General features: G+C 58.9%; 24 protein-coding genes and 1 pseudogene (1 of these 25 running past the window's edge). 11 read left to right on the forward strand and 14 right to left on the reverse strand.

Annotation, left to right across the window (positions count from 1 at the left end):
- Positions 1-257: the start of a hypothetical protein gene (locus BRAS3843_RS25015; protein ID WP_139024966.1), read on the reverse strand. The gene continues 1,054 nt to the left of window position 1, outside the view; the window shows 257 of its 1,311 coding nt (coding positions 1-257); it begins with the start codon at positions 255-257; its stop codon lies beyond the left edge, outside the window.
- Positions 258-598: 341 nt separating this feature from the next.
- Between BRAS3843_RS25015 and BRAS3843_RS25020 the strand changes: the two genes are divergently transcribed.
- The 4 genes from BRAS3843_RS25020 to BRAS3843_RS25035 are packed head-to-tail and all read left to right on the forward strand — an operon-like array spanning position 599 to position 16,031.
- The gene (locus tag BRAS3843_RS25020; RefSeq protein WP_244425465.1) at positions 599-2,584 is read left to right on the forward strand and encodes an amino acid adenylation domain-containing protein; all 1,986 of its coding nucleotides are present in this window, start codon (positions 599-601) and stop codon (positions 2,582-2,584) included.
- Positions 2,581-10,677 (forward strand): hybrid non-ribosomal peptide synthetase/type I polyketide synthase, encoded by an 8,097-nt coding sequence (locus BRAS3843_RS25025; RefSeq protein ID WP_008971883.1) that lies wholly within the window; start codon positions 2,581-2,583, stop codon positions 10,675-10,677. Before BRAS3843_RS25020 ends, BRAS3843_RS25025 begins: the two co-directional genes overlap by 4 nt.
- Positions 10,647-14,564, forward strand: coding sequence for a condensation domain-containing protein (locus tag BRAS3843_RS39020; RefSeq protein ID WP_083841430.1), 3,918 nt, complete (start codon positions 10,647-10,649; stop codon positions 14,562-14,564). Before BRAS3843_RS25025 ends, BRAS3843_RS39020 begins: the two co-directional genes overlap by 31 nt.
- Positions 14,565-14,597: 33 nt before the next feature.
- Positions 14,598-16,031 carry a dienelactone hydrolase family protein gene (locus BRAS3843_RS25035; protein WP_008971885.1) on the forward strand — a complete coding sequence of 478 codons (1,434 nt, stop codon included), beginning with the start codon at positions 14,598-14,600 and terminating at the stop codon, positions 16,029-16,031.
- 4 nt (positions 16,032-16,035) lie between these two features.
- On the opposite strand, the gene BRAS3843_RS25040 is transcribed toward BRAS3843_RS25035, so the two are convergent.
- Entirely contained in the window at positions 16,036-17,286 is a 1,251-nt protein-coding gene (locus BRAS3843_RS25040; RefSeq protein WP_008971886.1) for a glycosyltransferase family 2 protein, read from the reverse strand.
- 478 nt (positions 17,287-17,764) lie between these two features.
- Between BRAS3843_RS25040 and BRAS3843_RS25045 the strand changes: the two genes are divergently transcribed.
- Entirely contained in the window at positions 17,765-18,820 is a 1,056-nt protein-coding gene (locus BRAS3843_RS25045; RefSeq protein WP_008971888.1) for a Gfo/Idh/MocA family oxidoreductase, read from the forward strand.
- Complete coding sequence (locus tag BRAS3843_RS25050; protein ID WP_008971889.1) at positions 18,817-19,797, forward strand: NAD(P)-dependent oxidoreductase; 981 nt, start codon at positions 18,817-18,819, stop codon at positions 19,795-19,797. The genes BRAS3843_RS25045 and BRAS3843_RS25050 overlap by 4 nt, the downstream gene beginning before the upstream one ends.
- A gap of 22 nt (positions 19,798-19,819) precedes the next feature.
- On the opposite strand, the gene BRAS3843_RS41830 is transcribed toward BRAS3843_RS25050, so the two are convergent.
- From BRAS3843_RS41830 to BRAS3843_RS25075, 5 genes are all read right to left on the reverse strand, one after another.
- On the reverse strand, positions 19,820-21,073 hold the full coding sequence (locus BRAS3843_RS41830; RefSeq protein WP_201768864.1) for a glycosyltransferase family 4 protein: 1,254 nt from the start codon (positions 21,071-21,073) through the stop codon (positions 19,820-19,822).
- 75 nt (positions 21,074-21,148) lie between these two features.
- Positions 21,149-21,706 carry a serine acetyltransferase gene (locus tag BRAS3843_RS25060; protein WP_201768865.1) on the reverse strand — a complete coding sequence of 186 codons (558 nt, stop codon included), beginning with the start codon at positions 21,704-21,706 and terminating at the stop codon, positions 21,149-21,151.
- Positions 21,707-21,709: 3 nt separating this feature from the next.
- On the reverse strand, positions 21,710-22,990 hold the full coding sequence (locus tag BRAS3843_RS25065) for a glycosyltransferase family 61 protein (RefSeq protein ID WP_083841431.1): 1,281 nt from the start codon (positions 22,988-22,990) through the stop codon (positions 21,710-21,712).
- Positions 22,991-23,006: 16 nt separating this feature from the next.
- Positions 23,007-24,122: a glycosyltransferase family 4 protein gene (locus BRAS3843_RS25070; protein ID WP_008971893.1), complete on the reverse strand. Its 1,116-nt coding sequence runs from the start codon at positions 24,120-24,122 to the stop codon at positions 23,007-23,009.
- 251 nt (positions 24,123-24,373) lie between these two features.
- Positions 24,374-25,579 carry an acyltransferase gene (locus BRAS3843_RS25075; protein ID WP_139024967.1) on the reverse strand — a complete coding sequence of 402 codons (1,206 nt, stop codon included), beginning with the start codon at positions 25,577-25,579 and terminating at the stop codon, positions 24,374-24,376.
- A gap of 222 nt (positions 25,580-25,801) precedes the next feature.
- Between BRAS3843_RS25075 and BRAS3843_RS25080 the strand changes: the two genes are divergently transcribed.
- The 3 genes from BRAS3843_RS25080 (at position 25,802) to BRAS3843_RS25090 (ending at position 29,674) form a co-directional block, all read left to right on the forward strand.
- On the forward strand, positions 25,802-26,782 hold the full coding sequence (locus BRAS3843_RS25080; RefSeq protein WP_008971895.1) for a glycosyltransferase: 981 nt from the start codon (positions 25,802-25,804) through the stop codon (positions 26,780-26,782).
- Positions 26,783-26,907: 125 nt separating this feature from the next.
- Complete coding sequence (locus tag BRAS3843_RS25085) at positions 26,908-28,569, forward strand: MBOAT family O-acyltransferase (RefSeq protein WP_008971896.1); 1,662 nt, start codon at positions 26,908-26,910, stop codon at positions 28,567-28,569.
- Positions 28,535-29,674 (forward strand): hypothetical protein, encoded by a 1,140-nt coding sequence (locus BRAS3843_RS25090; protein ID WP_008971897.1) that lies wholly within the window; start codon positions 28,535-28,537, stop codon positions 29,672-29,674. Before BRAS3843_RS25085 ends, BRAS3843_RS25090 begins: the two co-directional genes overlap by 35 nt.
- 103 nt (positions 29,675-29,777) lie before the next feature.
- Here the strand turns inward: BRAS3843_RS25090 and BRAS3843_RS25095 are convergent, their stop codons facing one another.
- The 7 genes from BRAS3843_RS25095 to BRAS3843_RS25125 form a co-directional block, all read right to left on the reverse strand.
- Positions 29,778-30,650 carry a DUF6492 family protein gene (locus BRAS3843_RS25095; protein ID WP_008971898.1) on the reverse strand — a complete coding sequence of 291 codons (873 nt, stop codon included), beginning with the start codon at positions 30,648-30,650 and terminating at the stop codon, positions 29,778-29,780.
- A 317-nt stretch (positions 30,651-30,967) separates the two neighbouring features.
- Positions 30,968-32,338: an oligosaccharide flippase family protein gene (locus BRAS3843_RS25100; protein WP_008971899.1), complete on the reverse strand. Its 1,371-nt coding sequence runs from the start codon at positions 32,336-32,338 to the stop codon at positions 30,968-30,970.
- A gap of 259 nt (positions 32,339-32,597) precedes the next feature.
- Complete coding sequence (locus tag BRAS3843_RS25105; protein ID WP_008971901.1) at positions 32,598-33,557, reverse strand: UDP-glucuronic acid decarboxylase family protein; 960 nt, start codon at positions 33,555-33,557, stop codon at positions 32,598-32,600.
- A 43-nt stretch (positions 33,558-33,600) separates the two neighbouring features.
- Positions 33,601-34,989: an O-antigen ligase family protein gene (locus tag BRAS3843_RS25110; RefSeq protein WP_008971902.1), complete on the reverse strand. Its 1,389-nt coding sequence runs from the start codon at positions 34,987-34,989 to the stop codon at positions 33,601-33,603.
- A gap of 163 nt (positions 34,990-35,152) precedes the next feature.
- Positions 35,153-35,941, reverse strand: a complete 789-nt coding sequence (locus tag BRAS3843_RS25115) for a hypothetical protein (RefSeq protein ID WP_035982669.1) — start codon at positions 35,939-35,941, stop codon at positions 35,153-35,155.
- 47 nt (positions 35,942-35,988) lie between these two features.
- On the reverse strand, positions 35,989-37,038 hold the full coding sequence (locus BRAS3843_RS25120; RefSeq protein ID WP_008971904.1) for an acyltransferase: 1,050 nt from the start codon (positions 37,036-37,038) through the stop codon (positions 35,989-35,991).
- A gap of 105 nt (positions 37,039-37,143) precedes the next feature.
- On the reverse strand, positions 37,144-39,210 hold the full coding sequence (locus tag BRAS3843_RS25125; RefSeq protein WP_083841432.1) for an acyltransferase family protein: 2,067 nt from the start codon (positions 39,208-39,210) through the stop codon (positions 37,144-37,146).
- A 1,119-nt stretch (positions 39,211-40,329) separates the two neighbouring features.
- Here BRAS3843_RS25125 and BRAS3843_RS25130 point away from each other — a divergent pair.
- Both BRAS3843_RS25130 and BRAS3843_RS39025 read left to right on the forward strand, forming a co-directional pair.
- Positions 40,330-43,611, forward strand: a complete 3,282-nt coding sequence (locus BRAS3843_RS25130) for a sialidase family protein (RefSeq protein WP_008971906.1) — start codon at positions 40,330-40,332, stop codon at positions 43,609-43,611.
- Positions 43,541-44,624 (forward strand): annotated as a pseudogene (locus tag BRAS3843_RS39025) (hypothetical protein); the annotation flags it as partial. The gene BRAS3843_RS25130 and the pseudogene BRAS3843_RS39025, both read left to right, overlap by 71 nt.

Consider the following 44,624-nt stretch of genomic DNA (forward strand, 5'->3'; position numbering starts at 1 on the left):
AGATCCGGATCCCAAAGGGGCCGGCCAACGCCTATCCGGTCAACGTACAGGCAAATCGCCGCCGAGGCGCCCTCGACCAGCAGGATGGCTATGGAAGCGATGGCCAGCCGCCGCCACGTCGCCTTCGATCGGATGATGTCATTGAACTTCATGACTTCGTTGATATTGATCTTGGAAAATCGTCGGTTTGTCGAAACAAGGATCGCATACGCTCTCCCTGAATATCGCAATTTGATCGATTTGTAGCACCGCAGCAAAGTCCGCCATCAAAATAGATCCAAGACCCTCATGGGCGGCCCAGGACCGCTCCTGACCGGGAGTGGTGTAAACCAATGTAAAATAAAGGATTTGAATAAGCCGAAGATGGGCTCGGTGACATTGAACTCGGGCCGATCCCGCAAGACAAAACCTTGAGGCCGAGGTGATGCTCCAGGATGCCCGTGCGCCTCATTGCAGGTTAACCAGCATCTCCGTTTGAGTATTTGCGGAAAATCAAGGAGGCTGACGGCGAGAGGGTTTTGATATAATTGGAAACGATTAGGAGCGTTTCCTTTTTGAGTGTTGGGTAGTCGTAGATGTTCGGGGGGAGCTGGATACCGTGCGGGAAGCCGGACGGTTCGGCTTACTCGTGCGGCTCGATTTGATGAGGCGTAAAAAAATGGCGCCAGCTGAGTTAGGCTCGGTAGTCGCGAAACAATATGCGGTCACAGGGGAGATTTTGCCACTGGACACGATCGGTCGGCTGTTTGAGCGTCAGGTCGACCGGGCGCCGAACAGGACCGCTGTCCAGATCAACGAAGACAAGGTGACCTACGGCGAGCTGGATCGATATGCGAACCAGCTCGCGAGACGGATTCGGAAGACCTGCGACCTGAGCGGCAGTCGCCTGGTGGCGCTGTGCTTTGAGCGCTCGATTGAGATGATCGTCGCGATGCTGGCCGTCGTGAAGGCCGGCGCAGGCTACGTTCCAATTGATCCCGCCTATCCCGCCGAACGGATCCGGATGACGCTCGAGGATGCGGGTCCTGCGCTCGTTCTGACGCAGCCCTCCCTGGTCGCAAAGCTTCCGTTGAACGGGAAGCCGGTCGTTTGCCTGGATCGTGATCTGAGCGCCGCGGCAGATGAAGATGGAATGCGCCTACAGCAGACAGCCAGCGCTGAGGGTGTCGCCTACGTCATCTACACATCGGGATCTACCGGCACGCCGAAAGGCGTCATGGTCACGCATCACAACGTCAATCGTCTGTTGACGTCGACGTCGTGCTGGTTCGACTTCAATACCGACGACGTCTGGACTCTGTTTCATTCCTCCGCTTTTGATTTTTCCGTCTGGGAGATCTGGGGCTGTCTCCTGACCGGCGGAAAACTGATCTGCGTTCCCTATTGGGTCGCACGGTCGCCGAGGGATTTCTATGCCCTGATGGCCAAAGAGCAGGTCACCGTACTGAACCAGACTCCGGCCGCATTTTATCAGCTCATCCAGGTCGAAGAATCCGGCTTCGTCGAACAGCTGAAGCTCCGCTATGTCATTTTCGGCGGAGAGGCCCTCAATTTCGCCAGCCTGCGGCCGTGGTTCCACCGTCACGGTGATCGCGTCCCGCAGCTCATCAACATGTACGGCATCACCGAAACGACCGTTCATGTCACATATCGACTGGTAACGGCTTCAGATGCGGCCGGCGAAACACGCAGCCTGATCGGAACGCCAATTCCGGACCTGCAGCTCCATTTGCTGGGTTCGGACCTGCGGCCCGTTCCTGACGGTGACGTCGGCGAGATCTATGTCGGCGGCGCAGGCGTCAGCAAAGGTTATCTGAATCGGCCGGAGCTCACCGCAGAGCGGTTTGTGACCGATCCGTTCTCGGATCAGGTCAACGCTCGGCTGTACAGATCTGGAGACCTCGCGCGTCGGCTCGCCAATGGTGATGTTGAGTATCTCGGCCGAGGCGACATGCAGGTCAAGATCCGCGGGTTTCGGATCGAGCTCGGAGAGATCGAGGCAGCTCTCGCGGATTGTCAGGGCGTCCAACAAGCCGTTGTGCTCGCGCGCAAGGATGGGCCAGGAGAGCCCAAGCTTGTCGGCTATTATTTGGGCTCGGCGAGTGCAGGCGAACTACGCGACCATCTTGTAGCCAAGCTGCCAGAGCACATGGTTCCGCATACATTCGTGCGGGTCGACGCGTTTCCATTGACGATCAACGGAAAAATCGATCGAGCGGCATTGCCGGCGCCGGCCCTGCCGACGTTGCCCAGGCAGGTCGAGCCGGGGACGCAGCTGGAAGCCGAGCTTGCGGTCATCTGGCGTCAGGTGCTTGAAAAGACTCAAGTTGGTTTCGACGACAATTTCTTCGATCTCGGCGGGGATTCGCTTCTCCTGGCTGGCGTGCAGACCCGGTTGCAGGCACTGCTGCAGGCCGAGGTACCCATAACGGACCTGTTTGAATTTCCAACCATTCGTTCGCTGGCGCGGCGGTTGGAGTTGAGAAACACGCCATCATCAGCGCAAGCGGTTGAGCAGAGGGCAATGAAGCAGCGGGCTGCCTTCGCGAAACAGCAGGCGCGTCGTTTAAGGGGAATGTCTTGAACGAGAATGCCGGGCTGGAAGAGGGAGGCATTGCCATTGTCGGCATGGCCGGGCGTTTTCCCGGGGCGCAAAGCGTTGCCGAGTTTTGGCGCAATCAGCTCGATGGCATCGAGGCGATCTCTCAGTTTCGTGTCGATGAGCTCGAGATTACCAACAAGCAGGCGGTCGGGAATGATCCGCGCTACGTGAAGGCGCGATCGATCCTTGAAGACGTCGATCTGTTCGACGCCGAATTCTTCGGGATTTATCCTCGCGAGGCCGAGCTGATGGATCCGCAGCAGCGTTTGTTTCTCGAATGCTGCTGGCAAGCTCTCGAAGACGCCGGCTGCGTGCCTCAGACCTATCCGGGGCTGATCGGGGTCTATGCTGGCACGAGCATGTCGTCCTACTTCCTGACGCGGCTCTGTACCGAACCCGGCTTTATCGAGAAATTCGCGGCCGGCTACCAGGTCTCCAACTACGTGGAGATGATGGGGAACAGCCCCGATTTCCTGGCGACGCGAGTCTCGTACAAGTTCAATCTGCGCGGGCCGAGCGTGACCATGCTGTCCGCATGTTCGACCTCGCTGGTTGCCATCACGCAGGCTTGTCAATCGCTGTTGACCTACCAGAGCGATATGGCGCTGGCCGGCGGTACCTCGATCACGCTCCCCCAGAAGCGCGGTTCGGTTTACCAAGATGGCGGCATGGTCTCGCGAGACGGCCACTGCCGGGCATTCGACGCCGACGCGCAGGGAACTGTGTTCGGCAGTGGCGTTGGCGTCGTCGTCCTGAAGCGGCTCGAGGACGCACTGCAGGATGGCGACCAGATCTACGCCGTCATTCGCGGCTATGCAGTCAACAATGACGGCTCGAGCAAGGTCGGCTATACGGCCCCGAGCGTCGAGGGGCAGGCGAATGTCATCGCCATGGCTCATCAGGCTGCGGATATCGATCCAGCGACAATCGGCTATATCGAGGCCCATGGAACGGGGACGCCGCTGGGCGATCCGATCGAGCTCGCCGGTCTTACCCAGGCCTTTCGTGCGCGGACTGACCGGACGCAATTTTGCACGATCGGGACGGCCAAGACCAATGTCGGGCACCTGGACATCGCTGCCGGCGTCACCGGATTGATCAATGCTGCGCATGTCGTGCGGCACGGTGTGTTTCCGCCAACGCTGCATTTCAAGAACCCGAATCCCAAATTCGATTTCAAGGGCAGTCCATTTCGGGTGGTGGCCGAGCGGACCGAATGGGATGCAGGAGATGCGCCGCGGCGTGCCGGGGTCAGCGCGTTCGGGGTCGGCGGGACCAACGCCCACGTCGTGTTGGAACAGGCTCCCGAGCAGCAATCCTCCGCGTCGCGGCGAACCAAACAGCTGCTTGTTCTGTCCGCCCGTTCCCAGACGGCACTGGATGCCGCGGGCGATCGTCTTCGGGCGCATCTGGAAGCCCATCCGGGCAGCAATCTCGCCGACGTCGCCTGGACGCTTCAGACCGGGAGGCGTGAGTTCGGCTACCGCCGGGCTGTCGTCGCTGGCGACGTCGCAGAGGCGGTCCGCTCGTTGTCGGAGCGGGCACGCGTTCCTGCCCCTTCGCGGTCTCGCGAGGTCTCCGACGTCTGCTTCCTCTTTCCGGGGCAGGGCTCGCAACACCCCAACATGGCGCGCGAGATCTATGATCTCGAACCGGTCTTTCGTGAGACGGTCGACCGCTGTGCAGAGATCCTCCGTCCTCATCTCGGTGCGGATCTGCGAACCGTGCTTTATCCCGACGCCGGTGCCAGCGACGAGGCCAGGCGCGCGGTCACTGACACGATCATCGCTCAGCCCGCGATCTTCACGATCGAATATTCACTGGCGCAACTCTGGTTCAGCTGGGGCATTCGGCCCAAGGCCATGACCGGCCACAGCATCGGCGAGTTCGCCGCCGCCTGCATTGCCGGCGTGATCTCGCTCGAGGACGCGCTTGGCTTTGTGGCCCTGCGCGGCCGCCTGATGCAGGGTGTCGCGCCCGGCGGCATGCTTTCGGTGCGGCTGCCGGAGGCCGAATTGCGCCAGCGACTCGGCGCGCCGCTGTCGCTGGCCGCGGTCAATTCACCGAGCCTGTGCGTCGTTGCAGGACCGCTGGATCCGCTTGCACAGTTCGAGCGCGAACTGAACGAGGCGGGGGTGGCCTGCCGGCGGCTGGTGACTTCTCACGCCTTCCATTCCGCCATGATGGATCCCTTGATCGATCCGCTGGCGAATGCCCTGTCGGGTATCCGGCTCAACCCGCCCCAGATTCCCTATGTGTCCGGAGTGACGGGGACCTGGGTCACGGATCGGGAAGCGACCGACCCGGTTTACTGGGCGCGACATGCCCGCGAGCCGGTGCAGTTCTCGGCGGCAATCCAGGAGCTTCGCAACCGACCGGACGCAATTCTGCTCGAAGTCGGTCCGGGCAATGTTCTGACGACGCTGGCTCGACAGCACGGTCAGCCAGCGGCCAATTCGGTCATCGCGCCATCCTTGTCTGACGGCTTTTCCGGCGAAGGTGATTACGAAGCGCTCTTGTCGGCCATGGGGAAGCTGTGGGTGGCCGGCGAAAAGCCCGACTGGACGGCATTCCATGCCGGCGAGCGCCGCCATCGGATGTCGCTGCCGACCTATCCTTTCGAGCGCAAGCGCTACTGGTTGCAGAATGCCCAAGCCGCTTTCGATCAGTCCGTGCCGGGGTCGACGGAGGCGCCAGTGACCTCTCTCAGCAGCGAAGCCAAGCCGCAAGTCCTTCAGGGAAGCGATGCCGTGAATGTAATGTCCAGTGTTAGCTCCGCGGTCGCACCCGCGACGTCGGCCAAGCGTCGCGATCGAATCCAGGCCGCCCTGGTGGAGATGTTTGAAGGCTTGTCGGGCGTTGATCTCGCGGCCGCCGATCCGGCGACCACCTTCCTCGAGCTGGGGTTCGATTCCCTGTTCCTCACGCAGGTGGCCCAGGCACTGCAGGAGAAGTTCGCCGTCAAGATCACGTTCCGCCAGCTCCTGAATGACGTGTCGAGCCTGAACGCCCTGGTGGATCATCTCGAAAGCCAGCTTCCCGCCGACGCGTATGCTGAGCGCGTCGAATCCAGGTCTGAGCTGCAAGCGGTAGCCCCGGTCGTGGTTGTCACGGCAACCGCAGCCAGCGAGCCGGCCGTGCAGGCTGCGCTCGTGTCGGCCGGCTCCGTCTCGGAAGGCGCGATGGAACGCCTTATGCGCGAGCAGCTGCAGGCCATGAACCAGCTGTTCTCAAAGCAGCTCGACGCGCTGAATGCGACGCGCGGACCGACGGCCGCTGCTCCCGCGACAATCCCGGCCAGCAACGCGACAGTCGAACTGCGGGCCGCTGCCGAAGCTGTGACCTCCGCACCTGCGGCGGCGCCTGCTGCGCCACAGAAGGCATTTGGTCCGTACAAGCCGCCGCAAACAACCGCATCCCAGGACCTGACGCCGGCGCAGCAAAAGCAGCTCAATATCCTGATCGATCGCGTCACGCGACGAACGGCCAAATCGAAGGCGTTCACGCAGCAGCATCGTCAGGCCTTGGCTGACCCGCGCGTCGTGTCCGGATTCCGTCCCCAGTGGAAGGAGATGGTTTATTCGATCGTGACCGATCGTTCGCAAGGGTCGCGGATCTGGGACATCGACGGCAACGCCTATATCGACCTCGTCAATGGCTTTGGCCCGATCATGCTCGGCCACCGCCCGGATTTCGTCGAGAAGGCGATCGAGGCCCAGTTACGCAACGGCTTCGAGACGGGACCGCAGACGCCGCTTGCCGGTGAGGTCGCGCAGCTGTTCTGCGAGATGACCGGCAATGAGCGAATGGCGTTCTGCAACACCGGTTCAGAGGCTGTGCTCGCCGCATTGCGCGTGTCGCGGACCGTGACCGGCAAGAACAAGATCGTCACATTCTCCGGCGACTACCACGGCATGTTCGACGAGGTCCTGGTGAAGGGCTTCATGAACAAGGCTGGCGAGCCGCAGTCGGTGCCGATCGCGCCCGGCATTCCGCGCCAGAGCGTCTCCAACATGGTCGTGCTGGACTACGGCGCGGAACAATCGCTGGATTGGATCCGGCGCAACGCCGCCGACATCGCTGCAGTGCTGGTCGAGCCGGTGCAGAGCCGGCATCCCTCGCTGCAGCCGGTCGACTTCCTCAAGCAGCTTCGCAAGATCACGGAAGACTGCGGCGCGGCGCTGATCTTCGACGAGGTCGTCACCGGATTCCGCGTCCATCAAGGCGGCTGCCAGGCGAAGTTTGGCATTCGCGCCGATCTCGCAACCTACGGCAAGGTGGTTGCCGGGGGCATGCCCGTTGGCGTTCTCGCCGGCAAGAGCCGGTTCATGGATGCCCTGGACGGCGGCATGTGGCAATTCGGGGATGATTCCTATCCTCAGGTCGGCGTGACGTTCTTCGCCGGAACCTTCGTTCGCCATCCGCTTGCGCTTGCGGCGATGCGCGCCGTGCTCAGGCACTTCAGCGAGCAGGGGCCCGCCCTGCAGGAGCGGCTCAATCAGCGCACCTCCGAACTGGTCCAGAAGCTCAACGAGGTGGTCCGGGAACACGGTCTCCCGACGCAGGTCGAGACCTTCGGCAGCTTCTTCTACCTCGGCTTCCCGGCCTCGGAGCCGCTGGCCAACCTATTCTACTTCTACATGCGGGACAAAGGTATCCACATTCGCGAGGGCTTTCCGTGCTTCCTGACGACCGCTCATAGCGATGCGGATCTCGAGGCCATCGTGACCGCGTTCCGGGAGAGCGCGATCGAGATGCGCCAGGCCGGATTCCTGGGCGATGTGGTCGAGGCGCCGGCGCTCGCCCCGGCGGCCGTGGCCGCGCAACTGGATCGACCGGAAGCAGCTGAAGCTCCCTTGACCGAATCTCAGCTGGAAGTGTGGTTGTCGGACCAGCTCAGTTCCGATGCATCATGCAGCTACAACGAGTCGGTCTCGCTTCATCTGCGTGGAAACCTGGACGTTACCGCACTTCGGCGTGCGCTGGATCTCGTCGTCGCGCGGCACCAGGCGCTTCGCTCCACGTTCGGTGGAGAGGGCGACCGGCAAAGCTTTGCCGCCCGGCTGACCCTCGAGGTCCCGACCATCGATCTGAGATCCCTGGCGCCCCAGGAACAGGAGAGCCAGCTCCATCAGATCATCGCGACGGATGCGCAAACGCCGTTCAACCTCAGCGCAGGACCGCTGGTTCGCGCCCGGCTGGTGACGCTGGCAGCGGACCATCAGATCCTGATCTTCACTGCGCATCATATCGTCTGTGACGGCTGGTCGACCAACGTCCTCGTTGACGAGCTATCGCAGGCTTACAACGCAACGAAGCAGGGCCTGTCCTGGAATCCACCGGCCAGCATGCCATTTGCAGATTATGCAAAATCTCAAGCGGAGTTCGTCGACAGTGCCGAAGGGCGCAAGGTCGAGTCCTATTGGTTGGAGCAATTCCGCGAGGTGCCTGCGCCGCTGAACCTGCCGCTTGACCGGCCACGGCCCGCGATCAAGGAGTTCAAGGGCGCGACGTTCCGGACCCGCATCGAGGCCGATGCCTACAATCGGATCAAGAAGTTCGGTGCCAGCCAGAAATGCACGTTGTTCGTGACCCTGCTGGCCGGGTTCGAGATCCTGCTTGGCCGCCTCAGCGGTCAGGACGACATCGTCGTCGGGGTGCCAACGGCGGGCCAGTCCCTGCTGGACAACGTCACCTTGGTCGGTCACTGCGTGAACTTCATTCCTCTGCGGGGCCGCTTGACGGGCAATCCGACGGCAGCCGAGTTCCTGGCGCAGATGAAGCAGACCGTGCTCGCCGGTTACGAGCACCAGAACTACACCTACGGCCGCCTGGTGCGGAAACTGGCGTTGCAGCGCGATCCGAGTCGCCTGCCGCTCACCGAGGTCCAGTTCAACCTGGAGCGGATCGGCGGCAAGCTCGGTTTCGACGGCGTCGATGCGGAGGTCGATCCGAATCCGAAGAGCTTCGTCAATTTCGACATCTTCCTGAACATCATGGAAGCAAGTGACGGGTTGACGCTCGACTGCGACTACAACACCGGCCTGTTCGATGAGGACACGATCGGGCGTTGGCTCGAGCACTACAAGATCTTGCTCGAGGGAATGGCCGCACAGGTCCATGCACCCGTCTCGAAGCTTCCGCTCCTGTCGGCAGCCGAGTTGGACGGATTGGCCCGCTGGAACGATACGTTCACGAACCGGCCCAACCAGTCCACGGTTCATGGGCTCATCGAAGCCCAGGTTGGACGGAGTGCGGACGCGATTGCGGTCATGTTCGGGCCGGAGCGGCTGACCTATGCCGAACTCGACGGCCGCGCCAACCAGCTGGCCCAGCATCTGCGCAAGCTCGGCGTCAAACCCGGCGTTCTGGTCGGCCTGTTCATCGAGCGGGGCCTCGATATGCTGGTCTCGCTGCTCGGAATTATGAAGGCGGGCGGGGCCTATGTCCCGATCGATCCGACATTTCCGCCCGAGCGCGTCCGGTTTGTGCTCGAGGATGCCGGCGCCCAGGTGGTGGTGACCCAGGCAGAATTGACCAAGCAATGGTCGTTCGGCGATGCGAAGGTGGTCCAGATCGACACCGAATGGCCGGTCATCGCACGCGAGAGCTCAGCGCGGTTGGATGGAGGTGCTGGTCCTGCGGATCTTGCCTATGTCATCTACACGTCAGGTTCGACCGGCAAGCCCAAGGGAGTCGAGGTCCCACATCGCGCGGTGGCCAACCTGTTGCAGGCCATGCAGGTGCAGCCCGGCCTGAACAGTTCGGACGTTCTGGCGGCGGTCACGACGCTATCGTTCGACATTTCGGGGCTTGAGCTCTTCCTGCCGCTGACCGTCGGCGCCAGGCTTGCCATCGTGAGCCGCGACACGGCGCAATACTCGGTGCGCCTCCTGGAGTATTTGAAGGAGGTGAACGCGACTGTTGTGCAGGCCACGCCTGTCACGTGGCAGCAACTGCTCGACGCAGGCTGGACTGGAGAACCGGCTCTCAAGGTCCTCTGCGGCGGCGAAGCTTTCCCACGCGAGCTGGCAAATGAGCTGGTGAAGCGTGCTGCGTCGGTCTGGAATATGTACGGGCCGACCGAGACCACGATCTGGTCGGCAGTTCTACAGGTTGCCGCCGGCGAAGGGCCGGTCCCCGTCGGCTATCCGATCGCCAATACTGAGTTCCTGGTCCTCGACCACGATCTCCAACTGGCGCCAGTCGGCGTGGCCGGAGAGCTGTACATCGGTGGCGCGGGCTTGGCGCGCGGCTATCACAACCGGCCGGAATTGACCTCGGAGCGGTTCGTCGCCCATCCGTTCAGGTCCGAACCGGGTACGCGCCTGTACAAGACCGGCGATCTGGTTCGGCGACGGCGTGACGGAACGCTCGAATTCCTCGGTCGGCTGGACAACCAGATCAAGCTGCGTGGCTTCCGAATCGAACTCGGAGAGATCGAGAGCATCCTGGAAACCCACCCCGGCATCGCTCAGGGGGTTGTCTCCTTGCGTGAGGACGTCGCTGGAGAAAAGCGTCTGATCGGATATGTCATTCCGAAAAACGGCGTTGCTCCGGGGGCAGCCGAGCTGCGCGAGTTCATTGTCAAGAAGCTACCGGCTTATATGGCTCCAGCGGCCTATGTCAGCCTCGATGCGATGCCTTTGACGCCAAATGGCAAGATTGATCGCAATGCGCTTCCGGCACCGAGCTGGACCAAGCAGCAGGAAAGCATGGCCTATGCCGTGCCGCGCAACGCCGACGAGGAGAAGCTGGCGGCGATCTGGGCCGAGGTGCTCCGGCTGCCGCGCGTCGGCATCAACGACAATTTGTTCGAGCTCGGGGCGGATTCGCTGCACGTGTTTCAGATCACGGCACGCGCCAATAAGGCGGGCATCCAGGTGACGCCGCGCCAGATCCTCAAATTCAGGACGATTGCCGCAATCTTCGACGAACTTTCCAAGGGAACGCAGGATCAGACGACCACTTCAGATCGGGCGATTAAGCCGGTGCCGCGACAACAGTACCGACTAGCGCCCCAGCCTGTCCGGCAAGTCAGCAGATGGCCACAATCATCAAGCTCCCACAATTGAACGCAGACATCGGCGAATGTCTGGAACCGGCTAACAGCCAAGTTAGCCTGGTGTTTCCGCTGTCTGCGGCGCAGGAGCGCGTCTGGCGTGCTGATCGCGACAATCCCGGCGACTCCGCCTACAACGTGGCCTTTCGGTGGAGTCTGAAGGGACCCCTGGACATTTCGCTCGTCGAGCGCGCCTTCAATGAAATCGTGGCGCGGCACGAAATTCTGCGCGCAAGTTTCACGGTCATAGGCGTTGATCCCGTTCAGCTCATCGCACCGTCGGCAAAGATCGATCTCAAATTCCACGATCTGCGGTCGCTTGAAGACCGCGACCAACAGGTGGATGATCTCTGCAGGACTGAGGCAACGCGCGGATTCGAGATCGAGGCCGGACCTCTTCTGCGGGTTACGGTTATCCGTGTTGAAGAACAGCATCATCTGCTGTTGCTTACCGCGCACCTCTTGGTCGCAGATGGCTGGTCCATCCGCGTGATGATGGACGAGCTGCGGCAACTGTACCGGGCATTCAGCGAAGGGCAGGCGTCGCCACTGCCGGAGCTCGTTGTCCAATATCCCGATTACGTCATATGGCAACGCGAGCGCGCGGAAGATGCCGAGCGGGAGGCGCAGCTTGCCTATTGGAAGTCCTCACTCAAGAACTATCGACGGCTCGAAGTCGCAGGTGATCGCGAGCCGCCGGTCAAAGCTGGCCGCGACAGTGATATCGTTTCCCGCGAACTCCGACGTGAACTGACCGACACGCTGAACCAACAGAGCAACCGTCGCGGCGGGACCATGTTCGTCACCGTCCTGTCCGCGCTCTGTGTTCTGCTCAAGCGCTATACCGGACGTGACGATATTGCGGTCGGGTCGGAGCTCGCAGGCCGCAACCGCACCGAACTTGAAGCGTTGGTCGGCCTCTTCATCAACCACGTCGTCATCAGAACCGATGTGGCCGGTGACCCCCGCTTCATTGACCTGGCGGACCGCGTGCGGGACGCCATGCTTGAGATCTTCGCCAATCAGGACGTGCCGTTCGAGGACGTGATCAAGGCTCGGGCCGCGGATGGGGATATTGATCCCGAACCGTTCTTTGTCGTCAATTTCAATTGCTACCGAGCCTATGGTGGGAGCTCGAATTCCGTCATTGAGCCCACGAAAATTCAGGTCACGCCGATACCGTCGATCTCGCAGGGGGCACTCTACCGGCTCAACTTCTTCATGGTGGAGCGCGAGAGCGGTTGGCGATTGTCGATCGACTTCAACAAGCACTACTACAGCCGGGAATTTGCACAGGAGCTCTTGGACGATTTCTGCGGCCTGCTCGAACAGATCAGCTCCGGACCGGAGCGTCGCGCCTCGGAATTCGTCGTGTCGGGACCGCGGGCGGCGCAGGGTGGCCCTGTGTCGGAGACGCAAGAGCCGATGCCGTCGAACCACGCCGCCGAAGAGTTTTGCACGATGCCGGCGAGCGTTGCGCAGGAGCGGTTTTGGCTGCTCGCGCGGCTCGATCCGAATTCGGCAAAGTTCCACATGCGCGCCACGGTGCGCCTGACGGGTTCTGTGTCGACCAATGTACTCCAGGCGAGCTTTCAGCATCTCGTCGACCGCCACGAGATTTTGCGGACGACCTTCGCCGAATTCGAGGGCGAGCTCGTTCAGGTAATTTCGGCGCGGCAGGCGTTTGCGCTTTCTGTCGCGGATCTGACCCAAATCGCGGACGCGGAGCGCGAGTCCAGGCTTCAGGAGCTTTTGCAGGAAGAGGCGCGGCAACCGTTCGACCTCGAGCGGGGGCCGCTCTTCCGCGCCTGCCTGTTCGTGCTGGGTACCGCCGAGGCGGTCCTGCTCATCACGACGCATCATATCATCGTTGACGGATGGTCGCAGCGGGTCATCCAGGACGAGCTGTGGGCAAGCTACGAGGCGCTCACTGGCAACAGGCCCGTGCAGCTTGCGCCTCTGTCGATCCAATATGCTGACTTTGCAAGCTGGCAGCAGGACTGGCTCAAGTCGCCGGAAGCAGGCGCTCATCTCGACCATTGGCTGACGCGGCTCAAAGATCCGCTGGACGTTGTCGATTTCCCGACGGATCGGCCGCCGGCTGCGCGGATGACCGCGAAGGGCGGCATCGAGTCGCTGTCTTTGCCGGCCGAGCTCATCCAGGACCTGAAGCGCGTCGCGAAGGCCGAAGGCGTGACGATGTTTGCGCTGTCCTTGGCCTGCTTTGCGATCCTCCTGTCGCGGTACTCGGAACAGCCGGAGATGGTGATCGGATCGCCGGTGGCGAACCGGAGCCCGGAGACGGAGCCTTTGATCGGTCCGTTTGCCGGACCAATTCCCTTCCGGATCGATCTGGGTAGCAATCCAACGATCGAGGAAGCTATCGCGCATGTGAGCCAGGTGTACCTCGATGCGCTGGATCACGCCGATCTGCCGTTCGAGGCGCTCCTTAAGCAGTTGCGCATCCGCTCGATCGATGGTCGGACGGTCTTCTTCCAGTTTTACTTCCTCTATCAGGTCGCATTCCTGCAGCCGCATCAGGTGCCCGGACTGACCGTGTCCCCGATGCCGACATTCAGCGTTGGGACTCCATTCGAGCTTCAGCTCGCGCTTATTGAGCGCCAGGACGAGCTGCGGGTGAACTGCGAGTACAATGCCGACCTGTTCGACGCGGGCTCGATCCGGCTTATCCTGGACTATTACCAGATGCTGCTGCGGACTGTGGTGTCAAACCGACGTCACAGAATTACGGAGCTCCCGGCCCCGACCGTTCCGAAGCGGGCTCGCGAGTCGACACAGCCGGCCGAGGAAAGTGCCGCACGCGTCTTCGTCGCGCCAAGTACCGAGGACGAGATCAAGCTTGCCGAGATCTGGAAGGCCATCCTCAAGGTGCCCGTCATCGGGATGAATGACAACTTTTTTGAGCTCGGCGGGCACTCGTTGCTGGCCGCCGAACTGGTTACGAAGGTGCAGGCAAGTTTTGGGATCACTATCGATCTGTCGCTTCTGATGGTCGCGCCGACTGCCGGGCAACTGGCGCGGAAGCTCCGCGAGGCCCTGCAAACCGACCGTCCGCACATTGTCGCAATCCGCGAAACCGGCCATCGTCTTCCCCTGTTCTGCATCCATGGCGGTGGTGGCCATCTGCTGGATTATCGGGATCTGATCGCGGCGTTGCCGGGGGACGTCCCGGTTTATGGGTTGCGAGCGTCAGACGCAAAAGAGTCTTGCCCCGACAGTGTGGAAGACCTTGCAAGCCAGTATGTGCGAGAAATTCAAGCCGTCCAACCGAACGGACCTTACCAGATATGCGGCCTTTCGTTTGGTGGGCTCGTGGCTTTTGAGATCGCAACGAAATTCGTCGAAATGGGCGAGGCGGTCGCGCTGATCGCACTTTTCGATACAGGCAATTGGGCTCACTATCGGAATCTGCCGGCGGAGCAGCTCGCGAAATTTCGACGCAAATATCTGAACGATCGGCTCAGGAAGTATGGGCGCAATCTCATTCATGGTCGGTTCGACGAACTCTGGGCGGATGCGCGCCTCTTTGTTACCAGTCGGTTGGATGCGCTGCTCTGGAAGGTCGGCCAGGACGTTTGTCGTTCACTCGGGGTGCCTGTCCCTCGCTTGCTGCGAAGCAACCTGGTCTTGTTCTCGGCGATAGGCCGGAAATATGTACCGAGATCTTATCCCGGTCGCCTGTTGCTGTTCCGCGCGGAAGGGCGAACCGCCGAATATGGAGATGACCTGACGCTCGGATGGTCGAACATCGCCGCCGGGGGCATCGTCGTGCATCAGGTTCCGGGCAACCATCTCTCGATCATGCGACAGCCACAAGTTACTCGATTGATCGAGCAACTATCTCCTTATTTGGCGAGCGCGCCCGAGCGCCAGGAATAGTTGCCGCTGCAGCGGGAGCGTGACGACGGTCCGATGAGAGCGCTGGAATCGACATTGGTGCTGGCCTTGCTGCTGGGCGCCTCTGTCATGCTTGTCCCCTCATTCGGTGCCTGCCATGCCTTGCTCCCTCTGGCCGTTTTGGTTGCGTTGTTGCTGGCGGCGCATCTCCATCTGGAGGGGGCGCGCTACCAGATGGCTCCGGCCTATGTTGCAGCACTCGGCTTCGTGACCGCGGCCGGCTTGAGATGCGTTGCGCATATTGAAAGTGTCCACGTATCCGGGCTGGCCTACGCGACTGCCTACCTCGCCCTCATGGCCGGCTTGCTGTGTCTTGCCATGCCGATCTTCAGGCTGCCGAAGCCAACCGGCGCGTACAGGATCGGCACTCACGTTCGGCACCTGATCCATGTGAGCAGAAGCGACCCATATTCGGATCGAGCCGGTTGCCGTGAGCTCATGATTCAGATCTGGTACCCCGCGAATCCATCCCGTCGTGGGCGCTATGCGCCTTACCGGGAGCGCGCCATCACGACCTGGCGAAGCGCGCATTTTTCGCACGTGAACACGCATGCGATGTTGGATGCCGAATTGCCGCCGCTACCGCCGCGCTTTCCGGTCATCCTCTTCTTGCCTTCGTGGGCGGGAATCCGGACCGAATGTACCGTCTTGGTCGAGGAGCTCGCCAGCCATGGCTACATCGTCGTGGGGATCGACCATCCCTACAGTTCCAGCCGCGTTGCCTTTCCGGATGGCACGGTGGCGTGCCGTAAATTCAAAGGCGATGAAGACTACTCGTCCGAAGCGGCTCTTGCGGAGTTCGTGAAGACGGCAAACGAGCAGATCGATATCAGAGCAGCTGATGCGCGCTTCGTCTTGGATAGTCTGGAAGATTTGAACCGCGACGATCCGCAACAATTGTTGGCCGGCCGTCTCGATCTGGATCGGATCGCGGTATTCGGCTTTTCTTTGGGCGGAGGCGCCGCAGCCGAAGTCTGCTCATTGGACGAGCGCGTCAAGGCGGGGGCCGATCTTGCGGGGATGATTGGACGGACGACGGCGGAACGGCAAAGGTTCACCCCGTTTCTGTTCATGTTCGAAGGTATGTACGACGAGGAGCCCTTTGTGGCTGAGGCTGACTTGAGCCGCTTCCCACCGGCCAAGCGTCGAGAGATCGCGTTTTCGCTGGAGCAATTTGCGGCCATGAAGCAACTGCTGGAACGGCGGGGCGGCTACTGGATGACAATCCCCGGCGCCGAGCACATGCATTTCTCGGACATGAAGCTTTATTCGCCCTTGCGCCGCGGCAGCGTCGACCCTGTTCAGATCCTTCGGGTCATCCGCAGCAATCTGGTTGCGTTCTTCGACCACAGTCTCGGGCTTCAGAGAGCAACTTCGCCGGCGGACATCGAGGGCGCGTCACCGCTTCTAAGGGTCAAGAAAGTCGATCCAGCAGTACCAGCAGCCTGACGTGTCAGGACATCGGGCCCTTCACGCTCTGCTTCTCGTCGATCTTCAATCCATCCTTCGCCCGATCAGTTCTTGTCCACTGCGAATCCACCTGACCAAAAGCGAATTGGGCGTAAAGCTTCAATTTTCGAGCGACATAGAATGGAATCAACAGCAGCGAGGCAGGGGGAACAAGATCCATGCCGCATTTGAGCCAGGCGATGCCGATGGCGGAGACAAACACCAGCAGATTTCCGGCGCTCACCCAAAGACCAATCGAAGAGCCACCGATGAGCGACGCCAGGAGCGAAAGGCCGAAAGCTGCGAGGACCAGCATCCCGAGCAGAGACACAGGCGGGACGGACAGGTCGAGCGCGACGGCCATAAGGTCGAGGTCTCGCTTGACACAGGCGCGCGCAAGAAGCTTGGGAGCCGCTCTCATGATCGTGTCGAGATGGCCATGCTCCCAGCGCCTGCGCTGAGACTGCGCGCCCTTTGCAGACGTCGGGAATGTACTTCCAATGCGGGCTGTCGGGCAGAACAGCGGAGGATGCCCAGCTAAAGTCAGGTCCAAACCGAGGGTCAAATCCTCCACGATCTGCCCACTTGCAAGCTCTGCTGTCCGTATGACCTCCCAGGGGAATGCCATGCCGCTTCCCATCAGCTGGCAGGGCAGGTCCAGAACGAACAACCCGAGCGGGCGCAGCCAGTTCTTGACCCGCCAGGAGAATTCCGCGACCTGATGGTTGATCGAGGAGTTGACGGGGGCGCTCATCAGGTAAAGCGCCTGGACCGGTCGGTTGCTGCTTCCGCAGGCACTTGCGAGAGCCTCGATTGCGCCCTCGGAGACGCGACAATCGGCATCAACAATGATGACAACCGCTGGAGGCCGCGAACCAAGGTGACGTACGCCCCAGTCGAGCGCGTAGCCCTTTCCCCGCCGTACGAGGTCGGTCCGCTCGATGACCTCAGCACCTGCATCACGCGCCATCGCCGCGGTATCGTCCGAGCAATTATCGGCCACGACCAGCAGTCTGTCGTGTGGGAGGAGCTGGGCGCGAATATCGGCGATTGTCGGACGGATCCCGGAGCTCTCGTTGTGAGCCGGTATGAGGACGGCGAGCGGGGGACGCTGGATGCCGCTCGGTGCGGCGGGGACGGGATGCTTGCGTCGAGAAAGTATTACCGCTGCAATGATCTCAGCGGCGAACACAGCCACCAAGGGCGCGAGGAGAACCGCAACAGCTATCGACAACAAGGAGACGAAAGCCGTCATTCCCCTATATTCCTCTGTTCCCGCGGGCCAAACTCGCGAACTGAGCAGGCGTTCCCATTATCAGAACTGCTCATGGCGCGGTGTCGGAATTCTTGCAGGCAGCACGTCGATCCCCAGCGAATTCGCCCCTAAATAGCCGCGAGCTGGGAACGGCACGCGTAAGATGGACCTGGAGACCAACGTTCCCCATACTTAAAAAGAGCGCGGTATGTTCAGCCACACCGCTCCGTTTTCACCATTTAATCATGTTAACTTTTCCGGCAACTTTGAAGGGCTCGCCAAGACCACCCATTCCGGCTAGAGCGTATCCGAAAAGCTCAAGTGTTGCTAGACACAAGCGCAAGATACCGTGGTAAATGCAATGCGCCAATTGGAAGCTTTGCAATAATCTGCAACATCTCGGTATTAATGGTAGAGCTAAAGTTGATATTAATGCTAGCGCCGGACTCGCCACTGCTGATTGCTGACAGGTTATGAAATGAAAAAGCTTTCGGGCGTGTTGATCGGGTGCGGCGCCATTGCGCGCGAACATCTGACCGCTTTAGCGGAACTTGACAACGTTGAAGTGTCCGGCGTCTGCGACATCTCGTCCGCCCGAGCCGAGGCGATGGCCGAACGTTTTCAGGTGCCCAAATTCTATACGAACCATCGCGATCTTCTGGATGAACTGAAGCCGGACCTCGTCCATATCACCACGCCGCCGGCGTCGCATCTTCCCATCGCCATGGATTGTTTGGAGCGGGGGCTGAACGTCTTCTGTGAAAAACCCATGACGGTGCAGTACGCCGATTTTTGTCTGCTCAAAGATAAGGCGATCGCCAAGGGTACTATGCTGATGGAAAATCAGCAGAACCGTTTCCATTCGTCGGTCCGGCGCATTCTTCAGCTGATCGAAACGGGTGAATTGGGAGACGTCCTTGACGTTCAGATCTGCCTGTCTCTCAACATCACTGGACCGAATAGCGCCTACACGGACATGAACGCCCCGCACTTCGGCATGACGCTGCCGGGCGGCGTGATCGGCGATTTTTTGCCGCACATCGCTTATTTGGCCTACATGTTCACCGGCAAGGCGCTGGCTGTGAATGCGGTCTGGACGAAACATACGAAGTGCACGCCATTGCCGGCCGATGAATTCCGCGGCCTGATCAAAGGTGAGCGCACGACGGCCTTTGTCAGCTTCAGCGGCAATGCCCAGCCGGACGGATTCCTTATCCGAGTGATCGGCACTCGGATGCGGGTCGAAGCAAATCTTTACGAGCCGCCCAAGGTCGTAAGCAAGCGCTTGCGCAAGGGTGAGCCGGCGCTGATGACAGTCGTGGACGGGATTGCGGAAGCCCGCCAGGTGCTGACCGGCAGTATCGGGGGCTTTGTCCGGAAGCTGGCCGGGCAAAGCAGCTATGACGGGATGAAGGACATGCTGGCCGCTACATATCGGTCGATCGAATTGAAGCAGCCCCAGCCCATATCGTTGCAAGAGCTCGATGAAATCGCGCAGCTTGCCGATCAACTCTCAGCTACGGCGAAGCCATGAAAGTACTTGTATCCGGAGCAGGTGGTTTTCTGGGCCAGTCGGTGGTGAACTCTCTGGTCGAGCGCGGGCATCAGGTCCGCGCGATGGTGCGGCCGGCCGCTCGGGCTCCTGACTGGCCCGAGCAGGTCGAAGTGTTTCGCGCCGATCTGCGCGTTCATAAAGATCTCGCGCCGGCATTCGACGGCGTAGATGCAGTGATTCATCTTGCAGCCGCCGTAACCGGCAATGAAGACGCGCAATTTGCCTCGACCGTTGTCGCGACGGAGCGCTTCCTGGAGGCCATGGCGAAGTCGACCGTCAAGCGACTGGTCCATGTGAGCAGCCTCGTCGTGTATGATTGGTCAAGGGCAAAATCCTGCATGGATGAGGAGACGCCGATCGAGTGCGCTCCCTACACTATGGGCGGGTACACGATCGCGAAGATCTGGCAGGAACGGATCGTGGAACGCTTTGCTCAGAGGAATTCCTGGGACATCACGATTGCAAGGCCCGGTTTCATTTGGGGCGATGGTCATGAGGAAATCGCCGCTATGGGGCGCAAGTTCGGGCGGCTGTATCTGATGTTCGGCCCGTTCACCCGATTGCCGCTGAGCCACGTGACGAATTGCGCCGATTGTCTGGTCTCAGCTCTCGAAAGCCCGACCGCATCGGGGCAAACGTTCAATATCGTCGACAGCGATGATGTCCGAGTCTGGCAGTATGTCAGAGAGTATGCACGGCGGACGCGGCAACCGGGATTGCTTGTCCCATTGCCGTATCATGTTGGACTTGGCTTGGCCCAGCTGGCCGCCTTTACCAGCAGAAAACTATTTGGTGAGAAGGGAAAGCTTCCGTCCCTGCTGACGCCGCGCCGCTTCGAGTCTCAGTTCAAGCCACTCCGTTTCAGCAATTCGAAGATCCGGACGAAATTGGGTTGGAGACCCCGCTTTAGCTTCGATGAGTGCCTGGCCGCGTCCTACAAACATCAAGTGACCTGATCCGGCGAACATCCAAGCTCAATCAGCGAGCAGCAGTTGCGAGAGCGCGGGCAAGTATTGCGGCGAATCGCCTCGCTTCCGCGCTGATATCGAATTCCTGTTCGACTTTCCTGCGTCCCGCGGCTGCGAGCCGGGTCCGCAAGCTCGGATCCTCGACCAGTTGGCGAATGGCGGCAGCGGTCGCGTTTGCATCTCCCGGCGAGATGAGCAGGCCGCTCTCGCCGTCCTCTACAAGTTCTGGAATTCCCGCAATTCGTGTCGCGATGACGGGAACGCCCGCCGCCATCGCCTCCATCAGCACCACAGGGACGCCCTCGGCGAAGCTTGTGAGCACGAAAATGTCGGCTTGCTTGAGGAGGTCCCGGACCTGCGCCTGTGATTGATAGCCGAGAAAATGAACGCGCGCCGAGACGCCGAGCCGGCGCGCCTGCTCGATGAGCATGAGCCGGTCGGGGCCGTCGCCGGCGATCTCCAATGTTACGTCGTCAAGCTTCGCTAATGCATCGAGCAGGACAGGTAAGCCTTTTGCGGCGGCGAGGCGTCCGACGAACAGCAACTTTTTGCCTCGCCCGGTGTGTTGACGCAACTCGAACAGATCGGGCTCAACGCCGCAATGGACGATCATCAATTTGTCCCAACAGTCGACCGGCGAAAACAACATGGCCTGACTGCGACAAAAATGGCTGATGCAGTTCACGAACAGCGCGCGTCTGACTTTCTCGTCAATCCACCAGAGCCTGGGCTCGAGGAATTCGGAGGGCCCATGCATTGTAAAGCTGAATGTGAAACCTCCGAGCTCCGCGGCGATTGCCGCGACCGAGCAACTTGAATCGGAGAAGTGGTTATGGAGATGAGAAAGCGAGTGCTTTCGCATCAGCCGCGCCAGCATCGCCGCTTCGGCAAAATAGGCGGCTTGCCGCAACAGCGCGCGAAAGCCGGGTGGGCAGGTCCTGATGGCAAGCCGGAGCGCCGATAGGTAACGCTTGGGCGAAGAAAACAGCTGCGTCAGGTGGGCTCGAAGCAGGCTCGCCGGCGGAAGAAGATAGATCGTCGACCTTCTGATGGCTTCGACCTCGGCGCTGACGTTCTCGGTCGCTGGCGGCTTTCGGATCGAGAACGTCTGCACGTGATATCCGAGAGAGCGCAACATCGCGACCTCCCGTTGGATAAACGTGTCGGTTGCTCGCGGATACTGGCCAGTCAGAAATCCGAGCCGCATTTGGCCTGCTCTTGCCCGAGGACGATCGTCGCCCGTTGCCGCCGCATCGGTGATCACGTCCCGCGCGGTCTTCGCTCGGAGCTCCGTGCCGCCAGCCGGTCTGGCCTTGTATCGCAGCTCTGCCATTGAAATCTACCTTATTACCCGCGCTGGTATTCCCACGGCGGTCGCTCCGGCCGGCACGTCGCGCAGTACGACGCTCATTGCGCCGATCTTGGCGCCGGAGGCGATCCTGATGCCGCCGAGCGCCTGAGCGTAGGCCCCGAAGTCGACATCGTCTTCGATCACCGGTGTTGGACCGCCCTCGACTCGGTTGCCGATCGTGACGCCTTGGCGAAGGGTGCAATTGCGACCGATGACGGCTTGAGAATGAATAAAGATATTCCCGAAGTGATAGATCCGCAGGCCCGGACCAATTCGCGCCTCGACCGGCAAGCTGATGCCGGTCATCGTTTCCACCAGCCGAAAAAGCAGCCAGTACACTTTCAAGAGGAGGCTTCGTGCCAGGCCGTCCTTTCGCAGCAGGATACGTCGACCGAGCCGGTAGACCCAGATCGCCCAGATCGACTGCTCCCGCAGGAAGGGGCGGGGCGGGTAACGCGACAGGTCGGCTGCGAAATCGGGATCCTGCGTCATTCGTCTGCTGCTGCTGTATGACTTTCCGTTGATCGATGCCTGCGGGCTGGACATCGGTCAAATTCCGGCCAGCGTCAAAGTCTGTTCAAGGATCTCGAGATCAACTTCGATATCGGCGCTCGCATCCCATGATTGAGGATAATCCGTGCCCAGGGTCGTGGGATGTCCCTTGCCCAGCATGTAGTAATACTGTAAGCCCAACTGGTTGCTGAGTTTCCAAAAATACGTCGCAACCAGTTCGGGCGAATAGATTTCGATGATCTTCGTTCCGGGCGAGCAGAAGATGACGTTGCTCATCCCTCCGCCATGTGGACCAATGACCACCTCGCAGGACGCCATTACAGCCGCCTGTTCCGGCACCGACATCGTTTCCATGGCAGCGACCTCGAATCCGCGCTTTTTCAGCATCTCAATCACGATGTCTTCATTCAGGACACGACGATAGCCGGCAAGGCCCCGGCTGATGTAGAGTCGACGCCCGGGCGACGGCATGTTGCGCCAATCCTGCAGCAGAAAGTTGCGTCGGAGAAAGTCGACCATCCATGGCCTGAAACAGCCGCCACCTAATGGGACAGATGGAACAATCAACTCACGCGCGCGCAGATAGCGCGTCTTATCTCCGTCGATGATTCTAGATGGTTCGATCCCGAGCGTAGCCAAGGTCTCACGCTGAAAGCGGGCACGTTGGCTGTTGACTAAGAAATAATCGACCCTGCTCAGATCGATTCCAGCTAGCCTCATCAGTTCATAGCGCGGTAGTAGCTGAAACAGCCAGTGGTAATAGAGACTGGCGCCGTCCGTCGCCAGCACGGCTACGCTAGCGTCAATCTCTGCCAACGGTTCGAGGTCCCAATCCGAATTGAGCGCTGCCTCCGTCGTTAATTTCGGATCGTGAAAATAGGTCGAGACGTCTTTCAGAAACTGGCCGTCGGGCGTGATGATGAGACCACGGTTAGTCGCTCGTCCTCTCGGCACTGACGCGACGAAGGTCTCGGGATAGTCGTAAGATTGATCCATCAGGAATTGGCGACGCATCTGACGGTGCACAGTCATCGGCAGAGGCATCGGCACCGTGCAGGCGGGGTCTACCTGACTGATTTTGGCTCCCAATGCGCGGCCCGATCTCGAGACCCAATCCGGCGTCGCCTCACAGACCGAGGATGGCGGATACAAACTATCGTTGTCGATAGCGGCCGAGGGCAGGATTTTCGCCAGCATTCGAGATCGCAACAGCTTGATCTGACGGCGCCATCGTTGGAGCGCTTTCCAGGACGGCCGCAAATGACGTTTCAACCAGTTTTTTGGCTGGTAGATGTCAAACCAGAAAAGGGTCGCCATGAACGATTTCCTTCACTCAGTTGACGCCGGAGTTCGATGACGATCGCGACCGCTCAACAATTTCAGCCAGAAAGTCCCGATACTGCCTGCCTATCGCAGCCCATGAAAATCGTGTAGCTCGCTCAACGCGGGCCTGTTGTTCAACCGGAGGAGCGGCGAGCGCAAGCTCAAGGTTGCGGGTGATATTGGCCGGATCATTCGTGTCGACTAGGTACTCCCGATCGCCAACGATCCACCGCGACCGCGGAGAATCATGCCCAACGACCGGCAGCCCGCAGGCCAAGGCTTCCACGAACACGTTTCCAAAAGACTCATCCATTGAAAGGTGTAGGAAGACATTGGCTGCTCGGTAAAGCGCCGGCATCTGCTGCGGAGTGAGGGTCAGGCGTGTAAAGCGCCCGGGCAATTGGCGGGCAGCGAGCTCGTCAACAGCCTGTCTGAGGGGACCGTCGCCTGCCACGACCAGGTGAGCATTCGGGATGCGGCTGACCGCATCGATGCCGACCTCGACGCGCTTGGAAGGGCTCAAGGCACTGACCATCAGGATGATCGGTCGATTGGCGGGCAGCCCAAACTGCTCACGTTGAGCAGGCCCCGGCATGAAACGACTGCAGTCAACACCGTTTGGGATCACTCGACATCGCCAGCGATCCTTGTTCCGATCGTAGAAATCGGGATTGGTGCAAATGAGGCCTTCGCATCCAAAGAACCGGAATTCAGCGTCGTTGGAGTAGGCCGGCCAGTCCCCGTTCTGCGTTACGAATACGTGGGGCGGGCGGGAACCCGACCAGACGGGGCGTCGCAAGGCCCAGTTGGTGAAAGGGTAGCTGCAGGTAACCGTCACGTCATAGTCGGCCGGCCGGTAGGCGGCCAGCAAGGCAGGCACAAAGCTCAACTCCTCATAAGCAAACTCGTTTCTCAGCATGGGCATCTTTGGAAGTCGCTCAAGCTTCTTGCGCGACGCGCTCGCCGCGCGCAGAAAACGATACTGGACGTCGGCTTTTTCCTGTCCAGAGCCGATTAGCGTGACGGTGTCGCCGCCCTTCGCCAGCTCCGATGCAACGGAAATGAATGCTATTTCGGCCCCGCGGTCGTAGCGGTGCAGGCCTGGCAAAGCGAATAGGATTTTCATGGACGCGAATGTTGAGGTTTGATCATTGAAACGTCGTTCTCGAACCCGATCAGCGCCTGTGATGACAGCGCGGCACTATGCCTCCGTCGTACCTTCTCTGTGCTAGATGAGTTTTCTCTCAGCCGGATCAATATTATCCCGCTGTAGATTATCCGTAGGCTGCCACCGGAGGAATGTCATAGGTTTTTCGATCAAAATCGAAAAGTGAATGTCAAATACGCTAATATTTATCATGAAGTGACACAAAAGCGTTAAGGGGCAGGAGCTGCGCGGCGAGTCATCAGCCGTTCTGAAGCGCTATTGAAGGCCCTTCTAACAGCGGGTTCCCAGTAGGCACTAACCAGCCAACTGAGCACGATAACCATAAGCAGTGCAAGGGCAAGGGATAGCCACTTGTCGATCCCTATCATCGTCAGCGCTCGGATTGCCCGACGTCCGATCTCGTCGTGAACCAAGTACAGCGGGTAGGTGATGAGACCGAGATGGCGGACCACCGTCGCCATGCGCGGCGGGATTGAAAGGTGCGCATGCCCGGTGATTGCAATACAAAGGACGGCGGCCAACCAGGTCGCCACGGGCGCTGCTATGGAGTGGTAGGTCAGCATCTCTCGGGGCAGGAATTCCGCTCCCCGAAGGCAGATCTCGGTGATGCACGCTGCAATTGCGATCAGGGCAGTCAGATACTCCCAGGTCGATAATTGCCGCGTGGTCGATAGCCACAGCCAAATGCCGGTGGCGAAGAAGCAGCCGTGCCGTAAGAGCAGCACGTTCATATGGTCGCTGATGTACCAGTCCTGGAACCCTGCCGCGACCATGTACATTCCGCTCCCCATCGTGAGCAGAAGTGCCAGCCGATTGATGTATTGAAATCGGTTGATGAATAACACGATGAAGATCACCGCATAGAACACGATCTCGACGGCAAGGGTCCAATATACCGGGGAGATCCAGGGGCCTTTCGGCAGCAGGACCAGGGACCTGAGATATGGAAGGATCTCTGCGTTCGGGGCCAGAAGAGCAAACGTGATGGTCGCGCACAGCCACGGCGCCGGGAGCAATCGCAGTGCACGGCCCTTAAGGAATTGGAGCGGGCTCGAGCCGTTGGCCGAATTGGCGATCACGAAGCCGGAAATGACGAAAAAGATCTCGACCCCGACCCAGCCGAACCATGTCAAGGGCCATACCAGTTGGAAATCGGCCACCTGATTGACGTATGCGTAGTGAAAGCCAACGACGGAAAGCGCAGCCAGAAAACGAAGGACGTCGATGGCATAATAGTAGTGGGTCGGCTGTTTCGGTCGATTTGGATGCACGTGCCTCAACTCCTGGGCGGCGCGGGCCTGATTTATCTCGATCATCGAAAATGCAAGGCCGAGCCGATCCCGGGTCGCGCAGGAAATGGTTTTTAACGTTGTCGTGGAGGCTCGCAAGATCGGATGAAAAATCGGCTTCTTCAATATTCGGACAAGCCGTCCGCTTTGCAATAGGGTATATCCTTAATTGTGTCTGATTAAGAGTCCCCAAGCTCGTACTGTCGAGTAACCTTATTTCGTATGGTTGCCTGGACTGGGTTGGTCGCTAGCGTGTTAATTTGGTCGGCGAGGGTTTTGTCCGGAGCTTCGTCCGTGCTATCGAGCAGGAGGATAGCTGACCGCCTGTTCAAGAATTCTGTATGACTTATGAAATTTGATGATGTCGGTGTAGTGGTGATTGGCCGCAATGAGGGCCAGCGGCTGGTCGACTGCCTCGAGTCGGTCAAAGCGGCTGCCGACCATATCGTCTACGTCGATTCTGGATCAACGGATCAAAGCGTCGTCGCCGCGAAGCAGCTTGGCGCCATAGTCGTAGAACTCGATCGCAAGCGCCCATTTACGGCGGCGCGGGCCCGCAATGAAGGGTTCGCCGAGCTTAAGTTCCTGCTCCCCCAACTTCGCTTCGTCCAGTTCGTCGATGGTGACTGCCTTCTTATGCCCGGTTGGATGGAGAGCGCGGTTGACACCATCCGAGCGCGCGAGGATGTCGCGATCGTCTGTGGCCGTCGCCGGGAGCGGCATCCCGAGGTTTCGTTCTACAACAGGTTGTGCGACCTCGAGTGGGACACGCCGATCGGCGAGATAGGCGCTTGCGGTGGAGACTCTCTCATCCGCGTGAAGGCATTTGAAGAGGCAGGTGGTTTCCATCCGGGTGTTATGGCCGGAGAGGAGCCGGAACTTTGTATTCGGCTGCGCGAGCGCGGATGGAAGATCTGGCGGATCGACGCTGAGATGACGCTGCATGATGCGGCCATGACGAGGTTCGGACAATGGTGGCTCCGCTCCGTTAGGAGCGGCTATGGGTTCGCGGAAGTCTCGCGCTTGCACCGGCGTTCGCCGTTTCGCATATGGGCTCGATCGGTGCCGAGCGCGCTGTTCTGGAGCACCGTCTTGCCGCTATTGATTCTGCTCGGAAGCCTTGTTCATCCGATCGTTCTCTGTGCAATCCTGATCTATCCGCTACAGATGTGTCTGATCGCGCTCCGCCGCAAAACGGCTCAGCCGAGCAGATGGGGCTATGCATTCCTCATGGTCGCAGGCAAGTTCGCCCAGACCCGCGGAATCGTCCGTTTCTACTGGCGCTTGCTCCGGGGACAGGCCGCGCAGCTAATCGAATATAAGACTTAGTAGTCTCCGGTCGTCGAAAGTCTGGCAGGAGCTCTATTATGATTCTGCCGGTAAGGAGAACGGATGTGAGCACAACGTCGGCTTACAAGACTGTGCAGATCTCGGTTTTTTGGATCGGGTAGCGAATGCTTTTTAACTCGCCGGAATTCGTCGTATTCTTTCTCCTCGTCTACTGTCTGTATCTGGGGCTGTCCTTCCGCCTGCAGAACTACATGCTCCTCGTCGTGAGCTACATTTTCTACGGATGGTGGGACGCTCGTTTTCTTTTTCTGGTTGCCCTCTCGACGACGATCGATTTCTGGGTTGGATTGATGATCGAGAACGGACGGCTGCAGCTTCGGCAGTGGTTGATGCCGGCAGCGTTCTTCGTCCTCTCGGCGGTCATCTTTCTCGGTCTTGATTGGACCGGCCTTCCCGCACTTGGATCCGGCTATCCGGATCTTGGCAGGCTTTTGAACATCCGCATGCTCGCATTGTCACTCGCGGGAAGCGTCGCTTTCGTGGTGTTGATCTCTGCCGTGTTCTCGACCTTAAGCCGGATGAAGGATGAAGGGCGCAGACGCTTCAGGTGTCTTCTTGTCAGTCTTATTACTCAATTGGGGCTTCTGGCTGTCTTCAAGTATTTCAACTTTTTCGTCGATAGCCTGTCAGCTGCATTGGCTGGGGTCGGAATCGAGAGCAGTCCGCTTCATCTCAACATAGTGTTGCCGGTCGGCATCTCGTTCTACACGTTCCAGTCTCTGAGCTATACGATCGATATCTATAGACGCCAGTTCAAGCCGACGGATCGCTTCTCCGACTTCGCGCTTTTCGTTGCCTACTTTCCGCAACTCCAGGCGGGCCCGATCGAACGTGGTAGGCATATCATCCCGCAGCTTGCCCGGCCGCGGACCCTCACCATCGAGCAGACCTCCCGAGGGCTCTATCTCATCGTCCTGGGCTTCTTCAAGAAAGTTGCCATTGCAGATGGTGTGTCTCCGGTGGTCGACCACATCTTCGGCAGCAGCGGGAGGGTCACGTGGATCGATGTCGTCGCGGCAAGCGCCTTGTTTGCCGTCCAGATCTATTGCGACTTCTCGGGCTACACCGATATCGCGCGCGGCATCTCGAAGATGTTGGGCATCAACATGATCGTCAATTTCAACCAGCCCTATTTCGCGACAAATCCGCAGGACTTTTGGCGCCGCTGGCACATCAGCCTATCGACCTGGTTACGCGACTATCTCTACGTTCCGCTCGGTGGAAACCAGGGCGGTCTCGCCTTTATTTGCCGCAACCTGATGATCACGATGATGCTGGGCGGCTTATGGCATGGCGCGTCGTGGAATTTCGTCCTGTGGGGATTTTATCAGGGCGCAGCTCTTTGCGTTTATCGGATATGGAGCGAATATCGAGGAAAGCCCGCGCCTGTGGTCGGGAGTGAGCTAGGGCTCTCCGCGGGACACATCGTTCGCCGCCTGCTGGCGAGCGCAGGCTTTCTGATCGTCGTCTGTTATGGATGGCTGCTATTCCGAGCGCATTCCTTTGCACAGATAGTCAACTTCACGTCGTTGCTGATATCCGACTTCGGGGATCTGGATTACGGAGGTCGAGCGCCGCGGCTGTCTGCATTGTTCGGTATGGCCCTTCTGCTCGCGATGGAAATCGTGCAGTACTGGAAGGCAGATCCTTGCTTTTATCAGCGGTTTCCAGTGCCGATCCGAGGCTTCCTGATTGCCGCGATGATCGCCATCACCCTTATGGGCATGAGCAATGAACCAGCTCAATTTATCTATTTCCAGTTCTGAGAAGGCAAAGTTCAGAGCGGTCGGAGCGGCAGCCCATACTGCCGTCTGGATCGTGATCGGCCTTGTCCTCATAGACATCGCTATCAATGTCGTGCTGGCCTACCCAAGCGACCCTAAGGTCACCAATCCCTCCCAGCTGCGGCTGTACTTCGAATATGGGCGTTCGACGGAAGGGCAGCTTGCCCGCATGACGCGGCCGGACAGATCGCAGACCGCTCCGATTACGTTGCCAGGGTGGTACGATACGCTTGAGATCACGGAATTTCCGGAGAAATCATCGAACTCGATCGTGACAATCTATGGCATGTCGCATGCCGTGCGGCTGGGGCATGCTCTAGAACGGACGTCGTTGCGTCTGACGCCGCGGATCGTTGGCGCACCGGGAGCTCCGACCAATTGGTCATACGGAGCATTTCTTCGCGACCGTGGCGGCGGCAAGAGCCGTGCAGTCGTTCTCGCGATCATGTCGTACTCGCTTCCGATGATCACGACGCTATCCGCCGCAACATGGTCGTTCGATCTTCCGATGCCCTATACGATGGATCGGTTCTACGTCAGGAATGGCCAGTTGGAGGTCGTGCATCCGCCGTTCACATCGTTCGAAGGATACGTGGCCGCATTCAATGATCCGGCAGAATGGTCCAAGGTTCGCAGCGAATTTGCCCAGCATGACACGATGTACAATTCCTTCATCATGCGCGCGAACATGTTCGATCATTCGTCTCTGTTCCGTCTGATTCGTCGTGCCTACGCGCAGCGTTATATGAGGGCCATCCGCAAAGGTATTCTCGATGGGTCAGGTTTCCGAGCCGAGAGTGAGCAGATCCAGGTAGCGCGAGCTATCATCCGCGACTTCGCGAAAGAGGCGCGCCGGGACGGTATCATTCCGGTCGTCTTCGTCGTCAACAATTTCGGGTATTCCGACAATCTGTACCGGGCGCTCGAGCCGGTTCTCAAAGAAGATAATATTCCCTATGTGAGTTCGCACACCGTCGCTTCTCCGGACGATCCGCGCGGCTATCTGCCGGACAGCCATTTCACGGACGAAGTCGACGATAGGCTCGCCAAAGAGCTCGAAAGGGTCATTCTCGAAGCCGCCCGGTAGCAACGCCGCGGAACGGCGCATTCGCGCTGGGAACAGGTCCCTGTAGCTGCTCGGACAGAATGGATGTTACCGGGACGAGTTGGTTTCGCTGCGCAATCGGCAACTAGTCTCGTGCGAGAGTCCAGTAGCGCTCGAGATGTTTGCGATAGAGTGCTGGATCGACGCCATCCTTGGAATGGATCATCACAGCAACCGTACTCGGATCGAAATCAGAGAAAAACGCCGCCAAAGCTGACTCGCTCCGCAGATCCATGCCCCAGGAGGCTTTGACCAGCGGCACCGACGACGGCGCATGGTTGACTGCTGAATATCCCAAGACTTCCTTCACAAAAATCCCATAAAGCATGTATTCGGAGAACTGCAGTGTCCGAGCGATGGCCACCTTCCAGCTGATGCCGGTGTGGGCTTCGATCCTCTGCTGCATTGCCCTGACGGTGTTTCGATTCCAGCAGATCATGTTGCCGACATGGTTTTGTGAGCCGATACCCTGATTCTCGTTGAGCCCGAACAGGCGACGCGCCGTTGCAGTCCACTCGGGTCTTCCAGGCATGCCCACGTCGAGCAGACCAACCTTTCCATCGACGAGAAGATCCTGATAGCCGAAGTGTCGGAAGAACGCTGTGTCCGAATCGCAAAACACAAGTGTCTCTTCGGGCACCGCTTCGATCGATGCAATCTTGAGAATCTGTTGGATGATCCAACCCCGCACCGGTGGTGCCTTGAGGCTCAGCCAGTAGCCCTTGCGGCCGGGCATCCTCCAGATCCATCGGCCCAACAGTGCCTCCGACTCTATGATGCGTCGTCTCGGTCCCGACAGATGCTTGAACGCGGCATAGTCACGCCGGTCGACGATGAGATAGTGGTGCACGTCCGGCGAAGTCCTGTCGAGTGACTCGACCAGAAGTTCGCAGCGCTCGAGGTCCGGGAGGTACGTCGGCGTAACAATAGCGAAGGAATTCTGTGGATCGCGGGACAAGAGGTTTATCCTATCTTGCTGTTTGCGTGACCCGAGCTGCCGAGATGCACGGGTCCAGAATGTATGCGGATGTTTGCTCTAGCTGGCTTGCTCGACTCGCCCGGCTGCGCCGTGCAGCCGTCTCAACGTGAGGCGCACTGTCCCCACATGACCGCACCGATACTCTGTATCCTCCTTGGCCCTTCAAGCGTCCTGACCCCCGAAGTATTGCTTGGCGCGTAGTAACAGTTACTTGTCACCAGGCTGACAGCCAATAACAAGATGCCGCAACCTGCGGAATCGTGTGATGGCGTAACCGTCGGCCTGCGGCACATCAGCTATTTCAAAAATGTCAAATGGCTCCAGTCGATCGGCAGGGTATCGAACGACGTCCCAAATCCGGACATCCAGCGTAAATATTCCAGAAGCGCGGTGGTGGCGAATACGAGGATCGTGAATAGCAGGTCCTGCATGCCGAATGAAAATCGCTCTCGTCGCTGGCCAATCAGGATTGGAACGTACCTGGCGAGATCAGACAGGCTTATCGCTAGCACTCCTCCAAGAACGCCGAAATATCCTACCATAAGAGGAAGGCTGATAACGAGGATCGCGAGTTTTGTGCCGTTGGAGGCCGCTCCGTAAGACGGTTTGCCCAGACCGAGAACGATCGCTTCGTTCACATAGGCGAGGATCGAAAACCATGATCCCAGAACGAGCAGCGGCAGTATCCAGGTGGCGGACTGGTAGCGTTGATCGTAAAGAAGACGGATGGCAAAATCGGCTGAGGCAACGAACAGCGCAAACCCAAGCGCCGCCACAAGGAGGAACTTCGCCCGAAGCGGAGCGAGCTCCCCGTAGAGCTTGGACCGGGCCGTCTGAGCGTGGGACGCAACGAACGGGAATAGAACGATGTTTCCGAGCCGCATGGTGAGATTGCCGGACAGATCGGAGATTGACCGTGCGATTCCGTAGATTCCAAGTAGCTCCAACGGAATGACTTTTCCGAGATACAGTCGGTCGACATACATCGAGAGAAAAAAGACGATCGAAGATACGAAGATCCATTTTCCAAAGCTGAGGATTTCCTTGGAGTATCTCTTGGAGATGTAGAACCGATGTCTGATCTCCGGAAGTAGCAGATAGCTGCCGATCAACGAGACCACGGAACTGAATATAGTCCCGTAAACCATCGCCCATATCGTCGGGGTAAGATAGGCGAAGAGCAGTATCGCCGCAGAACCGATGAACCCCAGAATCAATTCATATACATTCAGTCGGACCACCTGCATGCGCTTCTGCAGCAGGAATTTGCTCAGGGAACTCAGTCCGGAAAGGACAAGACTAAATGAAGTTATCGGTATGATGACGGCGAGAACCGGAATCTGATAGAACCGGGCGATCGGTAATGCAGCCGCTATGAACACGAACCAGAGAGCGATACTGCGCAGTAGCTGTAAGCTCCATGCAGTATTGTAGAATTCCGATTCATCTGCGTGTTCGTTGTAGACGATATTCTGGTTGATGCCGACATCGGAGATCAGTTCGATGCCCATTCTGAATGTATAGACAATCAGCATAGTCCCGAAAATGTCAGGCGCGAGCAGCCGAGCGAGGACGATGTTGGTTGCTGTTCGCAGCCCTGTGCTCAGGCCATAGATGCCGATCGTCCAGACGGTTCCACTGAAGAGAGTGCGCGTTGAGATGGTCATTCGTGAGTTCAAGGCTTGCTCATGGCGAAGCTGTCCTTGGGTCTAGGCGACAGCGGGACCTTTGCGCCGAACTGGCCAGTTCTCGGCGGCTATTTCCCGGCCAGGCCATGCAGGCTAGGTAAGCCGAAGAAGATCACTCCCACTGTCTCATACAGAAAGAGCACAACGACGCATGCCAAGAAGAGTCTCATTCGAGCTTCACAAGATGCTGAGCGTCGTTGCGTCCGTTATTGTCGGTGAATGCGCCGGTCCAACGCAATCACGCGGATAAATTGGTTCTGAAGTAGGCTGTGGTCGGCTTGAGACCCTCCTCCAGCGGAATCTTTGGATTCCAGCCTAGTTGCTTCTGAGCCAGCGTAATGTCGGGCTTTCGTTGCTTTGGGTCGTCCTGCGGCAGCGGTCGGTTAACGAGGGGCGATGAAGACGACGTTTCTGCGATGATCAGTTGGGCCAATTCCTTCATCGTGAATTCCGTCGGATTACCGAGATTGACCGGGCCGGTGAAACCGTCGGGGCTTTCCATCAGGCTGATAAGGCCTCCGATCAAATCATCCACGTAACAGAACGATCGGGTCTGGCTACCATCGCCATATAGCGTAATGCCCTCACCCTTGAGTGCCTGGATGATGAAGTTGGACACGACTCGGCCATCGGCCGGATGCATGCGTGGACCATAGGTATTGAAGATTCGCGCGACCTTGATCTCAAGTCCGTGTTGCCGATGGTAGTCGAAGAACAATGTCTCGGCGCAACGCTTGCCCTCGTCATAGCAGGATCGAGGACCAATAGGGTTGACATTCCCCCAGTAGGATTCCTGCTGTGGATGGATTGAGGGATCACCGTAAACTTCGCTCGTGGAAGCCTGCAGAATGCGGCATCCAAGCCGCTTTGCAAGACCGAGCATATTGATGGCGCCGTGCACCGATGTCTTGGTCGTTTGCACCGGATCGTGCTGGTAGTGGATCGGCGAAGCTGGGCACGCCAGATTGTAGATCTCGTCGACTTCGACATAGAGCGGGAAGGTCACGTCATGACGCAGAAATTCGAAGCGTGGGTTGCCGTGGTGATGCTCCAGGTTGCGCTTGGTGCCGGTGAACAAGTTATCTACACATAGAACATCATGCCCCTGCTCCAGGAGGCGGTCGATCAGATGGGATCCCAGGAAACCGGCCCCTCCCGTGACGAGAACACGTTTGCGGCTGTCGTAGAGGCGCGGCATTATCTATCTCCTAGTTAAAGCGTGAAAATACGGATGAGGGCCGTCAGGGCTCATTGACGAGTTGGTTATCATAGAGACTGCGCGTTGGTTCGGTCCGATCCGACCCACGAGACCCTTCCGAAAGATAATGGATCGTCGACGCTGATCGGGACCAGTAACCGAGTTCCGTTGCGAGCCCGGCTATTAAGCCAACATCTATCGCGAACATATACTGGGTCTCTTCGAGCACGAAGATCCATTCGAAGAAATTGTGAACGTATATAGTTAACAGTGCGACCCCGAGGCCGATCAGCAGGTCACCGCGTCGATCGCCGGGATGAGCTGAACCGCATAGCATGGCTACGAGAAAAGGACGTAGCAGTAGTATCAGGAATGCAATCAGCCCCGCATATCCGGTCTCCGCGGCGACGAGAAAATAGACATTATGGACATGAGCCCCTTCGCTCGTTGTTGACCAGGCCACTCCCGCGCGCTGGTTATAACCACCCAGGTTGGCAGCGATCACGTAATGATTGGCTCCCTGACCCAGAGGATTGTCCGATAGCATCAGTTGTGCGGACTTTTCGAAAGCGGCGCGTTCGTCATAATCAATTGCGATCGACTCGGCCTGATTTTCAAACCGCTTGTCCAAGGAAAGCAGGGCGACTGGGACAATCACGATGAGGGCGGCCAGCCCACTGAAGAGAAACTTGCGCTTCCGCGGCGTCCAGCCACGCAGACTGGACAGAAGGAACGTAAGTGCATAGCCGACCAGAGAAAGCGCAAGCGTTGCCCGGGATCCGGTTAGTACGCTGAGAGCCAGGCCGGCTGGTACGGCACCTGTTAACAGACGGCTCAATGGTCCGGAGAGCAGCAGCGCAAAGACCGGAATATCCACGAAGTGGACGATCATGCCGAGCAGGTTTTGCTGGTACATGGTGCCCGGCGCTTGCACTATACCCAGCGCCAGCCGCTGCCACGTCGCAATAATCGCCTCAAAGATCAGGCCTGCAGCCATGCCCTTCAGGATAGCAATGGGCACACGTTGGTCAGCACAGCCCTCGGCGACCACGACGCATACAAAAAATATCCGGCATAGTTGCCAAGAATAGAAGAGCGCGGCGGTGGGCTCGGCGGATGAGACGCATGAAAGCACGGTGACAAGAATGTAAAAACCAAAGGCGAGGCGGAACGGAAAGGGGTGCCCACTTCTGGGCGTACTCAGGTAGAGCGCTATGGCAAGCGCGTCCACAACAGAAAACTCGGCTCCCTTCACATGGCCTGGCCAACTGAGCCACGAAATGAAAGCCATATTGAGATGGAGAAAGCTCAGTGCGAAGGGCAGGAATCCAAGAACGCTCCAGAAAACAGGAGATTTCTCCGGATTCTGGCGCAGCCAATTCGCGAGCGGCGCTATTGCTGCCAAGAGAATGGCCAGACCGATCCACTTCATCGATCACGCCCTCACATCGGGGCCGAGAATAATCCTGTCGGCCGGCACGGGTTGAAAAACTGGCGCGGCGTCGCCTTTCACGCCGCTACACCGAATGGTCCAAGGAGCCGCAAATGCGGATGAACGCCGCAGCGACTTGCGACGGTCCAGCGAAAAGGGCGGATCAAGCTGCAAGGCTGAAATATGCCCCGCCGCTTCCGCTGAACCCGACATACACTGTTCCGAACTCATTCGCGTCGCCCTCAACAGTGGTGATCATATCATAGTTGCCGAGTGGGTAATCACCGATCTGGAGCCATTCGATCGTATTGGCGTTCCATGCAGCGAGGTGGTCGGTCGAGCGATAGACGCCCCACCTCTTCTCGTACAGGCCTGCTATGTATACAGCTGGATGGTCACTTCCTGGGGCGGCTTTTCCGAAGCCGAAGGCATGTACGCACTGTACGTTCGCAATAGGGATAAAATTGGCGCAACCATCTGTCGAGCGCATGAAGACGGCGTAGGGCTGATTGGCTGGATTGAGCGGACCGCTGCATGCAAATACGTGTCCGGCGTGCCCCGGTACCGAGCGGATTTTAACCAAACCTTCGTCCGACGCCATGTAAATGCGGTTTGAATCCGAGGGCGCAACTTGGATTTCGTAACCCCCGGCCTCCGACAGGCCGTTGGCCGGTGCGACATCAGCCGACGGCATTCGCGTTGAGGTCCTGAGTTGCTCCCATTTGGACGTATCATTGTTCCAAGTATAGCAGCCGTAAGTGTCTGCGCGGCACACCAGGTTCTTGCCATCGTTGGAAATGCTGCGTCCCGTGATGAAGCCGCCGGCACCGAGCGGCAGGCTTGACCATTGTCCGCGCGACTGCTGCGGCGCGGACGATGCACATGACGACAGAATCGGGCCGCCGATCGCTGCAGCGAGCATCAAAAAGCGACGTTCAGTGAGCATCAGCAACTGCCCTTTCGTCGACCCGAAACGCGTCGATGAGTGACCATCGGCCTTCAGGCTGGCTCGTTGAGAAGAATGCGTCGTCGGCCCGTGCCTAGAGATGCCAGCGGTCGTTCCAGCAGATAGTGGATGCAAATCCCTCCAACGACGGCGGAGGTGAGTGTGCCGGCAAGGTAGATGGCGTCCCACAACCGGCCCGATCCAAAGAGCGATAGGTGCTCTCCAAGCAGCTCTGTCACTCTCAAAATGAACAAATGACTCAGATAAATCGAATACGAGGCGTCTCCAATCGTGCGAAGTATCAGGCTCGGCGCCCGCCGAACGGTATCTTCCAAGGCGAGCGCTCCGGCCACTATTGTCGTTGCAGAGATACCCAGAAGATCATTGATCCTGGCGAGTTCGCTGGAAGCCGGCACCAGGAGGAAACTCAGGACCCCCGTCGCCAGCAAGGCGACTCCCAATACCGGAGATCTTAGCGCTCCAGCCTGATAAAGAATGGCAAGACTTGCGCCGTACAGGAATTTCAACAGGTCCGGGTTCGTGTAAGTGGAGAGCACCGCATCGGCTGGCTGCACTGCGAAGCCCAGCAGCACGAGTGCTAGAAAGCCTAGTCCGAGAACCGTGATGCGAACGGTGCGCGATCCGACTAGCAGGAGAAATCCAAACACAAAGTAAAAGAACATCTCATAGTTGAGCGACCAGCCAGGAATGAGAATAGGCGCGATCAGACCCGTTTGGACCACGTGAAAGTGTGGGATGAACAGGAACGACTTCGTCGCATTCTCGGGTGTGATCACCGTGGTGTGGAAGAGGTTGGGAAACCGCAATGCGGCCCCGATGAGGATCGCGAGGAAGATCCAGTACAACGGTACGATACGTGCGATGCGGCGACGCCAGAAAGCCACAGGAGAAATATTCGAGTTCGCCGTAGTGTACCACATGATAAAACCACTGATCACGAAGAACAGCTTTACGCCAAACGGACCCAGGTTCGAGTTGCTGAGATAGTCGATCCGCGTCGTCGGGCTTAGCATGTGATGGACAACGACCATCATAGCGGCGATCCCTCGCAGATATTGGATTGCGATGACCTCTTTTTTCATCGAGGAATCTCTTCCGGTTGCCTGATCGCTATCGACTTGGTCTCGTCCGGCCGGGAAAGATCACCGCTGTCAGAGCAGTACCGGAGGCGGTAAGTCAAACCGAGCCTACTTCATCGCGAATATTCTATCATACAAGAAAGACGTTTGGTGTGCCCCAACCAACGACATGTGATTGTCGTCAAAGAATATTGGCTTTCCGTCGGAGGACACCGGGCATTTTGTGTCGTCGCAAAGAGCGAGGTGCGGCCAGATCACGTGCACCGGAAACCGCTGCTTCGCTTCCGCAAGTACTGAAAATATGAACTTGTTCCTGTTTTCGAAGTCGAGCAGTCGAACATCAAGTTCGGTCCGATCGAACCCGACATGCTCAATGAAGAGCGCTTTCGGAATGCGAAACGGTGGTTCTGGTATAGGACCAACGATCCAGACCGTCTTCTGAGCAGCGGTTAGTGCCTTGAGAAGTGTCTCGAACCCTCGGACGAAGATTCGCTTGTTAGCCTCGGGCGTTTCCGCGGTTCCGTTCGCGTCCCTTAGCCGGATGTCGACCGGCTTCTCCGACGCCGAGCCTAGCTCGCCAACCTTCCAGTTCGTCCATCGGGACGATAATACAACGGTGCTGATGTCGCTGCTTGCCTCGACGAAGCGAAGCATCTCCTCATTATAGGCTTGGCAGTGTTGATATCCGGGATTTGCTGCCAGGTCGCTGCCGAGGCGGGGATCGATGCCGAAGCCAATTCCAATCGGGCAATCCACCGAGGCGACAAGAAGCACGCTGGCGTTGTTTCGCTGGGCCGCTTCCGCAATTGCGCTGCCTGTCACAATGGCATGGGAGTCGCCCCACACGAGCACATGCGCGGGCTCTCGCGTCGCTCCCAACTTGCAGGCTTGCGACGGACTCACGATCCGGTTCTCCAAGCTCATGCATTCCATATGGTGCCGATTTTTGTCGGTTTCCGTGTCGAGGTACGCTGCCGATGTCGCATCGAGGCGTGATGGGAAGCCGCTGCCCACTGCAATCAGCAATCCTGCAACGCACGCCATAACCATGCCGGCAAGCGCGACGGGCGCCGGACGGCGAAGACCGGCGACCTTGGACGGCAGTCTGAAGGGGCGTTCGACATATCTGAGCGACAGAAAAGAAATGACGAGCGAGCCTAGACAGAGGCCCACCTTGGTCGTCCACGACAGACCAAACAGGTCGACATAGCTGGTGAATGCAATTAGCGGAAAGTGCCATAGGTACAGCGAGTAAGACGCTTTGCCGATCGCTGTGAACGCTGCGCGGCTCAGCAAGTTGTGAACGATGCCCTGCTTGGAATGACCGCTCCAAATGATGAGAGCCGCGCCCAAGGCCGGTGGAAGAGCCGCTATTCCTGGAAATCTCGTGGAAGCGGAGTAAGCGATCATCGGGACCGCAATTAAGGCTACTCCGAGCCACGCGGCGTAGTCATTGAGCTTGGTAAGGCGGTAGCCGGAGTTGCAAGCGAGCGCGATCATGCCTCCAAGCGCTAATTCCCAGGCTCTAGTCGGCCCCAAATAGAAAGTGGCGCTAGGCTTGTAGTACACGAGGACGGCGCCGACGCCGAACGAGACAAGGCAAATGATTGACAAGGCTAGAATGCGGGCTCGCGGTCGCCGCGAGACCAGGATCAAGAGCCAGGGATAGAAGACGTAGAATTGCTCCTCGATCGAGAGCGACCAGGTATGCAGCAGCGGGCTCTCGCTGGCGGGAGCAGCAAAGTAATCGGTCTGTCGCCAGAAAAAAATGTTGGAAACGAACAGCGTGGTCGCAAGGATGCTTTCGCCGAGCGCCTTGTAGTCTGACGGGGTCAGGAGAACGAAGCCGGCCACCGCGCAGAAAAAAAGGACCACGGCCAGAGCCGGGAAAATGCGTCGAACCCTGCGCTCGTAAAATGCGGTGATTGAAAAGCGTTTGGCGTCGATATCGGGAAGAATAATAGACGTAATTAAATAACCTGAGATAACGAAGAAAATATCGACGCCGACGAAGCCGCCGGTCAGGATGGGCATTCCTGCGTGAAAAAGCACAACGGGAACAACGGCAATCGCCCGCAATCCATCGATATCTGCCCGATAATTCGTAGCCACAAGGATATGCCTTAGCGCCAAATGAGAGAAAATAGCGTTGCCATATTGATAATGCAGAATCAACCAAAGGACGAATGGTTTGGTAAAGGCGGGACCATCATTTGATTACCTTCCGTATGGTACCTCGCGGGGTGGCCGGGTGGCTCGCCGCATTGGTCGGCGTTGCCGTTTTTCTGCCCCTAAATCACCGGCAGGCTTGGCGGCGATCGCGCATCCGGTCGATGGGGGGTGGTCCGCGGCGGGTCGCGTCCCGCGTTGGCCTGCTTGTGTGCGTCGTTAACGACGTCGATTCGGTTGGGGCCTGGAGTGAAGGAAGTCCCGCAAGGGGCAGCTGACCGCGGGCGAAAGGGGGGGCAGGACGCTTTCGGCTATGCTGCTTGGACGCTCGCCAGGCGGAAGTCGCGGCCTCCAAGCCTGCTCTGGCCTGATCGGTATGGTTGCGGTGTCGGCTGAGACCGGCGCGGGCGGCATCCGGGCTCGCGTCGAAGCAAAGTCGAGACCGGTCCAGGGCCGCCGTGGCCAAAGATCACTCAAAAGGGGGCACTTTGGGCTCCCACGCATCCCAATTTTGAAAAATTTCGGGCAGCCGGGCCAATTCCGTCGGTATTCCTGTCGACATCGAGCCCGGTGTCACACGGGCGCTTTGGGCAAAGAAATGCCAAAAACGTCGCGGGACTGAGGCGTCGCAATCTTGGGTGGTCAGAAATAGTATTTATTAAACAGGCGGTTGTCGCGATTCGTCCACGGGGTGTCCGGCTGTCAAGAAAAAGCCTCACCCCGAAATTAACTATGCTCGCGCTTGGGGACGCGAGACGTTATAACGCTCTCGTGAGTTAAATTTAGGTCCGACTCTGGTCGGGATTTTGGGGAAAAGGCGAAAAATCCGCGTTTTGAAGCGCGCTTCGCGGCTTGCCGAAGCGAGAGTCGCTTATCTTGCTGCGGTTCCGTGCAATGTTCGTTTGGAAAACCCGTCGACGGGGATCTGATGGCTGTATGCGCTATTCAAATTGCTGGGGGTGTAACGGCTGACGACTGTCGGCCATCAACTATTAATCCTGGGGCAACTAAGGATCAATTTTTCCGAGCATTTGGAACCTCTTTTTTAGGTCGTGTCCCTACCCTCCGCTGCCGTCTGCGAGGATTTGAACTGACAGCCGGTAAACAGCGATCGGTGAGGTCATTGTGCTGAAAAATAATGATCGTGGGTTTTCCCAGCGTAAGGCTGGTCGAGACACCTCCAATATTGATCCAGGCGGTACCGATTCTCTGACATTCGACGTAGATCAATTCGTTGACGGTGTGCTCACGGGTACCGTTTTGCACAACGCTGTCCACCACAACGACGGTGTCGGTGCGCAGGCTGGCGGGCCCATAATTCGCGACACGGTCCAGGTCTCTTCCGCTTCGAAGTCGGACCCCGGCCTGCCTCAATCCGAGATGTTTGTCGCGACATCGGGTACGGCCATAACCGAGCCTGCGGTTGTTGTCGCCGAGGGGGCGACAGTTGAAATTCCGGGCGGCGATTCGCAAGCCGTAACGTTCAGCGGAACGACCGGAACGCTGAAGATCGATCACTCGATCACCTACACAGGTGAAATCACCGGTTTATCTGGCCTCGATGCGCTGGATCTGGTCGACATTAATTTCGGAACCAATACGCAGGCAACCTTCCTCGGCGACCACTCTGGCGGCACGCTGACCGTTACCGACGGAACGAATACCGCTAAGATCACGCTGGAAGGCGACTATCTGTCCTCAACGTGGACGCTCTCGAGCGACGGCTCGGGCGGCACCGTGGTCGTTGACCCGGTCGCCTCTGGGACTTGGCAAACGCTCAAAGTCGGCGCGGGCGGATTCATTCGGAATTTCGATATCGCGTCAGACGGGACCATGGTGGGGCGTACCGACTCTTACGGTGCCTATCTGTGGAACGGCTCGCAATGGGTACAGCTGGTCACCGCAAGCAGCATGCCTGCTGCATTCGTCGCTTCAACCCAAAATACGCAGGCGACAGGCCAAGGCGTCTACGAAATTCAGATCGCCGATAGCAATACTCAAATTCTTTACATGCTGTACGACGGTTACGTGTTTAAGAGCACGAACCGGGGCACAACCTGGACGCAGACATCGTTCGCTCAGGTCAACGCATATCCCAACGCCAATTCTGCGCAGTACGGGCAGAAGATGGCGATCGATCCAAACAATCCCAACATTGTTTACGTCGGTACACCATCGAACGGTCTCTGGGTTACAAAGGATGGAGGTAGCACCTGGCAACAACTGAGCCAGCTGCCGGCCACGACAGAGGCGGATAGCAGCGGTGTTCCAACTGGGTTTTCGGGAATTTTGTTCGATCCTGCCCTTGGCGGCGTCGTTAACGGCGTAACTCAGACGATCTTTGCCGAGAGTAATGGCAACGGCGTTTATATGAGCAGCAATGGCGGTGTGTCGTGGACGCTCCTGACTGGCGGTCCGACCACCGTTACGAACGCCGCCGTTTCTTCAACGGGCGTCTACTACGCGGTGGACGGTACCAATCTTTGGGTCTACGCCAATGGCCATTGGTCAGAGCCTGATGTCGGGATGGCGGGCCAGCCAATCCAAGCTGTTGCCGTCAACCCAGCCAACCCTAATCAAATCGTCGTTCAGGGGCCGGGTGGACCGATCAGCGTAAGCTACGATGGGGGTGCAACCTGGAGCGGCCTTGATTGGGCAAGTAACCAAGTCAGCTCGAGCGATATTCCCTGGCTTGCGGCCGCTAACTCGGCTGCCTGGGGATCTTTTCTTGATATTGGAGGCTTGGCATTCAATCCGCTGGTACCTGGCCAACTGATCGCATCGGCCGGTACGGGTTTCTGGACCGCGACTCTCCCGTCGAGCCTGGGAGCTTATACTCCTGTCGTTTGGAACGACCAGAGTGCCGGTATTGAGCAGCTAGTTGCCAACGAGATCATTGTTCCTCCTGGCGGTAAGCCAATCCTTGCGTCTTGGGACCGTCCATTCTTCTATATCAGCGACCTCAACGCCTACCCATCGACATATGGCCCGGTCAACAGCGTCAATATCGACGCGGGTTGGTCGGTAGATTATGCGTCGTCTGCTCCAAACTTCGTGGTCGGCCTCATCTCAAATGGGGTGGGAGTCTACTCCACTGACGGAGGTCAGACCTGGAGTAACTTCGCGAGCGAGCCCTCGTTTCCCGGGCAGGCGAACGGCGGCACGATTGCTGCGAGTTCGCCGCAGAACGTCATCATCGCACCCGGAAATGGCGTTCAGCCCTATTATACGCTGGACGGTGGGGCAACTTGGCACCCTGTGAATTTGCCGGGCGTGACAGATTGGAGCGGTTTCGAAGGTCCATCTTACCTCGATGAACGCTCGATCGTCGCAGATCGGGTGCTGTCGAACACGTTTTATCTCTACTATCCCGGCAATGGTGTCTACAAATCCACGAATGGTGGTGCCACGTGGACGCTTGTTTACAATGGCAATGATGGATTTGGCAGCCAGTTCAATGGCTACATCACGCCGTTCAGCTGGTACAACAACGAGCTGATGTCCGTGCCGGGAGAGGCAGGCAACCTCTTCTTTACGGGAGGCTGGCAAGGCAATTCGGGTGGCGCCGCCGGCCCCGACACAAATGAACCCTTCATGCGCTCGACAGACGGCGGGGCTACGTGGACCGCCGTTCCGAATGTGCTTGAAGTCAACTGCTTTGGGTTTGGTGCTGCCGCAACGGCCGGCGGGTATCCCGCGATTTACATCGTAGGGTACGTCAATAATGTTTATGGCATCTGGCAGTCTATCGACAACGCGCAGTCGTGGACCCAGATCGGAACCTATCCGAATTCCAGCCTGGACACGATCAAGACAATTGCCGGCGACCCCAATGTTTTCGGGGAGGTCTACATAGGTTTCGCAGGCTCCGGTTACGCTGTATTGACAGCGAACTCCGCGAGCAACGGGCCGACGGTGTCGTCGGTTGCGGCCTCCGGGACCGGGATCACGTCCGGCAGCGGCGACCTCGGTGCCGGCAACGCGGTGACGCTGACGGTGAACCTGAGCGGCGCAGTGACGGTAGCCGGCGGCACGCCGACCTTGACGCTCAATGACGGTGGCACGGCGACCTACACCGGCGGCTCCGGTACCGGTGCGCTGACCTTCAGCTACACGGTTGCCGCGGGTCAGAACACCTCAGACCTGACGGTGACGGCGTTCAATCTCAATGGCTCTACCGTCAAGGACAGCTCGGGCAACTCGGCTAATGTTGCTGGCGCGGTCACCAACCCGTCGGGGACGCTCAGATCGATACGACGGCCCGACAGNATCGTCGGTGGCGGCGTCCGGCACAGGAATCACTGCAGGCAGTGGCGACCTTGGCGCCGGCAGCGTGGTGACGCTGACGGTGAATCTGAGCGAGGCGGTGACGGTAGCCGGCGGCACGCTGACGCTGACGCTCAATGACGGCGGCACGGCGACGTACACCGGCGGCTCCGGTACCAATGCCCTGACGTTCAGTTATACAGTGGGTGCTGGCCAGAACACCTCCGACCTGACGGTGACGGCGCTCAACCTCAATGGTGCGACGGTCACGGACGGCGCCGGCAACAGCGCCGCTCTGTCCGGGGCGGTCACCAATCCGTCCGGGACGCTGCAGATCGACACGACGGCGCCGACGGTGTCGTCGGTGGCAGCCTCCGGGACCGGGATCACGTCGGGCAGTGGCGACCTTGGCGTCGGCAAGGTGGTGACGCTGACGGTGAATCTGAGCGAGGCGGTGACGGTGGCCGGCGGCACGCCGACCTTGACGCTCAATGACGGCGGCACGGCGACCTATACCGGCGGCTCCGGCACCGGCGCGCTGACCTTCAGCTACACGGTTGCCGCGGGCCAGAACACCTCCGACCTGACGGTGACGGCCGTCAACCTCAATGGGGCGACGGTCAAGGATGGCGCGGGCAACAGCGCCGTCCTGACCGGGGCGGTCACCAATCCGTCGGGGACGCTGCAGATTGACGGCACTGCGCCAACGGTGTCGTCGGTTGCAGCCTCCGGGACCGGGATCACCTCGGGCAGCGGCGACCTCGGCGTCGGCAGCGTGGTGACGCTGACGGTGAACCTGAGCGAGGTCGTGACGGTGGCCGGCGGCACGCCGACCCTGACGCTCAATGACGGTGGCACGGCGACCTATACCGGCGGCTCCGGTACCAATGCGCTGACCTTCAGCTACACGGTTGCCGCGGGCCAGAACACCTCCGACCTGACGGTGACGGCGGTCAACCTCAATGGCGCAACGGTCAAGGATGGTGCGGGCAACAGCGCCGTGCTGACGGGGGCGGTCACCAACCCATCAGGGACGCTGCAGATCGATGGCACTGCGCCGACGGTGTCGTCGGTTGCGACCTCCGGGACCGGGATCACGTCGGGCAGTGGCGACCTTGGCGCCGGCAACGTGGTGACGCTGACGGTGAACCTGA

Origin of the sequence: Bradyrhizobium sp. STM 3843 (assembly GCF_000239815.1) — a bacterium.
Classification (GTDB): domain Bacteria; phylum Pseudomonadota; class Alphaproteobacteria; order Rhizobiales; family Xanthobacteraceae; genus Bradyrhizobium.

Excerpts from the sequence above, each read along its gene's own strand:
- BRAS3843_RS39020 (WP_083841430.1), top strand. The coding sequence starts at position 10,647 with ATGGCCACAATCATCAAGCTCCCACAATTGAACGCAGACATCGGCGAA.
- BRAS3843_RS25035 (WP_008971885.1), top strand. The coding sequence starts at position 14,598 with ATGAGAGCGCTGGAATCGACATTGGTGCTGGCCTTGCTGCTGGGCGCC.
- BRAS3843_RS25040 (WP_008971886.1), bottom strand. The coding sequence starts at position 17,286 with ATGACGGCTTTCGTCTCCTTGTTGTCGATAGCTGTTGCGGTTCTCCTC.
- BRAS3843_RS25045 (WP_008971888.1), top strand. The coding sequence starts at position 17,765 with ATGAAAAAGCTTTCGGGCGTGTTGATCGGGTGCGGCGCCATTGCGCGC.
- BRAS3843_RS25050 (WP_008971889.1), top strand. The coding sequence starts at position 18,817 with ATGAAAGTACTTGTATCCGGAGCAGGTGGTTTTCTGGGCCAGTCGGTG.
- BRAS3843_RS25060 (WP_201768865.1), bottom strand. The coding sequence starts at position 21,706 with ATGTCCAGCCCGCAGGCATCGATCAACGGAAAGTCATACAGCAGCAGC.
- BRAS3843_RS25065 (WP_083841431.1), bottom strand. The coding sequence starts at position 22,990 with ATGGCGACCCTTTTCTGGTTTGACATCTACCAGCCAAAAAACTGGTTG.
- BRAS3843_RS25070 (WP_008971893.1), bottom strand. The coding sequence starts at position 24,122 with ATGAAAATCCTATTCGCTTTGCCAGGCCTGCACCGCTACGACCGCGGG.
- BRAS3843_RS25080 (WP_008971895.1), top strand. The coding sequence starts at position 25,802 with ATGAAATTTGATGATGTCGGTGTAGTGGTGATTGGCCGCAATGAGGGC.
- BRAS3843_RS25085 (WP_008971896.1), top strand. The coding sequence starts at position 26,908 with ATGCTTTTTAACTCGCCGGAATTCGTCGTATTCTTTCTCCTCGTCTAC.
- BRAS3843_RS25090 (WP_008971897.1), top strand. The coding sequence starts at position 28,535 with ATGAACCAGCTCAATTTATCTATTTCCAGTTCTGAGAAGGCAAAGTTC.
- BRAS3843_RS25100 (WP_008971899.1), bottom strand. The coding sequence starts at position 32,338 with ATGACCATCTCAACGCGCACTCTCTTCAGTGGAACCGTCTGGACGATC.
- BRAS3843_RS25105 (WP_008971901.1), bottom strand. The coding sequence starts at position 33,557 with ATGCCGCGCCTCTACGACAGCCGCAAACGTGTTCTCGTCACGGGAGGG.
- BRAS3843_RS25110 (WP_008971902.1), bottom strand. The coding sequence starts at position 34,989 with ATGAAGTGGATCGGTCTGGCCATTCTCTTGGCAGCAATAGCGCCGCTC.
- BRAS3843_RS25120 (WP_008971904.1), bottom strand. The coding sequence starts at position 37,038 with ATGAAAAAAGAGGTCATCGCAATCCAATATCTGCGAGGGATCGCCGCT.